This window comes from Halovenus marina, assembly GCF_051414115.1.
GTDB lineage: Archaea > Halobacteriota > Halobacteria > Halobacteriales > Haloarculaceae > Halovenus > Halovenus marina.
Genome location: NZ_JBLKNZ010000001.1, coordinates 1 through 53318, shown reverse-complemented (window position 1 = coordinate 53318; position 53318 = coordinate 1). Strand labels below are relative to the sequence as shown.

General features: G+C 63.0%; 63 protein-coding genes and 1 pseudogene. 35 read left to right on the top strand and 29 right to left on the bottom strand.

Annotated features, from left to right (window positions below; genetic code table 11):
• The first annotated feature begins 83 nt into the window (after positions 1-83).
• Positions 84-434 carry a cupin domain-containing protein gene (locus ACMGFL_RS00320; protein ID WP_436933534.1) on the top strand — a complete coding sequence of 117 codons (351 nt, stop codon included), beginning with the start codon at positions 84-86 and terminating at the stop codon, positions 432-434.
• Positions 435-461: 27 nt separating this feature from the next.
• On the opposite strand, the gene ACMGFL_RS00315 is transcribed toward ACMGFL_RS00320, so the two are convergent.
• On the bottom strand, positions 462-1877 hold the full coding sequence (locus ACMGFL_RS00315; protein WP_436933533.1) for an alkaline phosphatase D family protein: 1416 nt from the start codon (positions 1875-1877) through the stop codon (positions 462-464).
• 118 nt (positions 1878-1995) lie between these two features.
• Between ACMGFL_RS00315 and ACMGFL_RS00310 the strand changes: the two genes are divergently transcribed.
• Both ACMGFL_RS00310 and ACMGFL_RS00305 read left to right on the top strand, forming a co-directional pair.
• Positions 1996-3165, top strand: a complete 1170-nt coding sequence (locus ACMGFL_RS00310; RefSeq protein ID WP_436933532.1) for a hypothetical protein — start codon at positions 1996-1998, stop codon at positions 3163-3165.
• A 77-nt stretch (positions 3166-3242) separates the two neighbouring features.
• Positions 3243-4916 carry a sensor histidine kinase gene (locus ACMGFL_RS00305; protein ID WP_436933531.1) on the top strand — a complete coding sequence of 558 codons (1674 nt, stop codon included), beginning with the start codon at positions 3243-3245 and terminating at the stop codon, positions 4914-4916.
• Here ACMGFL_RS00305 and ACMGFL_RS00300 read toward each other — a convergent pair.
• Positions 4913-5566, bottom strand: coding sequence for a helix-turn-helix domain-containing protein (locus tag ACMGFL_RS00300; protein ID WP_436933530.1), 654 nt, complete (start codon positions 5564-5566; stop codon positions 4913-4915). The two genes, ACMGFL_RS00305 and ACMGFL_RS00300, sit on opposite strands and share 4 nt — an antisense overlap.
• 129 nt (positions 5567-5695) lie before the next feature.
• On the opposite strand from ACMGFL_RS00300, the gene ACMGFL_RS00295 reads away from it, so the two are divergent.
• On the top strand, positions 5696-6706 hold the full coding sequence (locus ACMGFL_RS00295; protein ID WP_436933529.1) for an NAD-dependent epimerase/dehydratase family protein: 1011 nt from the start codon (positions 5696-5698) through the stop codon (positions 6704-6706).
• Positions 6707-6730: 24 nt separating this feature from the next.
• On the opposite strand, the gene ACMGFL_RS00290 is transcribed toward ACMGFL_RS00295, so the two are convergent.
• A complete protein-coding gene (locus tag ACMGFL_RS00290; RefSeq protein ID WP_436933528.1) occupies positions 6731-6961 on the bottom strand; it encodes a DUF8143 family protein in 231 nt (76 codons plus the stop codon).
• 60 nt (positions 6962-7021) lie between these two features.
• On the opposite strand from ACMGFL_RS00290, the gene ACMGFL_RS00285 reads away from it, so the two are divergent.
• The 12 genes from ACMGFL_RS00285 to ACMGFL_RS00230 all read left to right on the top strand — a co-directional run bounded on the left by ACMGFL_RS00285 (position 7022) and on the right by ACMGFL_RS00230 (position 13593).
• Entirely contained in the window at positions 7022-7246 is a 225-nt protein-coding gene (locus ACMGFL_RS00285; RefSeq protein ID WP_436933527.1) for a zinc ribbon domain-containing protein, read from the top strand.
• A gap of 126 nt (positions 7247-7372) precedes the next feature.
• A complete protein-coding gene (locus ACMGFL_RS00280; protein WP_436933526.1) occupies positions 7373-7918 on the top strand; it encodes a DoxX family protein in 546 nt (181 codons plus the stop codon).
• Positions 7919-7932: 14 nt separating this feature from the next.
• On the top strand, positions 7933-8193 hold the full coding sequence (locus ACMGFL_RS00275; RefSeq protein ID WP_436933525.1) for a hypothetical protein: 261 nt from the start codon (positions 7933-7935) through the stop codon (positions 8191-8193).
• A gap of 162 nt (positions 8194-8355) precedes the next feature.
• Positions 8356-9159 carry an HpcH/HpaI aldolase family protein gene (locus ACMGFL_RS00270; protein WP_436933524.1) on the top strand — a complete coding sequence of 268 codons (804 nt, stop codon included), beginning with the start codon at positions 8356-8358 and terminating at the stop codon, positions 9157-9159.
• A 106-nt stretch (positions 9160-9265) separates the two neighbouring features.
• Positions 9266-9628: an ArsR/SmtB family transcription factor gene (locus tag ACMGFL_RS00265; protein WP_436933523.1), complete on the top strand. Its 363-nt coding sequence runs from the start codon at positions 9266-9268 to the stop codon at positions 9626-9628.
• Positions 9618-9935 carry a hypothetical protein gene (locus ACMGFL_RS00260; protein ID WP_436933522.1) on the top strand — a complete coding sequence of 106 codons (318 nt, stop codon included), beginning with the start codon at positions 9618-9620 and terminating at the stop codon, positions 9933-9935. Before ACMGFL_RS00265 ends, ACMGFL_RS00260 begins: the two co-directional genes overlap by 11 nt.
• Positions 9932-10393 (top strand): arsenic resistance N-acetyltransferase ArsN2, encoded by a 462-nt coding sequence (arsN2, locus tag ACMGFL_RS00255; RefSeq protein ID WP_436933521.1) that lies wholly within the window; start codon positions 9932-9934, stop codon positions 10391-10393. The genes ACMGFL_RS00260 and arsN2 overlap by 4 nt, the downstream gene beginning before the upstream one ends.
• Positions 10394-10423: 30 nt before the next feature.
• Positions 10424-10909, top strand: a complete 486-nt coding sequence (locus ACMGFL_RS00250) for a cupin domain-containing protein (protein WP_436933520.1) — start codon at positions 10424-10426, stop codon at positions 10907-10909.
• Between the two features lie 69 nt (positions 10910-10978).
• Positions 10979-11836, top strand: a complete 858-nt coding sequence (locus tag ACMGFL_RS00245) for an SDR family oxidoreductase (RefSeq protein WP_436933519.1) — start codon at positions 10979-10981, stop codon at positions 11834-11836.
• Positions 11829-12842: a patatin-like phospholipase family protein gene (locus tag ACMGFL_RS00240; RefSeq protein WP_436933518.1), complete on the top strand. Its 1014-nt coding sequence runs from the start codon at positions 11829-11831 to the stop codon at positions 12840-12842. Before ACMGFL_RS00245 ends, ACMGFL_RS00240 begins: the two co-directional genes overlap by 8 nt.
• A 149-nt stretch (positions 12843-12991) precedes the next feature.
• The gene (locus ACMGFL_RS00235) at positions 12992-13351 is read left to right on the top strand and encodes an ArsR/SmtB family transcription factor (RefSeq protein WP_436933517.1); all 360 of its coding nucleotides are present in this window, start codon (positions 12992-12994) and stop codon (positions 13349-13351) included.
• Positions 13345-13593, top strand: a complete 249-nt coding sequence (locus ACMGFL_RS00230; protein WP_436933516.1) for a hypothetical protein — start codon at positions 13345-13347, stop codon at positions 13591-13593. The genes ACMGFL_RS00235 and ACMGFL_RS00230 overlap by 7 nt, the downstream gene beginning before the upstream one ends.
• Before the next feature lie 38 nt (positions 13594-13631).
• On the opposite strand, the gene ACMGFL_RS00225 is transcribed toward ACMGFL_RS00230, so the two are convergent.
• Together ACMGFL_RS00225 and ACMGFL_RS00220 are read right to left on the bottom strand one after the other, a co-directional pair.
• Entirely contained in the window at positions 13632-13937 is a 306-nt protein-coding gene (locus ACMGFL_RS00225; RefSeq protein ID WP_436933515.1) for a HalOD1 output domain-containing protein, read from the bottom strand.
• Between the two features lie 125 nt (positions 13938-14062).
• On the bottom strand, positions 14063-14848 hold the full coding sequence (locus ACMGFL_RS00220) for a TrmB family transcriptional regulator (protein WP_436933514.1): 786 nt from the start codon (positions 14846-14848) through the stop codon (positions 14063-14065).
• A gap of 280 nt (positions 14849-15128) precedes the next feature.
• Here ACMGFL_RS00220 and ACMGFL_RS00215 point away from each other — a divergent pair, with 280 nt between their 5' ends.
• From ACMGFL_RS00215 to kdgK1, 3 genes are read left to right on the top strand one after another with little or no spacing between them, the layout of a single operon-like run.
• A complete protein-coding gene (locus ACMGFL_RS00215) occupies positions 15129-15455 on the top strand; it encodes a TrmB family transcriptional regulator (protein WP_436933513.1) in 327 nt (108 codons plus the stop codon).
• A 31-nt stretch (positions 15456-15486) separates the two neighbouring features.
• Positions 15487-15939 carry a TrmB family transcriptional regulator sugar-binding domain-containing protein gene (locus tag ACMGFL_RS00210; protein ID WP_436933512.1) on the top strand — a complete coding sequence of 151 codons (453 nt, stop codon included), beginning with the start codon at positions 15487-15489 and terminating at the stop codon, positions 15937-15939.
• Between the two features lie 54 nt (positions 15940-15993).
• The gene (kdgK1, locus tag ACMGFL_RS00205; RefSeq protein WP_436933511.1) at positions 15994-16944 is read left to right on the top strand and encodes a bifunctional 2-dehydro-3-deoxygluconokinase/2-dehydro-3-deoxygalactonokinase; all 951 of its coding nucleotides are present in this window, start codon (positions 15994-15996) and stop codon (positions 16942-16944) included.
• 385 nt (positions 16945-17329) lie between these two features.
• Here kdgK1 and ACMGFL_RS00200 read toward each other — a convergent pair whose 3' ends face one another.
• The 3 genes from ACMGFL_RS00200 to ACMGFL_RS00190 all read right to left on the bottom strand — a co-directional run bounded on the left by ACMGFL_RS00200 (position 17330) and on the right by ACMGFL_RS00190 (position 19211).
• Positions 17330-18427: a M24 family metallopeptidase gene (locus ACMGFL_RS00200; RefSeq protein ID WP_436933510.1), complete on the bottom strand. Its 1098-nt coding sequence runs from the start codon at positions 18425-18427 to the stop codon at positions 17330-17332.
• Positions 18428-18507: 80 nt separating this feature from the next.
• Positions 18508-18927 (bottom strand): universal stress protein, encoded by a 420-nt coding sequence (locus ACMGFL_RS00195; RefSeq protein ID WP_436933509.1) that lies wholly within the window; start codon positions 18925-18927, stop codon positions 18508-18510.
• A complete protein-coding gene (locus ACMGFL_RS00190) occupies positions 18924-19211 on the bottom strand; it encodes an amphi-Trp domain-containing protein (RefSeq protein ID WP_436933508.1) in 288 nt (95 codons plus the stop codon). Before ACMGFL_RS00190 ends, ACMGFL_RS00195 begins: the two co-directional genes overlap by 4 nt.
• A 124-nt stretch (positions 19212-19335) precedes the next feature.
• Between ACMGFL_RS00190 and ACMGFL_RS00185 the strand changes: the two genes are divergently transcribed.
• Entirely contained in the window at positions 19336-19962 is a 627-nt protein-coding gene (locus tag ACMGFL_RS00185; RefSeq protein ID WP_436933507.1) for a DUF4352 domain-containing protein, read from the top strand.
• Positions 19963-20073: 111 nt separating this feature from the next.
• Here the strand turns inward: ACMGFL_RS00185 and thiM are convergent, their stop codons facing one another.
• From thiM to ACMGFL_RS00170, 3 genes are all read right to left on the bottom strand, one after another.
• Positions 20074-20889, bottom strand: a complete 816-nt coding sequence (gene thiM, locus ACMGFL_RS00180; protein WP_436933506.1) for a hydroxyethylthiazole kinase — start codon at positions 20887-20889, stop codon at positions 20074-20076.
• Complete coding sequence (gene thiE / locus ACMGFL_RS00175; RefSeq protein WP_436933505.1) at positions 20882-21520, bottom strand: thiamine phosphate synthase; 639 nt, start codon at positions 21518-21520, stop codon at positions 20882-20884. Before thiE ends, thiM begins: the two co-directional genes overlap by 8 nt.
• A gap of 64 nt (positions 21521-21584) precedes the next feature.
• On the bottom strand, positions 21585-23789 hold the full coding sequence (locus tag ACMGFL_RS00170) for a twin-arginine translocase subunit TatC (RefSeq protein ID WP_436933504.1): 2205 nt from the start codon (positions 23787-23789) through the stop codon (positions 21585-21587).
• A 110-nt stretch (positions 23790-23899) separates the two neighbouring features.
• Between ACMGFL_RS00170 and tatC the strand changes: the two genes are divergently transcribed.
• From tatC to ACMGFL_RS00150, 4 genes are all read left to right on the top strand, one after another.
• Positions 23900-25330, top strand: coding sequence for a twin-arginine translocase subunit TatC (gene tatC / locus ACMGFL_RS00165; RefSeq protein WP_436933503.1), 1431 nt, complete (start codon positions 23900-23902; stop codon positions 25328-25330).
• 51 nt (positions 25331-25381) lie between these two features.
• A complete protein-coding gene (locus ACMGFL_RS00160) occupies positions 25382-25804 on the top strand; it encodes an HIT family protein (RefSeq protein WP_436933502.1) in 423 nt (140 codons plus the stop codon).
• A gap of 73 nt (positions 25805-25877) precedes the next feature.
• Positions 25878-26498: a ribonuclease H family protein gene (locus tag ACMGFL_RS00155; protein WP_436933501.1), complete on the top strand. Its 621-nt coding sequence runs from the start codon at positions 25878-25880 to the stop codon at positions 26496-26498.
• Positions 26499-26729: 231 nt separating this feature from the next.
• Positions 26730-26981, top strand: coding sequence for a DUF8015 family protein (locus ACMGFL_RS00150; RefSeq protein WP_436933500.1), 252 nt, complete (start codon positions 26730-26732; stop codon positions 26979-26981).
• A 93-nt stretch (positions 26982-27074) separates the two neighbouring features.
• Here ACMGFL_RS00150 and ACMGFL_RS00145 read toward each other — a convergent pair whose 3' ends face one another.
• On the bottom strand, positions 27075-29330 hold the full coding sequence (locus tag ACMGFL_RS00145) for an NADP-dependent malic enzyme (RefSeq protein WP_436933499.1): 2256 nt from the start codon (positions 29328-29330) through the stop codon (positions 27075-27077).
• A gap of 177 nt (positions 29331-29507) precedes the next feature.
• On the opposite strand from ACMGFL_RS00145, the gene ACMGFL_RS00140 reads away from it, so the two are divergent.
• Together ACMGFL_RS00140 and ACMGFL_RS00135 are read left to right on the top strand one after the other, a co-directional pair.
• Positions 29508-30509 (top strand): zinc-binding dehydrogenase, encoded by a 1002-nt coding sequence (locus ACMGFL_RS00140; RefSeq protein WP_436933498.1) that lies wholly within the window; start codon positions 29508-29510, stop codon positions 30507-30509.
• 45 nt (positions 30510-30554) lie between these two features.
• On the top strand, positions 30555-31307 hold the full coding sequence (locus ACMGFL_RS00135; protein WP_436933497.1) for a ParA family protein: 753 nt from the start codon (positions 30555-30557) through the stop codon (positions 31305-31307).
• Here ACMGFL_RS00135 and ACMGFL_RS00130 read toward each other — a convergent pair.
• Positions 31301-32050 (bottom strand): SDR family NAD(P)-dependent oxidoreductase, encoded by a 750-nt coding sequence (locus ACMGFL_RS00130; RefSeq protein ID WP_436933496.1) that lies wholly within the window; start codon positions 32048-32050, stop codon positions 31301-31303. The two genes, ACMGFL_RS00135 and ACMGFL_RS00130, sit on opposite strands and share 7 nt — an antisense overlap.
• A gap of 264 nt (positions 32051-32314) precedes the next feature.
• The gene (locus ACMGFL_RS00125; RefSeq protein WP_436933495.1) at positions 32315-33319 is read right to left on the bottom strand and encodes a HEAT repeat domain-containing protein; all 1005 of its coding nucleotides are present in this window, start codon (positions 33317-33319) and stop codon (positions 32315-32317) included.
• A gap of 160 nt (positions 33320-33479) precedes the next feature.
• Between ACMGFL_RS00125 and ACMGFL_RS00120 the strand changes: the two genes are divergently transcribed.
• From ACMGFL_RS00120 to corA, 3 genes are all read left to right on the top strand, one after another.
• A complete protein-coding gene (locus ACMGFL_RS00120; protein WP_436933494.1) occupies positions 33480-34385 on the top strand; it encodes a serine/threonine-protein kinase RIO2 in 906 nt (301 codons plus the stop codon).
• Between the two features lie 234 nt (positions 34386-34619).
• Complete coding sequence (locus ACMGFL_RS00115; protein ID WP_436933493.1) at positions 34620-34790, top strand: hypothetical protein; 171 nt, start codon at positions 34620-34622, stop codon at positions 34788-34790.
• Positions 34787-35773 carry a magnesium/cobalt transporter CorA gene (gene corA / locus ACMGFL_RS00110; protein ID WP_436933492.1) on the top strand — a complete coding sequence of 329 codons (987 nt, stop codon included), beginning with the start codon at positions 34787-34789 and terminating at the stop codon, positions 35771-35773. The genes ACMGFL_RS00115 and corA overlap by 4 nt, the downstream gene beginning before the upstream one ends.
• A 197-nt stretch (positions 35774-35970) precedes the next feature.
• On the opposite strand, the gene ACMGFL_RS00105 is transcribed toward corA, so the two are convergent.
• The 4 genes from ACMGFL_RS00105 to ACMGFL_RS00090 all read right to left on the bottom strand — a co-directional run bounded on the left by ACMGFL_RS00105 (position 35971) and on the right by ACMGFL_RS00090 (position 39261).
• Positions 35971-36327, bottom strand: coding sequence for a YbjQ family protein (locus ACMGFL_RS00105; RefSeq protein WP_436933491.1), 357 nt, complete (start codon positions 36325-36327; stop codon positions 35971-35973).
• A gap of 87 nt (positions 36328-36414) precedes the next feature.
• On the bottom strand, positions 36415-37467 hold the full coding sequence (locus tag ACMGFL_RS00100) for an ABC transporter ATP-binding protein (RefSeq protein WP_436936400.1): 1053 nt from the start codon (positions 37465-37467) through the stop codon (positions 36415-36417).
• Positions 37464-38276, bottom strand: a complete 813-nt coding sequence (locus tag ACMGFL_RS00095) for an ABC transporter permease (RefSeq protein ID WP_436933490.1) — start codon at positions 38274-38276, stop codon at positions 37464-37466. Before ACMGFL_RS00095 ends, ACMGFL_RS00100 begins: the two co-directional genes overlap by 4 nt.
• Before the next feature lie 52 nt (positions 38277-38328).
• A complete protein-coding gene (locus tag ACMGFL_RS00090; protein WP_436933489.1) occupies positions 38329-39261 on the bottom strand; it encodes an extracellular solute-binding protein in 933 nt (310 codons plus the stop codon).
• A gap of 61 nt (positions 39262-39322) precedes the next feature.
• Here ACMGFL_RS00090 and ACMGFL_RS00085 point away from each other — a divergent pair, with 61 nt between their 5' ends.
• Entirely contained in the window at positions 39323-39760 is a 438-nt protein-coding gene (locus ACMGFL_RS00085) for a Tfx family DNA-binding protein (RefSeq protein WP_436933488.1), read from the top strand.
• A 15-nt stretch (positions 39761-39775) separates the two neighbouring features.
• Here the strand turns inward: ACMGFL_RS00085 and ACMGFL_RS00080 are convergent, their stop codons facing one another.
• The 5 genes from ACMGFL_RS00080 to ACMGFL_RS00060 form a co-directional block, all read right to left on the bottom strand.
• The gene (locus ACMGFL_RS00080; RefSeq protein WP_436933487.1) at positions 39776-40813 is read right to left on the bottom strand and encodes a glycosyltransferase; all 1038 of its coding nucleotides are present in this window, start codon (positions 40811-40813) and stop codon (positions 39776-39778) included.
• Positions 40810-41781 (bottom strand): glycosyltransferase family 4 protein, encoded by a 972-nt coding sequence (locus tag ACMGFL_RS00075; protein WP_436933486.1) that lies wholly within the window; start codon positions 41779-41781, stop codon positions 40810-40812. Before ACMGFL_RS00075 ends, ACMGFL_RS00080 begins: the two co-directional genes overlap by 4 nt.
• 73 nt (positions 41782-41854) lie before the next feature.
• A complete protein-coding gene (locus ACMGFL_RS00070) occupies positions 41855-42706 on the bottom strand; it encodes a hypothetical protein (RefSeq protein WP_436933485.1) in 852 nt (283 codons plus the stop codon).
• Positions 42707-42768: 62 nt separating this feature from the next.
• Entirely contained in the window at positions 42769-43800 is a 1032-nt protein-coding gene (locus ACMGFL_RS00065; protein ID WP_436933484.1) for a lysylphosphatidylglycerol synthase transmembrane domain-containing protein, read from the bottom strand.
• An 88-nt stretch (positions 43801-43888) separates the two neighbouring features.
• Positions 43889-44926 (bottom strand): lysylphosphatidylglycerol synthase transmembrane domain-containing protein, encoded by a 1038-nt coding sequence (locus ACMGFL_RS00060; protein WP_436933483.1) that lies wholly within the window; start codon positions 44924-44926, stop codon positions 43889-43891.
• Positions 44927-45058: 132 nt separating this feature from the next.
• Here ACMGFL_RS00060 and ACMGFL_RS00055 point away from each other — a divergent pair, with 132 nt between their 5' ends.
• Both ACMGFL_RS00055 and ACMGFL_RS00050 read left to right on the top strand, forming a co-directional pair.
• Positions 45059-46012 (top strand): phosphotransferase family protein, encoded by a 954-nt coding sequence (locus ACMGFL_RS00055; RefSeq protein ID WP_436933482.1) that lies wholly within the window; start codon positions 45059-45061, stop codon positions 46010-46012.
• Between the two features lie 39 nt (positions 46013-46051).
• On the top strand, positions 46052-46984 hold the full coding sequence (locus ACMGFL_RS00050) for an NAD-dependent epimerase/dehydratase family protein (RefSeq protein ID WP_436933481.1): 933 nt from the start codon (positions 46052-46054) through the stop codon (positions 46982-46984).
• 60 nt (positions 46985-47044) lie between these two features.
• Here ACMGFL_RS00050 and ACMGFL_RS00045 read toward each other — a convergent pair whose 3' ends face one another.
• Entirely contained in the window at positions 47045-47521 is a 477-nt protein-coding gene (locus tag ACMGFL_RS00045) for a hypothetical protein (RefSeq protein WP_436933480.1), read from the bottom strand.
• 83 nt (positions 47522-47604) lie between these two features.
• A pseudogene (locus tag ACMGFL_RS00040) lies at positions 47605-47728 on the bottom strand (AIM24 family protein); the annotation flags it as partial.
• A 168-nt stretch (positions 47729-47896) separates the two neighbouring features.
• On the opposite strand from ACMGFL_RS00040, the gene ACMGFL_RS00035 reads away from it, so the two are divergent.
• Positions 47897-48487, top strand: a complete 591-nt coding sequence (locus ACMGFL_RS00035; protein WP_436933479.1) for a 50S ribosomal protein L15e — start codon at positions 47897-47899, stop codon at positions 48485-48487.
• Between the two features lie 127 nt (positions 48488-48614).
• Positions 48615-49235: an SWIM zinc finger family protein gene (locus ACMGFL_RS00030; protein ID WP_436936399.1), complete on the top strand. Its 621-nt coding sequence runs from the start codon at positions 48615-48617 to the stop codon at positions 49233-49235.
• A gap of 75 nt (positions 49236-49310) precedes the next feature.
• Here the strand turns inward: ACMGFL_RS00030 and hjc are convergent, their stop codons facing one another.
• Both hjc and ACMGFL_RS00020 read right to left on the bottom strand, forming a co-directional pair.
• Positions 49311-49826, bottom strand: coding sequence for a Holliday junction resolvase Hjc (gene hjc / locus ACMGFL_RS00025; RefSeq protein ID WP_436933478.1), 516 nt, complete (start codon positions 49824-49826; stop codon positions 49311-49313).
• 69 nt (positions 49827-49895) lie between these two features.
• On the bottom strand, positions 49896-50330 hold the full coding sequence (locus tag ACMGFL_RS00020) for a universal stress protein (RefSeq protein WP_436936398.1): 435 nt from the start codon (positions 50328-50330) through the stop codon (positions 49896-49898).
• A 114-nt stretch (positions 50331-50444) separates the two neighbouring features.
• Here ACMGFL_RS00020 and ACMGFL_RS00015 point away from each other — a divergent pair, with 114 nt between their 5' ends.
• Entirely contained in the window at positions 50445-51290 is an 846-nt protein-coding gene (locus tag ACMGFL_RS00015; RefSeq protein WP_436933477.1) for a DUF6159 family protein, read from the top strand.
• Here ACMGFL_RS00015 and ACMGFL_RS00010 read toward each other — a convergent pair whose 3' ends face one another.
• Both ACMGFL_RS00010 and ACMGFL_RS00005 read right to left on the bottom strand, forming a co-directional pair.
• The gene (locus ACMGFL_RS00010; protein ID WP_436933476.1) at positions 51291-51746 is read right to left on the bottom strand and encodes a type 1 periplasmic-binding domain-containing protein; all 456 of its coding nucleotides are present in this window, start codon (positions 51744-51746) and stop codon (positions 51291-51293) included.
• Positions 51747-51793: 47 nt separating this feature from the next.
• Positions 51794-53065: an adenosylhomocysteinase gene (locus tag ACMGFL_RS00005; RefSeq protein ID WP_436933475.1), complete on the bottom strand. Its 1272-nt coding sequence runs from the start codon at positions 53063-53065 to the stop codon at positions 51794-51796.
• Positions 53066-53318: the final 253 nt, after the last annotated feature.

Below are 53318 nucleotides of genomic sequence, written 5' to 3'. Positions count from 1 at the left end.
ACTCGCTCCGGGCGGTCGGCACCGTCGGTCACAACGTGGGGTGCCTGCGAAGGTTTTAGACACCACGGTGAGGACTCGAAGGCATGGGATACCAGTTAACGTCCATCGAAGCAAGCGAGAAAAGCGAAGTGGCCGACGGCCTGCTGGCCGCACAGGTGGCGGTCGGCGACGAGATGAACATCCAGCACGTGAGCTTCGACCCGGGTGCCGTTCTGGACGAGCACAGCCACCACCACGAGCAGATCACGTTCGTCTACGACGGCGAGTTCGACATGATCGTCGACGGGGACCGACACACGATGGCGGCGGGCGACGTCTGCGTTATCGACGGCCACACGCCCCACAAGGTCGTCAACGAGAGCGACGGCGTCGCTCGGGCCGTCGAGATATTCCATCCGGCGCGCGAGACGCCGCCGTGGGAAACAGAGGACTAGCAGTCACGGACTCTCCGTGGGTTACAGCTACCCACGGTGTTCGACTGGATTGGCCGTGAACTGTTCGGTGTTGCGAATCCGGCCGAACCGACTCCGGTGCTCGATGGTGAGGATCGGTTCGCCGTCTTCCCGGTCGACGGTTCCCCAGATAAATCCGGGTTTGACGGCGAGAAACCGGTGTTCTGATCGGCGGTCGCCCGGCGTCCACCCACCTTCGCGTCCGCGGGCCAGTGCGCCGGAGCCAAACTCCCAGAGGCCGGTTTCGGCGTCGACCGAGACGTACTGCCAGTGCCGGTCGCCGCCGACGACGACCACGTTACGGCTGGACAGGAACTCCCGGAGGATCTGGCTTTCGTAGCTGAACCCCTCGTTCGCGTAGTTGTCGTTTTTCCCGGGCTTGTCCGGGCCGACGAAAATCGAGGGAGCGATGACGACGCGGAAGGCGGCGTCTGACTCGTCTATCGTCTCCTTCAGCCAGCGGATCTGTTCGTTTCCGAGGATGGTCTTGCCGGGGCCGTCCGGGATGGTGTTCGGACTCCGGAACTCGCGCATTTCGAGCAGCCAGATCTGCAGGTCCTGGCCCCACCGAACCGTCTTGTACGGCGAGTCGCCGATCGGATTCTGTTCGTTGAAGATGGCCACGCCGTCGTCGAAGGACAGATTCCCGTAGCTCTGTCCCGGCCAGCAGTCGTTCGAGGTGATGTCGTGGTCGTCCTTGAGGAGATAACACGACGCACTCCGGTGAAACTCCCGCAGCAGGTCAAGCGAGTAGAGGCGGTGCCAGTGCGTTCGTGCCGTGGCGATCGTCCGACCGCGCAGACTCCCCTGGTCGTAGTAGACCATATCGCCGGTGTGAACGAAAAAGGACGGGTCCATCTCGGTGAGGGTCTTGTACGTCTCGAATCCGGGCTCCTGTGTGTCCTGAAAGCGCCACGCCTGACAGGAGACGACGGCGAAGTTGACCGGATCGGCCATCGTCTCGTCCGGGGCGGTCCTGAACCGGCCGTCGAGTTCGAGTTCCCCGTCTGCTTCGTCCGGTTCCGCCCGGATCGCGACGCGATAGTTCGTGGCCGGTTCGAGATCAGTCAGTCGAAAGTGGACCGTTCCGTCGTTGCTCGACTCGGCGCGCTGTTCCAGCTGGCGCTGCTCGGTCGGGTCCTCCTCCGGCCAGAATCCGAGCTGGACCGTCCCGTCCGTCGGCGGAAACCAGATCCGGCGGTTCCACCACGGCGTGTCGGTGTCACGGCTGAGTCGCGTCCACACGATTGCAGAGGTGTCTGTCACATCCCCAATCTTCAATCCGTTGTTGAACCCGTAGGTCGCCTCGGTTTCGTCGTCGACGAGTGCCGCGGTACAGCCCGCAAGCGTACTGGCCCCCGCAACGGCGGTCAGCAGTTGACGCCGCTGTAGCGAACCGCTCCGCGCCTGACCGTCCTCGTCCATACGCTATCCACGAGCCGGGTGAATAAAAGCTGATTCCCGGACCGCCGCCTGTCGGAGCGTCTGCGGGAGACATGCACAACCGAACGCTTATTGTCGCCATCGCCGCACTCAGAGAGGCATGACTGCACTCTGGACGTTTCCGTGGACGGTGCTCGACGAGGGGCCAGAGACAGCGATGGCTGCGCTGCGCGGGCGCGGAGTCGACCGGCTGAACGTCGCTGCGCACTACCACTCGGTGCAGGCACTCCAGCCCCGTACTCCTGATTCGCTGTTCGACCAGTTCCCCGCCGGGGCGTACTTCGAACCCGACCCAGAGCGGTTCGCAGAGACGCCGATCGAACCGCTCCAGAACGAGCTATCGGTCGACGACCCACTGGCGACTATCGTCGGCGCTGGCGCGGAGACGAGGATGGCGATTTCGGGCTGGCTGATCCTCTTTCACAACTCCCGACTCGGGCACGAGTATCCCCAGTTCCAGCTCGAAGACTGCTTCGGTGAGGGGCACGAACACGCGTTCTGTCCCTCTCATCCCGAGGTCAAGCGATACTTCGCTGCGGCCGCGGGCGCGCTCGCCGACCGGGGTGTCGACGAGATTCAACTGGAGTCGTACGGCTTCCAGAACGTCTTGCACAGCCACGACACGCAGTTCGGCCACGGGATGGAGCACGCTCTCACGAGTCAGGCCGAACGAGTCTTGCTCTCGCAGTGTTTCTGTGACGCCTGCCGAGAGCGTGCGAACGAACACGAGGTGGAGATAGACCGCGCTCAGGCAGTCTGTCGGTCTGTGATCGAAGACTCGTTCGACCAGCCACACTCGAATCCGCCGCCGCTCGCGACGCTCGTGCAGGAGCAACCGGTACTCGACGACCTGTTTCGGTTTCGGGCGGCCGTCGTCACCGACCTCGTTGCGGCTATCGACGCGGCGACGCCCGACACGCCGCTCAACGGCTACGTGCCCGCCGTCGACGGGGAGGGGTTTCGCGGCGGCTGGCACGGCGGCGTCCGTCTCGATCAACTCGACGACTCCCTCGACCGCGTGACCGCTTATTGTTACGTGGACGACCCCGTCGAGGCGCGCGAGCGGATCCGCACGCTCGCGCGGCGAACCGACCTCCCTATCGACGCTGGCGTCACGCTCTCGCCGTCGGTCATCGAGCGCGAGTCACAACTGGAGGCTATCGTCGACGCGATCAGACAGACGACCGACGGGCGCGTCAACATCTACAACTACTCGCTTGCAACTGAGGCGCAACTGGACTGGATCGAAGGTGTCGCGTCAGAAGGGTAGCGGTACTGTCAACAGGTCTGACGGTCCCGTGCCAGTCAGGGGGAGTTTTTATGCTGGGTGTCAGAATGGGGAGTACGATGGGTTGGTCGGTGTCGGCGGTTGCGTTCGTCATCTTCGGCAGCGCAGTCGTGGCTGTGATGATCGGACTGGCGGCGCTCCGAAAGCGACCGGATCCGATGGCGTGGCCCCTCGCGCTGCTGACGTTCGCCGCCGCCGCGTGGGCGCTCCCGCACGCGATCAGTCTCGGTTATACGAACGTCGAGCAGGTCGCCTTCTGGCACCGCATACGATACCCGGGGACGGTGTTCGCGCCGGTGTTCTACCTCGTTATCGCGCTCAAGTATGCGGGATACGGTCGGTGGCTCTCCCGGCGAGTGTACGCGGGGCTCGCCGTCATCCCAGTCGTCACTATCGTAGTCGTGTGGACGAATCCGTATCACGGGCTGTTCTGGGAGTCGCTTGCGGTCACCAGCGCGTCCGGTGCGACAGCGTTCACGCCGGACGTCGGCCCGTGGTACTGGGTCAATCTGGGCTATCTGTATCTACTCACGGTGAGCAGTCTGGGAATACTCGCAGGCGAAGTCGTCCGATCCAGCCGTGTGTACCGAAAACAGACCGCCGTGATGTTTCTGGGTGGGTTCGTTCCGCTGGTCACGAACGTCGCAGTGAACGTCGACCTCGGACCGAGTCTCGCCATCGACCTGACGACGACGACACTGACGATTTCGGGGTTTGCCTTCGCGCTCGCGCTGTTCTATCTGGATCTGCTCGACGTCCAGCCAGTCGCACGGAACCGACTGTTCGAGGAACTCGAAGACGGCGTCGTCGTTATCGGACCAAACGGGTTGATCAGAGACTTCAACTCGACGGCGGCACAGATCATCGAGGGAATCGCTATCGAACAGCCCGCCACAGAGCTGTTCCCGGCACATATCACGCCGGACGGCGGGGAGTTTGTCACCGAGAGAGACGGGGCCGAACGAATCTTTCGGACGCGCTCGACGTCGCTGACCGACGAGCACGACCAGGAAATCGGTCGCATCGTCTACCTGAACGAAGTGACCGAACTCGTCAAGCGCGAGCAACGGATCAGCGTTCTCAATCGGGTGCTCCGGCACAACATCCGCAACGAGTTGAACGTCGTCACCGGACGACTGGAGTTGCTCCAAGAGAACGCAGGCGATGACGAACGGCGCGAAAACGCCACAATCGCTCTGGAGAAGACGCGCCGAGTCACCGAGTTTGCCGAGAAAGCACGTCACGTCGAACGCACATTACAGGCAAGCGAGACGACGATAGCCACCTCAGCGACGGACGTCGTCGAACACGTTGTCGAGAGCGCTCGCGAAACGCATCCGGGCGCTGTCATCGAGTACAGACGATCGGTCGAAGACGACACAGCAGCGACAGCCAGCGTCGTCGACGAGCGGTTGTTCGAGATGGCGCTGACGGAACTCATCGAGAATGCGGTCGTTCACAACGACCGGACGCCACCCCGCGTGATCGTTCGTATCACGCCCAGCGGGGACCACCTCCAGATCGAGGTTGCCGACAACGGTCCCGGGATCGACGAGTCGGAAACGGAGGTGCTCGGCGACCGCACGGAGACCCATCTCAAACACGGGAGCGGACTCGGGCTGTGGCTGGTCCACTGGACGGCGTCGCTGTCCGGCGGCGAACTCCTGTTTGCAGACAACGATCCCCGTGGGAGCGCTGTGACGCTCTCGCTCCCACGTGTCGAGCAGAGCTAGAAGAGCGATGAGAGCACCCGCGATTCGGCCTTCCGAAGGTGCTCTGCCGCCGTGCTCGGCGCGCAGTCGAGTGCCGACGCGATGTCGTCGACGTCGGCGGTTCGTGGCCGGTCGTAGTAGCCGCGTTCCACGGCCGCACTGACCGCCTCGCGTTGCCGTTCAGTGAGGCGAGTCTCGACGGCGACCGCAGTCGATTCCAGCCCGCTGACTGCCTCGATAGTCACGTCGATCAGATCGGGGACGCTGTCGAGTGACGCCTGCAGTTCTTCTTCGGGGCCGAACAGCGAGAACGCCACCGTTCCGTCCTCGCGGTATCGGATCGGTGGGATGACGATGATGCCACCGCTCGTGATCGGTCTGAACAGGTCACCGAGCGCCTCGGTGGTGTCGTCTCTGACGTAGGCGTAAAATGAATCGTCGCCAGCAGGCGCGATGTCGTAGTCGATGACCTCCGGGATCTCCTCGGCCGCCGTCGCGAGCGCCTCGGCGTCACCGACGGCGTAGTGAAGAATGCCGAGTGCGTCGCCAGTGAAGTTCCACTGCAGCGCGCTCGCGCGCTCGATGAACGGCGCGTTTGCCCAGATGTCGTACATCGGGTGGATACCGGCCTCGGAGCCACCAGCAGTGATAGTGACTCTGACGTGTTTCATGTCCGAACGAACCGGACTGAGAGCCTTAAATGTCCGAACCGACCGGTGTCGATCGACGCGAGCGGGTACTTAAACCTCCAAGACGGATCCGGCAGTAGAGATTCCTTCCGAGCGTTCGTACCACGACACATGAAGGTCTGGATCGCAGGCGCGACCGGCGTGCTCGGGCATCGACTCGTCGACCGATTCACGGACCGCGGCCATCAGGTGGTCGGACTGGCACGGGACAGCGACGGAGCAGAGCGGATCGAATGCCACGGTGGCACCGCCCGTCGCGGGGACGTGCTCGACGCCGACAGCCTCGAAGCCGCGATTGACGACGACGTCGACGTGCTAATCCACGCGGCGACGGCGATTCCGGACTCGACGAAGCCGAGCGACGAGGAGTGGGAACGAAACGACCGCATCCGACTGGAAGGAATGAAGAACCTCCTCGACGGGGCCCCGGACGGCGTTCGACAGGTGCTGTTTCCGAGCGTCGTCTGGCTCGCTCGACAGCCCGACGGGTCGACGTTCGACGAGACGGCAGAGCGCCATCCCGACAGAGCCACGGAGTCGGCCGCCCGCGTCGAGGACCTGCTTCGAGAGCGCGCCACAGCGGCGGGCTTCGACGTGTCGATTCTCCGATGTGGCTTCTTCTACGCACCGGACACGCGGGACACACGCGAGTGGGGACGGCGATTGGTCGACGGGGACCTGCCCATCGTCGGGGGTGGGATCCTCGGGCGACAGGACGCCGAACTCTCCTTCGTTCACGCCGACGACGCGGCGGCGGCGTTCGTCGCGGCCGTCGAGTCCGACGCGAGCGGCGTGTACCACGTCGTCGGCGACGAACCCGTGACCGGTGCCGAGTTCTTCAAATCGTTCGCGGACCTGCTCGACGAGCCGGAGCCGAGTCGGATCCCCGCGTGGCTGGCCCGGTTTTTCGTGGGGAGTGTCGCCGCCAGATTACTAACCAGTCCGATGCCGACGACAAACGAGAAAGCAAAGCGCGAACTCGACTGGGACCCGGCGTATCCGACCTATCGGGAGGGACTCAAACAGGTCGTCGAGACATGGGAGTCCGACGGCACGCTCGCCGAATTTCGAGGGGAAACCGTAGCCGATTCCGCTGCCCCAGGCCGGGCGGAGACGGCGTGATCAGCCAGCCACTATCCCACACAGTCATCGCCGCGGCTCGTCGTGACCCCACTCGCTGTCAGCCCCCCACTCGTCGTCGGAGTCATCAGTACCGTCCGGTCGTGCGCCCGGACGGCCCCCGCGCTCTCTGGCCATCTGTTCGGCCTCGGAACGATTCACGACCGTCGGATCGGTTATCTCCTGCTCGGTGAACCAGTATAGAAGGAGCGGAACCAACAGTGCGACGGCGACAAACAGGACGAACAACCCACTCATGCTCTGGCGGTAGGTCACGAAAACATAAAGTATTTTTTCGCGTCATGACTGCCATCAGATATGAGCCACGCTGACGAGGGTCTCGATCACGACGAACACGGCTGTCCGAAGTGCGGACACGAGGAAACAGAAGTCGACGAAATCGCGATGACTGGGTCGGGCCTCTCGAAGTACTTCGACGTTCAGAACCGGAGTTTCACGGTTATCTCCTGCACCTACTGTGGATACTCCGAACTCTACAAGGGCCAGTCCTCCGGGAACGCGATCGATATCTTCCTGGGCTGAGTTCAGAATCCGACATGACCACGCGCCGAAAGAAGCCAAACCACAAAAAAGTATATAAAGGGCTTCAATAAACAGCCCTAGTTTTCAAGTTGTTGGGTGTGGAGATACATCTGTAAGGTGACAACCATGGCAACAACTGACAGGCAGGAGACCGTGCAGGCGACACTTCTCGGGAGAGACGTCTCGTATCAGGTGTCCGGAGTGTGGCTGTCGTACTGGCTCGTAATCATGCGGGTGACCGTCGGCTGGTGGCTGCTCCATGCTGGACTCGACAAGTTCAGCACGTGGCCGTTCGACGCGGCCTGGTTCATCGGCAGTTCGGCAGGAACCAGCCTCGGCCCCGTCGTGACGCTGTTCGACAGCGGCATCGCGCTGGACTTCGTGAACATCGCAATCCCGCTGGGACAGACCCTGATCGGGCTCGGCCTGATTCTGGGGTGTCTCACGCGACTGGCCTCCTTCTTCGGGGCCTTCCTCATGATGTTTTTCTACTTCATCAACGGGGAGACCGGCGGCTGGTCGCACGGGCTCATCACCGGTGACCTGCTCGGACTGCTCATCTTCGCCATGATCGCAACGCTCGGCGCGGGCCGCGTGCTGGGCATCGACGCGTACCTGGCGAAGACAGCATTCTTCCAGAACCATCCGCGGTTACAGTACTTCATCGGCTAAGGAGGTGACAAGACATGACAGAACTATCAACGGTTGACAAAATCGCACTGTACGTCGGCGGCGGACTGGTCATCATCGGGACCTTCGTGATCGGTCTTCTCGAGATGGCCGTCGGAAGCGGCCATCCCGTCACCGGCGACGGACAGATCGTCCACGAGGCGCTCATCGACATCCAGATCAGGTCGTACATCATCATCGCTGGCCTGGTGATCTGGGGGCTGTACGTCATCTACAAGGTGGCTGCTGGGCCACCCCGGACGCCGTCGGCCTCGTGAACAGTCCGACCGCCCCCTGCCGAGAGTAGGCAGGTGAACTGACAGCATCCTCTCGTCTCTCCCGTGGGGTGAGCGGGGCTTTTCTCTGCGTTTCGGACAGCGTGTCGCCGACTCGGACGAACGTGCCACTACGTTTATTCGTCGAGCGAGAACAGTGTGAACATGGAACAAGAACAACCGGCGAACAGTCTCGTCGCCACAGTCGATGCCGGAGCGGTAGCTCTCGGCCTGCTCGATAACACGTACAGCCCGACACTCGTTGAGTTTTACGGCGAACTCGGTCTCGATTTCGTCTGGATCGACCTCGAACACGGCGGACCGGATCCGTGGGATGGCGGCACGATTGAGGACCTGCTTCGCGCCGCCGAGCGGACAGGTGTGGAACCGCTGATTCGCCTCCCCGGTACCGATCCGACGCTCGTTCGGAAGGCGCTGGATCTGGGCGCCAGATCCGTCTTCCTCCCGCGCGTCGAAACCGCGACGGAGGTTCGCGAGGCGGTTCGCTCCGCCCGGTTTCGCTACGAAGACGGCCCGGGTGACCGCGGACTCGCAGCGCCGCGAGCGAGACGCTGGGGACTCGCAGACGACTACGTCGCACGCGAGGACGAACAGACGCTCGTCGGCGCGACCATCGAAACGGAAGCGGCCGTCGAGAACATCGACGACATTCTGGCCGTTCCGGAACTTGGCTTCGTGTTCATCGGACCGCTTGATCTCTCTGTGGCGCTGGGCCATCCGAACGAGCGCGACCATCCCGACGTACAAGCGGCCGTCGAGACAGTTCGCTCGCGCGCCGTGGCGGCCGACGTTCCCGTCGGTGGCCTCGGGTTCGGGATGGAGGACGTAAACGAGAAGGCGGCGAACGGCTACCAGATTCTGCACATCGGAAGCACGACCGGAGCGCTACAGCAGACCGTCACCGGATTGCTCGACGCGTTCGAGGGAAACCGAGCCAGCGAGTCATAACGGCAGCGCAGCTGGGGGAGGAGGTCGTCGACAGTAGCGCTTCTGGACAGTCGACAGTCCACCGCAACAGTTATATTAGTATCTCCTAATATTAGCACGAGCTAAAATGAGTGGAGAACGAGCAGTCAGCGACCGAACCGACGAGACGGCGTGTTGTTCCCCGGTTAGTCATCCGCGTTCAGAAGCGGAACTGGCCGCCGACGTCGGGGTGCTCACCACGCTCGGGAGCGAGACGCGCTACGAGGCGCTGCGGTTCATCGCCGCGTCCGACGACGGCGTCTGCGTGTGTGAACTGGAACCAGAGCTCGGTGTAAGTCAGGGCGCAGTCAGTCAGGCGCTCTCGCGACTGTTCGGGAGTGGACTGGTCGACAGGCGGAAGGAGGGACGCTGGCGCTACTACACCGCGACAGAGCGCGCCGAAGAGCTTCTCGACGTCCTCGACGAGACACGCACGCTCGATGGCGACTGAACACACCGACATGTCCAGTCCTCCGCCCGATCCGCGAACGCGTCGAATCAAGCCGACACCCACACAGAGCGTCCGAGGAAGCTACGTGATGGCCGCGACGCTGGTCAGCGCGCTGGTGCTCGTGAGCCATCCGCTCGTCGGCATCGCAATTCTGGGAGTCGTCACCGGTCTGGGTCTCGGCGTGCGCGCGCTGGTCCGGTTGCGCCGGTGTCTCCGAACCTGTGGCGGATTCACACTTGATCTCGGCGCAGTGCAGGTGTGTGTCAGCCACTCCGAGTGTCCCCCAGCAAATACACAGTGTGCATGACAGAGCGAACGACAGCCCGGTCGATATCCATCGAACGGGCACAGGGCCGTCTCGACAGTGTCGAGACGGTGCTCGAAGCGAACGGACTCCCGACAGCGGATATCGGCACGTCGCCCGTGGAGTTTTTCCTCGCAGTCGACGGCGAGAAGCCAGTCGGCGTCGGCGGCATCGAGAGACACGGGCCGGACGGACTGCTTCGGTCGCTTGCCGTCAGGGAGTCACACCGTGAACAGGGCTATGGGACACGGCTGTGTTCGGTGCTGGAGACCCACGCGCGAACGAACGGGGTCGAGACGCTGTATCTGCTGACGACGACCGCAGCGGCGTTTTTCCGCCGTCGTGAGTACGAGGAGGTGAGTCGGCAGGACGTACCACCGCAGATCCGGCAGACTCGGGAGTTCTCGGATCTGTGTCCGGCCGCGGCGACGTGTCTGAAGCGGTCGCTGAGAACCCCGTAGAGTTACGGATTTGTGCCCCGACGACGCCACATGAGCAAGATAAATCGAAGCGATCTGGAGTGGACACCGATTTCGGAGGAGAGCGACCTCGAACGGAAGAAACTGGGAGCGGCCGCAGGAAGCGAACAGATCGGTTGCAGTCTGTATCGGCTTCCGGACGGGGGCAAGTCGTGGCCCTACCACTACCACACCGGCAACGAGGAGGCGCTGTTCGTCCTCGACGGGACTGGGATGCTCCGTCTCGACGGGGAGTCGGTGTCGCTCTCGGCGGGCGATTACGTGGCGCTTCCGGCCGACGAGCGCGGCGCACACCGCGTGGTGAACGACTCGCCCGGCGAACTGCAGTATCTGGTGGTGTCGACGATGAACGAACCCGACGTGACAGTCTATCCCGACTCTGAGAAGGTCGGCGTCTTCGCTGGCGCACCGCCGGGCGGCGAGGGCGAGCGGAGCGTCCACGGCTACTACCGAACCGAAGACGCCGTCGGATACTGGGATGGGGAGACTGACAAGTAAGTCACAAACCGACAGCGCGTGGACAAGTACCGTTAACCGGGTAGAGAGCAAACCAGTAACCGAACGCACATGTCCGAGTTCGATCTCACGACACCGGAACTGACGCCAGACGACGTGCTCACACTCGACGACCCCTACTTCACCCCCGACACCGTCGCTATCGTGACCGGTGCGGCCTCCGGCATCGGGCGCGCAACCGCGATTGCGCTGGCGGTCAACGGTCTCACTGTCGTCGGTGCCGACATCGACGAAGAGGGGCTTGCCGACACCGCCGCGACGATCTCCGAGTTCGACGTCGAGGGGCGATTCGAGAGTGTTCCGACTGACCTGACCGACGACGGCGACGTGGAGGCGGTCGTCGAGGCAGCAAGCGAGGAGGGAACGATTCGGTTCGTCGCGAACATCGCGGGGATGCAACACATCGCCTCCATCCCCGAGTTCCCGATGGAGAAGTACGACCTGTTGACCGACGTGATGCTCCGGTCGCCGTTCAAGATGGCCCAGGCCGCGATGCCGCACATTCGCGAGACCGACGACGGGGTCGGCGCAATCGCCAACATGTCCTCAGTACACGGCCACTACGCCACCAAGGACAAGCCAGCGTACATCACCGCCAAGCACGGTATCACCGGTCTCACGCGAGCAATCGCCGCAGAGGGAGAGGGGACACTCAGAGGATTCTCTGTGAGTGTGGGCTACGTGTTGACGCCGCTGATGGTCAATCAGATCGAAGACACCGCACAGGAACGCGGGATCACCGAACAGGAAGTCGTCGAGGACGTGATGCTCGGGCAGGCCCGCACCAAGGAGATGATGACACCGGCGGAAGTCGCCAATCTCTTTGTCTTTGGCTTCTCCACGCACGCCAGCCACCTCAACGGCGGGGATCTGCTGTTCGACGGCGGCTACACCACCACATATGAGTGATTCGGCAGGAGCGGCGGACGACGGCGGGCCAGTGACGACTGAGACGGGAGAGTCGCCGACCCGCGTCGCCATCGCCTGTCAGGGTGGCGGCAGCCACACCGCCTTTACGTGTGGCGTGCTCCGGACACTGCTCGCGAACTGGGACGAGCAGTACGAACTCGTCGGGATCAGCGGCTCCTCGGGCGGGGCGTTCAACGCGCTCGCGGCCTGGTACGGGCTGGTGACCGGCGACGCCGAGAAGGCACGAACCATCCTCGACAACCTCTGGGACGACCTGGCGGCCAGGGAGATGAGCGACAGGTGGCTCAACCGCTGGGTGACGACGGTGGCACGACTCGAGAGTTCGGGCTTTCCGGTGCCGATGGTCAGCCCGTACCAGATCCCCGGCCCCGAACTCGGAAAGGAGCGGATCCGGACGGTGCTCGAACGGCACATCGACTTCGACTCGATCCCGGGGCTGTGCGGACAGTCCAGCCCGGAACTGGTCGTCGGGACGGTCAACGTCAACGCTGGCGAGTTCGAGACGTTCACCAACGAGGACGTGAGCGTCGAGGCGGTGCTGGCGTCGGCGGCCGTGCCGCGACTGTTCGAGGCCGTCGAAATCCACGACCACCTCCACTGGGACGGCCTGTTCTCACAGAACCCGCCCGTTCACGACCTGATGCATCAGCCGCCAGCCCGCAAGCCCGAACAGCTCTGGATCGTCCAGATCAACCCACAGGAGTACGAGGGCGAACCCGCGACGACCGAGGAGATCGCCGACCGCCGGAACGAACTCGCTGGCAACATCTCGCTGAATCAGGAACTGAGCTTCATCAGGCAGATCAATCGGTGGATCGACGAGGGGACGCTTCCGCCGGACAACTTCGTCAGGGCCGACATCCGCCGGATCCAGATGGGCCAGCAGTTCCCCTCCGCGACGAAAGTCGACCGCGACCCGGAGTTTCTGCAGGAACTCCGGGAGTTGGGACGCGAGCGCGCACAGGAGTTTCTGGAGGGGGACTGAAAGACGGCCTCGGCCCGTTGACGGGATCGACAGCAGGACGATTGCGTGACGATTCGGGTGAACGCCAGTGGTTTCCCCCGAGACGTTCAATCTAGTGTACACGTGTTCTCATGAGGTGACGTTCCACCAAGGACATTGTAGAGTAACTAATGACCACAACCACACAATCTATCTCGACCGAGACGGTGCTCAAGCTGCTGGCCGATCCACAGCGACGGAAGATCCTTCAGGCAGTCGGCGCGTCGAACACTCCGATGTCGGTAGAACAGCTCGTCGAGTCAGCGACGGAGGTGTCAGGTGCGTCGACGCAGGATGCGAGTCGCGAACAGCGGGCAACTGCAGTTCGGCACAATCATTTACCGAAGCTACAGGACGCGGACGTCATCGAATATGATCGACACAGGCAGAGGCTCCAGCGAGGGGAACAGTTCGAGGCGACCACCTCACTGCTCGCTGTGATCAGTGAACATCGAGACGACGTGTCGTTCTATCGCACCGACGCATGCTGAGTGGGTTCATCGAGCGGATGAAGACCGTCACCAGAAATCGACAGAACGGTGATTCCGCCAGTGCTGTGGGTTCCGACGAGCGAACGCCGTCAGCGGATCTGTATCGCTGTGAGGACTGCGACAGAACGTACGTTACTGAGACGATGGAGAACTGCTCGCAATGCGACGGTGCAGTCACGGAGGTTCCGACCGCGGCAGACCTCGGGATGGGGGCTGACGACGGCCGGGAAACAGAGCGTTGACGCGACCGGCGGAGACACGCCCGGCGACCGGGACGTGTCTACGACCCGGGGACGACTACCTCGATGGCACCGCTCTGGTCGACGACGACGGTGACGCCGTCGTAGACGAACGTGATCTCAAGCGGAAAGTCTGTCTCACCTGTGATCAGGGAGTCGAGAGCGTCGGCGTTGATCGTCCGGTGTAACTGGGACAGCTCCGTCGGCTCGCGGTCGGTGGCGATGGCAACCGCCTCGACGACTGCCATGCTCGGTGATGTCGTCCCGTCCCAGCGGTGCCGAATCACGGTCTCGTCCGATTCGGTCGGCGGCGGATCTGTGTCTCCGTCGTCCTTGTCGTGGCTCATGGCGAGTCCCACCAGTCGATGGCGGAGGAGAGTAGCGAAGGCGGCCGCTGAACAACGATTCCCATATGCTATTGCGTGCGTCACGGGAATATAAAGTTGTTGTGAGTATCAGGGTAACAGGCGACTCAGTCGCGTGTGCCGTCCAGTTGCCAGGTGAACAGCATCTTCAGGACGACCACGAGGCTATTGGCTTCACCCATGCCCCAGATAGCGGTTTCGTCGCGCAGGCTGTCACCGTCACCGGGGACGGTGACACTCACGAGTGTCTTCTGCTGGTCGACCATCAGCAGTCGCCCGGCGGGGGTGTCAGACCAGTCCCAGATCGATTCGAACAGCTGTGCGTCCGGAAGCTGGTGCTGGATGCGCTGTTCGGCTGAGTTAGACATCTCTGCGAGCCGGATGGACACGCCGCGGTTGCTCGCCACCGAAAGACGCTCGATTGTCTCCTCGGTGAGCAGGTCCTCGATTGTCATGTAGACGACCTCCTCCTCGGCCGAGTTAACGAAATCGACGACGCGCTCAGTGACGGTGTCGCGTCCGGTGACGGTCCAGACGCCACGCTGCTCCGTGGAGCGTTCAGACGCTGCGAGCGTGTCGAGCGCGTCCGCAAGGGCGTTCACACGATAGGTGTACTCCTGCTCGAAGTGTCGAGCGGTCGTTTCGGTCGAAATCGCCCAGAATCGCTTGGGTGAGGACTCCTGAACGTCGACGAGACCGTGGCTCTGTAGCTCGTCGACGGCGTCGTAGACGCGCGTCCGGGGGACGTCGGCGGTGTCGCTGACGTCCTGAGCCGTCCCCTCCCCGAGGCTGACGAGCGCGACGAACGTCCGGGCGGCGTAGGTACTGAGACCGAGTGCCTTGAGCTGTGTGACGGCCGTAAAGCGCGCCTTATCGGATGAATCGCGTGACATCGCTGTTCACCACATGTATGAAAACCACCGTGTGGTGGTTCCGAACGTGTGGCGGCAGAGAGGTTGGGACCAGTTCTGCGACCACACGCCACGATGTACTTTGTTCGAGCCCCATATAGGTGTACTGTGATTAAGTGAGTTAATGCACCGAGACACGGAAGCCATAGCCACCCACGTACCCAGTGATTGTGTGATTATACGAGATACAAGACAGATCGGCAGTGCAACATACTAAACCCCCACAGGGGCAAATGGACGGTAGCGACCGAGGTTGGGACCAATGGACGATGTTTCAAATCAAGAACGGGCGATCGAACTGCTCCAGCAGCTGGGGCTCAAAGAGTACGAGGCGAAGTCGTTCGTAGCGCTCGCGCGCCGCGAGCACGGAACAGCCAAGGATATCAGCGAAACGTCAGAGGTGCCCCGGACGCGCGTCTACGACGCCGTTCGCGTTCTGGAATCGAAGGGGCTCGTCGAGACGCAACATTCCAAACCGCAGGTGTTTCGCGCCGTCTCGATCGACGAGGCGGTCAACACACTCCAGACGGAGTACGTAGAGCGCGCTGAGTTGCTCCGACGCGCACTGAGCGGTTCTCGAACCGACTGACGAGGAGAGTTCGACAGACGTCACCCACGAGGTGTGGACGCTCTCGGGCGCGCAGGGCATCACGAGTCGGACACAGCAGCTGATCGAGGGAGCGACAGAGGAGGTGGTACTGGTCGTCGGCCACGAGAGCGTGTTCACAGACCAGTTGACCGACCAGTTACAGGAAGCACAAGACCGCGGGGTGAGCGTTCTCATCGGAACGGTCGACGAACAACTCCGCACAGAGATTCAGACGACGCTGCCAGACGTGGAGGTGTACGTCTCCGGACTGGACTGGTTGAGTCAGTCACCGTTGCCGGACGACGCCACGGAGATCAGTCGGCTACTGTTGACCGACCGCGAGGCGATTCTGGTGAGTTCGTTCACCGAGGACGAGGGCGGAGAACAGGGCGTGTTCGGTCGCGGATTCGACAACGGTCTCGTCGCGATCGTTCGGCGGCTGATGGCGACCGGGCTTCTGTTCGCGGACGACGTATCCGCGTGAGCACAGAGGGAGTGGATCCGAATTCGTAAGTTTCGCCGCCGAGGAGAAGGGAATATGGCAGAGTTTGTGACGTTTGGGGAAACGATGCTCCGGTACGGCCCACCGGAGGGAAAACGGATCGAGAACGCGGACCACTTCAACGTCCACATCGGGGGAGCCGAGAGCAACGTTGCGGTCGCAGCGTCGCGGTTGGGCCACGACGCAACCTGGCTCTCGAAGCTGGTGGATTCGCCGCTGGGTCGCCGGATCACGCGGACGCTTCGCACACAGGGAGTCACACCCGATGTGGTCTGGACTGACGAGGGACGACAGGGCACATATTACGTCGAGCCAGGTGGCAAACCTCGCGGAACGAACGTGGTGTACGACCGGGCGAACGCAGCGATCACGACAGCCCGACCCGAGGAGTTGGCGACTGACCGGATCGAGACAGCAGATGTGTTCCACACGACAGGAATCACGCCTGCGCTCTCTGAAACGCTGGCCGAGACGACCGAGGCACTGCTCTCGCGTGCCGAAGCGGCGGGAACGACGACGATTTTCGACGTGAACTACCGCTCGAAGCTCTGGGACCCCGCGGAGGCAGGCGAGACACTCGATGGGCTGCTCGACTCTGTCGACCTGCTCTTTGTCGCAGAGCGGGACGCTGCGTCACTGTTCGACCAGTCGGGAGCAGCCGGAACAGTCGGAGAGTGGTTCCGCGAAACCTACGACATCGACACCGTCGTCGTGACCCGGGGCGAACAGGGAGCGATTGCCGTCGCCGACGAACAGTACGAACAGCCCATCTTCGAGAGCGAGACCGTCGATCCCGTCGGGTCCGGAGACGCGTTCGCCGGGGGCTTTCTCGCCTCGTGGATCGACGGCAACCCCGTGGCGGAGGCACTCAGGTACGGCGCGGCTACCGCCGCGCTCAAACGCACGATCGACGGTGACCTTGCACTGATCGACCCGGAGGAGGTCGAGCGAGTCGTTGCCGACACGGGAAGCGGCCTCTCGCGGTGACGTTCTCCCCGCGCTGAGACGCGAGCACTGTTCCGCGCTGATCGAGCTTCCACGCTCTAGTAGTTGTTATCGAACCGGTCACACGGATTTTTGGGAAAGGGGACGGACGGAAATATGCTGGACTGGTCTTGTTGGAATACCCAATAGAGGACATGTTTCAACAGTCCTGCTGAATACACAGCGCGAATTTCGCACGTCGATTTATTCGGGTAAAATACATGTTGCAATAGTTATCTAAAGGGAGCTATGGTGAGAGACAGGCGAACGCGGCGGGCTATCCTGAGATGCCCCGCAGGCGGAACGCTCGCCGGTCTGACCGACGGTGTCGTTGGCTGGAAACTGACGCCGTCGGTATCAGGCCGCTGTTCGAACACGGCCGGCAGTCTCACCCGAGAATATCCGGCCGCTCGAACGTCTCGTCGTAGCCGACCGCAGACACTGTTCGCGTCGGCCAGTCGCCCGCGGTGAGCACCTCGTAGCCGTCAGCGGTCACGAGATAGGTGTCCTCACTTTTCGCCCCCTGAACCGTCGGCGACCACGCGTAGGCCATCGGGAGATGCACTGGCTCTGTCGACTCGGGGGTAGCGATCCACTCCCGGCCCGCGTATCCCGCGGCCCCGCCCTGATGGTGCTCGCGCCACTCCTCGGGCCAGCCCACGGCGTCGAACGTCTCCTGCACGTGTGCGAAGACATCGCCTGCCGTCCCGCCGCGCTGGCCGATATCACGCGTCGCCGCGAGCGCACTCGCCTCGACCCGAGTCGCTGCAGCGTGACGGTCAGACAGCCACTCCGGTGGATCGAAAGCAACCGTGCGGGTACACGAGGCAAAGAGGCCATCGCGCTCGGCGGTGACGATCACGACCGCGTAGCCGCCGAGTGACTCATCGGTCAGCGTCGGGTGCCGATACAGCGGCGCGCGGCGCTCGCTCCCGACCAGCGTGACCGGCGAGTCGATCCCCGCTTCCGCGAGTCGAGCGCGAAGCCGAGCGCCGACCTCCCGTTCGGTATCCCCGGGGGTCGCGCTCCGGCAGGTCGCTTCGAGCGCCGCCGCAACCTCGCCGCCGAGTTCGCGGTAGCGCTCGACGTCGGCGTCGGTCAGCGGTTGCCGAAGTGCGGAGCTATCGATAGCCGCAAACCCGGGCACGTCGAAGTCGGCCGCGGCTGGTTTCGGGCTCCGGTCGCGCAGTTCTGCGGCGAGCGAACTCGCGTGCCACTCGAACGTCTCGACGGGGACCCCCTCGGGCAACTCCTCGTCTCGCAGGCGCTGTGCCTCGATGTCGTTTGTGAGAACTCGAACCCGGTCGCCGTCGTACCCCGCCGCGGCGACACCGATATCCCCGGCCCGGTCGACCACGTTGTTCCCCCCGGTCAGCCACGCGAACCCGTTCGGGCGGGCGAACCACACCGTGGAGAGCGACTCCGCCGCGAGCAGGTCGTCGAGTCGCTCCAGCCGCCCGTCAGGAATCTCGTCCAGTCGAGTCATCGATACCACCTCTTCCAGATGGCTGAGTTAAAAAGTGCCGGAACAAGACGGATGTCGCGACTGCACGCGAGAACGGCCAGTTACCGGACGGTCGTGACGGGGACGGGGGAGTGATGCACCACCTTTTTCGCGATGTTGCCGACGAACAGCCGGTCTGCGAGTGAGCCACTGTGACTGCCAAGTACGACCGTGTCGAACTGGTCGGCGCGGTTGAGTATCTGTCGTGCCGGTTTGCCGAAGGCGACGGCGGTGTCGACCTCCCGGTCGTACTCGGCCGCGATATCCTGTGCGGTGTCGAAAATCGCCTCTGCGTGTCGCTCACCCGCTGCCTGCATGTCGTCCTCGATGGCGATTCCAGCCAGGTCTCCGAACATCGGCGAGGGGCCGCCGACGGCGTGGAGTACCGTCACCGAGGCGTCCGGATACGCGTCGAGCGCGAACCGGAGCGCTCGCTCGGCCATCTCCGAGTCGTCCATCGGAACGAGTACTGTCGAGATCATTCGACGAGGAGATCAGCGTCGTCGGCCGATTCGCCTTCGTCCCGTTCGTCCCACTCGAGTTCGAGTTCGACGCTCAACTCGTGTGGCCCGCCTGTCGGCCCCTCCCGCTCAGCTTTCACCTCGAACGTCGGGCGCGCGGGCGGATCCATCGTGACCGACTCCGACCCCTGCGTGAATGTGAGCGAGTCGCCGCTCTCCAGGTTGTCGGCGACGGTGCGCAAGACGGAGGCAATCTCCGCCCGGTCTTGGGTCTGTTCTGATTTGAAGAGAACTTCTTCTGGCATACTAGTAGGGAGGTGCCGTGGGATAATAAGGCTCACCGACGTTCCGTGTCAGGAAAGATCTGTTGAGAGATCCTTCGAACGGACGCGACATTAGATAAGATGCTCTACATAATTGAGCAAATTGATGAATTTATCAACTTCAGGTGATACCATCTATCATATGATAAACCGCCGGGATATACTTCGGCAAATTGGAACCGTATCAGTAGCGGGTGGCTTAGCTGGATGCGCTGGTGACAGTTCGAGTACACCCGGCCGGGTCGACGACTGTACGATCTCGAATAGTCTCGGCGACGTATCCTCGGTCCAAGTCAGTGTTGATGGGGAGCAACCAGAGGCAGCGGCAGTGCTTGACTTGCGATGGAACGCCCGGGCGCAACCGTCGATGAAAGAGTCGCCTGACGCGCCGATTGGCTACGAATCTGAATCTGATGAGAAATACATCGTATTCAGACTCAAAGTGACGAACACAGCTGATGAAGTCGTCACAGTAGACCGATTCAATTTTAAGATGCACTACCAGACTCCGAACGTCGTCGACACAATCGGTTCAACGATTACCGGGATGGAAGATATTGATGTATCTGTTCGGCCAGACGGCGCGGCCAGTGGCATTCTCCCTTTCACCGTGCCGAATACGACGACAACGGCGACGTTACAAACGGCTACGGCAAACTTCCCCGATCGAGTTCCAGTTGCGTTCGATCCTTCGTGTAATGACTCGCTCAGGATAACGACCCCGCTACTATAACTCCGTAAGACGACAACCAGGTTTCAGCCAGAAGCAGATAGGTTTCGAAGGCGAGGTCAAGACGAAGGAGGCGCAGATTAGCGGCAGGGTGTGGAGGAGTCCGAGTCGAAGTCACTCGATGCGGTCGGCGACGGACAGGTCCGAGGCGCTGGCATCGCGCATGCCGAAGACGGAATCGAGGAAGTTGATGCGATAACTCGCCGGGCCGTTGTGCGGCAGGTCAGCGGCCCGTTCGCCAGCGATGTTGAACGCAATCGTCCCCGCGAGCGCGCTGTGAAGCGTGTCCTCGGTCGCGCCGTGGACGGTCGCAAGCGTCGCACCCAGCATACAGCCAGTGCCGACGATTTCGCCCATCATCTCGTGGCCGCCGGTGATAGCGTAGGACTGGTCGGCGTCAGCGACCACGTCAGTCACGCCGGAGGCGACGACGACTGCGCCCGTCGCGTCCGCGAGCGCCTGCGCCGTCGCTTCGATGCTCTCGTACTCACCGACCGACTCGACGCCCTTGACCTCGGCCTCGCTGCCTGCGAGTGCGCTGATTTCGCCGTAGTTGCCCTTGATGATCGACACGTCGACGCTGTCGAGGAGACTCTGTGCGACCGACATGCGCGTCGGCGTCGCGCCCGCGCCGACGGGGTCGAGTACGACCGGAATCGAGCGCTCGCTCGCGCGCTGTCCAGCGTTGTGTAGCGCTTCGACGTTCATGTCGCTCATCCGGCCGGTGTTGAGCAACATGCCCGAGGCCAGGTCCGCCATCTCGACGGACTCCTCGGGGGCGTCGGACATGACCGGCAGGCCGCCCCAGTGGAGGGTGATCTGGGCGAGGTCGTTTTTCGTCACCTCGTTGGTGAGGTACTGGATGAGCGGTTCGGTTTCGCGGAGGCGGTCGAGCGTCTCGACGAGATCAACACTGGAGAGGTCACGCATGAGCGACCACCTCCCCGAGTTGCGCCGTCGCGTGCGCTGGGTCGTCGGCTTGGGTTATCGCGGTGATGACAGCGACGCCCACCGCGCCGCCGTCGACGACTGCATCGGCATTATCTGCGGTGATCCCGCCGATACCGACGACAGGGACCGATACCGACTCCGCGACCGTGCGGATCCGTTCGGGGCCGATCGCAAACTCGTCGTCGTCGATGTCGGCTTTCGAGTCGGTCGGATAGACCGCGCCGACGCCGAGATAGTCCGCGCCGTCGGCGGCCGCGGCCTGTGCGTCTGCGACCGTCGAGGCCGAACAGCCGATGATGGCGTCGGGGCCGAGCAACTCCCGGGCGGCGCCGACCGGCAGATCCGACTGCCCGAGATGGACGCCGTCGGCGTCGATTGCCATCGCGATGTCGATCCGGTCGTTGACGATGAGTGGGACGTCGGCCGCGGCGGTCACCTCGCGCAGTCGCGTGCCGAGTTCGTATCGGTGGCGCGCAGTCGTGTCCTTCTCACGGAGTTGCACGGCGTCGACGCCGCCCTCGATCGCCGCCTCGACGATTTCGACGGTGTCCCGTCCCGCAGAGCGAGAGGCCTGCGTGACGAGATACGTCTTCCAGTTCGATGGGTCCATACGGCCTCATCGACCGCCGGACGCTAAAGGCCGTGGATCTGTGAGAGTAAGCGCGAGACGCGGTTCAGTCGGCGGGTTTGCCGGTCGGTCTCGGCCGGTTTGGCGAGAGGCGGCGGTAGACCGCCAGCAGTCCGAGCCCGAATACGTAGGCGAGCGAGGCGGGGATGGCGACCAGAAACATCGTGAAGACGCCGGAGGGCGAGAGGAGGCCAGCGGCGGCGAAGAAGGCGAGTACCACGCCGCGCCAGCTTTTTCGCATGCGCCGGTAGGAGATGAGGTTACCCCGGTAGAACAGGACCATCGTAGTCGGGATCATCGAGAGGATGCCGACCCCGAGCGTGAGATAGATCACGAGCCAGCCGAAGCTGCTGATCCGGTAGGCGATGATCATGTCCGAGGCGATCACGTCGTTTGCGAGCAGGGAGATGATCGTCGGGGCGATATAGAGGAAGCCGAGCAGGCTGCCGCCGACGAGCGCCACGAGCATCGTCCCGGCCCAGACGAGCAACACGTTTCGGTTCCCGCTGCCGACCCCGCGCTGTTCGATCGCTGGCCAGGCGAAATAGAGCACGATCGGAACGATCGAGACGAACGCCAGCGCCGTCGAGAACTTCAGCATGAAGATGAGCGCCTCAACCGGATGCAGCGTGACGATCTCGAACTGGTCCCGAACGCCGGGCGGCATGTTCTGAACGAACACATCGATGATGTTCTGGATACCACCAGTGTACAGGAACATGAACGACCCCGCGAGCACGACCATGAACGTCGCGACGATCCAGATAGCGCGCGAGGTGAGCGAGTCGAGGATGAAAGCGATGTCGTAGTAGTAGCCACCGATGTCGTCTTCGGTCGTCTCGTCCTCGGTGAACGGGTCGATGACGCCAGCGGCGGTCGAGGTGATCACGTTCTCCTCGTCTTCGGCCTCGGCTTCCGCCTCCGCCTCGGCTTCCTGCTCTGCGATGTGCTCCTGTGCCTCGTCGTAGCTGTCGAAGATCGCCTTGGCTTTCTGCGGGTTGTCGTTTTCGACCGCCTGTTCGGCGTATTCGAGCGCGCGCTCCTCGCTGAGTTCGGTGAACGCCTTCGGGCCAGTCGCCTCGATTGCGCGGGCACTCATCGCACCGATGTCGATTTCAGCTGGCTCACCGGGTTCCGACGTGTCCTCGTCGGCTTCAGCCGTCTGGCGCGAGATGCGTTCGAGTTCGACGATCCGCAGGTAAAACAGCGAGAGCGCAACCGAGATCAGAGCGACGAGCGCGGCCACGAGGAGGACAGCGACAGTCGGTGAGAGTCCGAGCAGGTCGATCTGCTCCCCAGACGAAAACCGATAGTCAGAGCCGACCTGGGCGAGCAGTTCGTTCAACAGTTCGGTGCCGCCTTCGAGGAAGTACAGATAGATCGCCGCACCCGAGAGGACCGCAATCCCGGCGAGCAGATTCCAGTACTCGCGGGCGACCGATCGGATCGGGACGGACTCACCGGCGCGTTTCGAGAGGACGGCGAGTTTCGTCACGCCGAGACTGACAGCGTACAGCGCGACCAGCGGAACGCCCCACATGATCTGCGTGAACGGGTCCGGCGGAGAGAAGACGGCACCGAAGACGAAGATGCCGACGACGGCGTAGCGCCACTTGTCACGAAACGTCTCGTAGGGGACGACGCCCGTCCGAGCAGCAGAACTCATCGCGAGCGGGAGCTGTGCCGCGACGCCGAAGGACATCCCCAAAAAGAAGATGAACTCGGTCCACATGACGATCGACCACGTCGGTGAGAAGCCGACCTGAACGGCGTTGCCCGCGAGAAACTCGAACATGATCGGAAAGAACAGAAAGTACGCGTACGAGCTACCGCCGACAAACAACAACGCAATCGCGATCAGAAAGCCCCAGATCTTCCATCGCGGGACTCCCGACGGCCAGTAGCCGCGCGCTCGGAGTGCGTCACGGCTCACGTAGATGAGAACGGGCAGTGACGCGAGAACACCGATGATCAACCCGATCTTGACCTGCAGGAGAATGACATCGAAGGGGGTAACGGCGATGATCTCGGTCGATTCCCTGAGACTATCGCTCATCTGACGGTAGACCAGATCCTCCTTCAGGCGGTCCCAGACGAACGCGCGGAGTGCCCAGATAGACCCCATCATCACCGCTACAAAGACCAGAAACACCTTCTTGAGATGTGACTGGGCGGACGAAAGCATCGACCCCACAGTCGCACGGCCATCTGCGAGGGTTCGTGCCGCGTCGCTGTCGAGTACGCCCGACATCTACCCCGGTCTTGCTGACTTGTGGTTATCAATCTATTCATGCTAGACTGTTGCTCGGCCGTCGGACCGACAGAGAAGGCTTACAAGAGGGGGCGACAAACGGGCGTCCGATGACAGCCGGGGACGGCCCCGACGAGGGAGACGCCGACCGCCACAGCGACGGCAACCGGCAGGAGAATCCCCGCAAAACGGACACACGAGACGGGGACACACCAACCGACGACGGGCGGTCCGGCGAGGATCCAGTACCCGACGAGGACCGCGCTGACGGGGAGCAGCACGACGCTGAGGACGGACAACACGACGCTGACGAGGAACACACGAGAGCAACCGAGACGGACGACAGCGAGGACTCGCCTGACACGGCCGAGCCGGGCGACGAAGGTGGACGGTTCGACGACTCACCGAAGCGGCGTCAGCGAAGCAAGGCGAATCGCGCCCACGGCGCGCCCGAGTCGGTCGCCCGCGGTCCGGCCAGCGGCGGCGGCTCCGACGCCGGGGAGCGTGACGGTGCCGACAGCGGGGCCGCAGACGAAACGGAGGGAGATGCCACGGCGGAGACTGCGACGAACAGCGAAAACGAACCGAACGGAGACGACGACCTAGACGAGCGACCAGTCGGCACGCAGAAGCGACAGGCAGGTGCAACGCCAGCGGCGGCACAGGAGAGCACAGCAAAAGGCGAACAGACAGAAAAACGGACAGCGATGGAACAAACAGAGGAGCAGATAGCGAGCGCGGTCGAGACTGCCAAGGATCCGGTGCCGAGCGGTGACTCGGAGATGTTCGAGGGCGCGCCGGACGACGAGGAGATGCCCCTGACCGAGCACATCGAGGAGATGATAAAGCGACTGGGGGTCGTGATCGTCATCATGGCAGGGGTGAGCCTGATCACGTTTCCGATCGCCGATTGGCTCATCAACACGCTGTGGTACTCGTTCCTGCCGGGCAGCCCCGAGCAGTGTGCCGGGGGCGTCGCACAGGGCGATGCCTGCCCGCGCGTCTATCACCCGCTCGGCCTTATCTTCGCCCGACTGAAAGTCGCCTCGCTCGCCGGATTTATCATCGCGCTCCCCGCCTTCGTCTATCAGACGTATCTGTTCATGCGTCCGGGGCTGTATCCCCACGAGCGGCGATACTATCTCGCGTCGGTGCCGACGAGCCTCGTGCTGGCGCTCGTTGGCGTCGCCTTCGCGTACTTTCTGGTCTTACCCTTCATCTTCACGTACTTTCTGGCGTACTCGGAACCGGTCGCGAACATCGCCTTCGGGCTGACAGAGACCTTCGACCTCATCCTGCTGATGATGGGGCTGTTCGCTGCCATCTTCCAGATACCGCTGTTCATCATGCTCGCGATCATGATGGGCGTCACAACTCGAAGATGGCTCGAACAGCGCCGCTTGCTGTTCTGGGCGAGTTTCGGCGGGATCGCATTTCTCTTTAGCCCCGATCCGACCGGGATGGCGCCGTTCCTCGTCGCGGCCACGATGATCGTTCTGTTCGAGGGGACGCTGCTCGTGTTGCGCTGGACGAACAGGTGACGAGGTCGCGACGGAGAAACGTTCATTTGTCCACCGTCCGAGCGTTTGGATATGAGCGACGAGACACTGTTCACGCGAATCGTCGACGGCGAAATTCCGAGTTACACCGTCTACGAGGACGAGACCACCTACGCCTTTCTCGACGCGAATCCGCTCGCGCCGGGACACACGCTCGTCATTCCGAAGGAACCCTACGAACGACTGAACGAGATGCCCGGAGACGTCGCCGCCGACGTCTTCGGCGTACTCCCGGAAATCACCGCAGCAGTCGAGGCGGCGGTCGACGCCGACGCGACGACGGTAGCGGTCAACAACGGCCCCGCAGCAGGACAGGAGGTGCCCCACGTCCACTGGCACATCATCCCCCGGTTCGAGGACGACGGCGTCGGGCCGATCCACGCGCTCTTCGAGGGGGTCGACCTCGACGAAGACGAGATGAAAGCGGTCGCAGAGGCGATCCGCGACAATCGGTGAGCAGGGGCCGAAAGCGAGCGAGGGCACTCGAATGGCACCATATCTTTATCATGGTCGGGGTCCAAATTGGAGTATGGCCGCATACGGCCGGCCGACGCTTCGAGACCTGTTTGATGAGGCACCGACTCCCCATATCGCGCACCCACCACGCACCCACCACCGGGATTTCTATCTGGCGACAGACGGGTCGTTCAGAGACTCCGGCGGTGGGCTGGGTGCCGTCATCGAGACACGCGACGGCAAGCGAGTCGCCCGCGTGTCGGTGCCGAACGAATCACCGGACAACAACGTCGCCGAGTATCGGGCGCTCCATCTCGGACTCGACGTCCTCGCGGCCAGGTCGCCCGAGCGCGCGAACGTGGGCGTGCTCATCGACCACGACGACCTGGCGGCGAACGTCAACGCCTCGGTGCTCGCCGCACAGGACGCCCGCTTCGACGACACACACTCGGTGACTGTCCCGAACTCGACCGGCCTGCACTGGCGGGGGATCCGGGCGCGACTGCACGGCTTCGCCGACGTTCGTGCCGCTCGGATCAACAGCGACCGCAACCCCGCACACCCGCTCGCGAACGCACCCAGCGAGTTCGCACACGTCAACGAAGAACCCGACCGCTGTCTGCTCCCGGAAGCACCCGCGACAGAAGAGCGGATCCCGCCGCCGTCCCGGTCTGACCGAACTGCTGGAGACTGAACGTAGCCAAGGAGCCGCGTCGTTCTGCACGCTCTGTCTTTCATGGCGACGACCAGAGTCCCCTCGACGAACAGTCCCTCCGCGAGTGACGCTATATTTCTATAACCTGTAAAAACTATCCATAAAAGTACCTACTGTGTTCAAGATAGAGTTGTAGTATGTTTGTAGAACGTAACTTGGGTAAATTTTATATTGAATTTCTTCGTCAGATCAGACAGGAGGTGAGCACTAATGGCAGTCAGTCGCAAACCACGACACAACCGTCGACTGGAACAGCTACTCCAGACGTTCAGGGGGCTGTCCAGACACGACCTCGTGTTGGGGTTGATCCCGCTGGTGCTTGCCGTTCCGTTCGCGCTTCATGCCCTGCTCGCGGTCCCGTTCTATCACGCGGTCGGGGTCGGGTCGACAGTCGCCGCAGTGATGGTCACGGATGCACTCTTTGTCCATCCCCCGTCGGAGCAGTCGACGGAAAACGCGTGAGTTTCGGGCAGTCTCCTGATGCTGTAGTCCGTACAAGATCCGCCAGTCCGAGTGAGGAACAAGTCTTCGCGAGAGAACGGTCCGGGACGCCGACTAGTCTTCTTCCTGTGCGTCGACGACGGCGACGCTCGCGAGATTGACGATGTCTTTGACCTCGTCACCGCGCTGGAGGACGTGGACGGGCTTGTCCATCCCGACGAGCATCGGGCCGATGGCCTCCGCGCCGCCGAGACGCTGGAGAAGTTTGTAGCCGATGTTTCCGGCGTCGAGATCCGGGAAGATGAGGACGTTTGCTGGCTCGTCGAGTTCCGCAAAGTCGTAGGTGTCGGAGAGAATGTCCTCGACGAGCGCGGTGTCTGCCTGCATCTCGCCGTCGACCGGGAAGTCGACCGAGTCGTCGTTTTGGAGTCGCTGTGCGGCAGTGCGGGCCTGCGCCGTGTGCTTGTTGTCGACGCTGCCGAAGTTCGAGTACGAGAGCAGTGCTGCCCGCGGTTCGACGTTGAATCGCTGTGCGAGGTCGGCCGTGTGACGGGTAACCTCCTCGAGGATATCCTCGTCGGTGAGCTGATTGACAGTCGCGTCCGCACAGAAGATCACGCGATTCTTGAACGTGAGCATGTAGACGCCAGCCGCGTACTCGGCGTCGTCTGCGGTTCCGACGACCTGAAGCGGTGGGCGCAACGCAGAGGGGTAGTGGTGCATCAGTCCGGTGAGCATGGCGTCGGCGTCGCCCATCTCCACCATCACGCTGCCGAGGTAGTTGCCGTCGGTAATGAGTTCCTCGGCCTCGCGGCGGGTGACCCCCTTGCGCTTGCGGAGTTCGTACAGCCGGTCGACGTACTTGTCGTAGTCGTTGGCCTCCGGGTCGACGATCTCCGGGTCGAAGTACAGCCCGAGTCGCCTGCTTCGCTCCTGAATCGTCTCCTCGTCACCGATGAGTACCGGCTCTGCGATCCCCTGGTCGACGAGCTGGTAGGCCGCGCGGATCATCTTCTCGTCTTCGCCTGCGCCGAGCACGACCCGCTTTGGGTCGCTCTTTGCCTTGTTCAGCACGACCCGCATCATCTCGCGGGACTTGCCGAGTCGGGCTTCGAGGCGTTCGACGTACTCGGAGAGGTTGAACTCCTGACGGGCGGCCCCGCTTTCGATCGCCGCCTCCGCGACTGCGGGCGCGACCTCGAACAGCACGCGCTGGTCGAGGGGCTTCGGGATGATGTACTCGGGACCGAACTGGAGTGGCTGGTCGTCGTAGGCCTTGACGACCGCATCGGGCACGTCCTCGCGAGCGAGTTTCGCGAGCGCTTCGGCGGCGGCGACTTTCATCTCCTCGTTGATCTCAGTCGCACGAGCATCGAGCGCACCCCGGAAGATGAAGGGGAAGCCGAGGACGTTGTTGACCTGATTGGGGTAGTCAGAGCGACCAGTAGCGACGATGACGGTGTCGTCGCGGGCCTCCTTTGCCTCGTGGTAATCGATCTCGGGGTCGGGGTTTGCCATCGCGAACACGATGGGGTTGTCGTCCATCGACCGAACCATCTCCTGGTCGACGATACCGCCAATAGAGAGACCGACGAACACGTCCGTTCCGTCCATCGCATCGGCGAGGTCGCCGTCGGGGATGTCGCGAGCGAACTCCTGCTTGAACTCGTTTATCTCACCCGCCTCGACACGACGCTCTGTGATGATCCCGCCGGAGTCACACATGACGATGTTCTCGGGGTCGACGCCCAGCGACACGTAGAAGCGGGCACTGGCGATGGCGCTTGCGCCCGCACCGGAGAAGACGACCTCCACGTCTTCGATGTCCTTCTTGGCGATTTCGATGGCGTTCAGGAGTGCCGCGCCGGAGATGATCGCCGTCCCGTGCTGGTCGTCGTGAAAGATGGGGATCGACAGCTTATCCCGCAAGCGCTGTTCGATCTCGAAACACTCCGGCGCCTTGATGTCCTCCAGATTGATTCCGCCGAAGGTCGGTTCCATCGCGGCGATCGACTGTACCATCGACTCGGGGTCGTCGTGGTCGAGTTCAATGTCGAACACGTCGATGTCGGCAAATCGCTTGAACAGCACGCCCTTGCCCTCCATCACGGGCTTTGAGGCCTCCGGGCCGATGTCACCCAGACCGAGCACGGCACTGCCGTTGGAGACGACCCCGACGAGGTTCCCCTTGGCCGTGTACGTGTAGGCCTGTTCGGGGTTGTCGTGAATTGCGCGACACGGCGCGGCCACGCCGGGCGAGTACGCCAGACTGAGGTCACGCTGTGTACTCGTCGATTTGGTCGTCGAAATCTCGATCTTTCCAGGAGGGTCCGCGCGGTGATACTCAAGCGCGTCCTCGTCTAGTCCCATGGGACACCTACCGCTGGCAGATACAAAAAGGTCTGCTCCCGTATGCGTAATTCGTATTTGGGATTGACAGAACCGCCGGGCGTCGGGCGCTCCGTCCGGGTGTGGACCGGGGCTGAGTTCGGTTTCAACCGGGCGGAGAAATAAAGGATATATGGGTCGTGGGTCCACAGAACGATGGTGTCCAACGAGACGATCGTATTCGACGAGCCCCGATCGGTGATGATCGAAGACCGGGAGCGGCCCGCCCCGGATGCCGACGAGGTGCTGATCGAGACCGAGCGAACGCTGGTCAGCACGGGCACGGAACTGACGATTCTGTCCGGCGAGTATCCCGACGGGTCCTACTGGGACGAGTACGCCGCATACCCCTTCGAACCGGGATACAACAACGTCGGCGAGGTCGTCGACACCGGCGACGACGTGACGAGCATCGAGGTCGGCCAGCGCGTCGGCACCTACGGCCCACACGCCGAATACACCGTCGAGAGCGCCGACGACTGTCGACCGGTCCCCGAGGGCATCACCACGGACCAGGCGGCGTTTTTCACGATCGCTGAGATCGTGATGAACGGCGTCCGTCGGAGTTCGCTCACGTGGGGCGAGACGGCGGTAGTCTACGGCCTCGGTCTGCTTGGGCAGATCGCCGTACAGTGCTGTCGGGTCGCCGGAGCGCGGCCGGTTATCGCCGCGGATCTTGCGCCGAGTCGACACGCGTACGTTCCCGAGGGCTCCGCAGTCGAAACGGTCGATCCGACCCGCACGGACCCGGAGACGGCCGTCCGCGAGGTGGCACACGGTCGGCTGGCCGACGTCGTCTTCGAGGTGACCGGCAACCCGGACGCGGTCACCGACGAACTCGACGTGCTCAGAGATCAGGGTCGGCTGGTCGTCCTGAGCAGTCCGCGCGGAGAGACTACCTTCGACTTCCACGACCACTGCAACGAGCCGAGCTACCGGATCATCGGCGCACACAACCAGTCTCATCCATCCGTGGCGACGCCGGAGAACCCCTGGACACAGCACAGACACGCCGAACTCTTTTTCGACCTCGTCGCCGGCGGCGAACTCGCGGTCGAACACCTCGTCAGCCACCGCGTCGACGTCGCTGGCGCGAGCGAGATGTACGAGACGCTCCTCGCGGACCGCTCGGACGCGATGGGCGTGCTCATCGAGTGGTGACGCGTAGCGTGAACGTTTTTATCCGAGAGCGCACCACGGGCACATATGTCAACGCGAACGGTGGCGTTCGTCGGGGCGGCAGGCGGGGTCGGAACGACGCGACTCACAGTCGAGTGTGGGGCGCTGCTCGCTCGGGCCGGGCAGGACGTGGCGATATTCGAGATGGCGTTTGCGACCCAGGGGTTGAGTTCGTACGTCGACGAACCGATCGATGCGGACGTGACGGCGCTCGCGACTGGCGAGGCGGAACTCGAAGCATCGCTGTACGAACCCTACGAGACGCCGGGACGATTGTCGCTGTGTCCAGCGCGCGGCCCCTTCGAGCGGGTCGCCCGGGCACAGACGGCGGGCGCGGCGAGTCGCCTCGAACAGCAGTTCGCGGCCGCGTCGCTCTCACACGACGTCGTACTCCTCGACACGCCGCCGGTGTGCTCGAATCAGGCGCTGGCCGCGGTCAACGTGGCCGACCGAATCGCAACCGTCGTGCCGGGGGATACACGCGGCAGAGACGCGCTCGCACGGCTCCGCGAGCGGTTCGCAGATGTCGGCGTCTCTGCAGATGTGGTCGTCGCGAACCGAGGGGACGAGGAGTTCACCGACGCGGACGTGACCGTCCCGGACAGTGCGGAGACAGCCCCCCGAGACGAGCCAGTCTGTCTCGCGGCGGATGGTGCGTTCCCCGCGGCAGTCGCCGACATCGTCGACGCGACGCTCGGGGTGTCGGTTGACATCGACGCTACGGACGACGACGGCGGCGGACTCTTTAGCCGAGTGACTGATACTGCCGACGGTCAGTAGGTCGCTCGCCCGCCGCTGATGTCGAAGACAGCCCCAGTCGAAAAGGAACACTCCGCCGAGCAGAGCCAGTCGACCATCGCCGCGACTTCCTCTGGCTGGCCCGGGCGGTCGAGTGGAATCTTTTCGAGCATGTACTCCAGATGCTCCTCGCTGACCTGTTCGAGAATCTCGGTTTCGATGACTGCAGGAGTGACGCAGTTGACCAGCACGTCGTCGTCTGCTAGTTCCTTCCCGAGCGATTTCGTCAGCCCGATCACGCCCGCCTTCGCCGTCGAGTAGGGCGCAGCCAGCGGATTCCCCTCCTTGCCAGCGATGGAGGCGATGTTGACGATCCGACCCCAGCCGTGGTCGCGCATCACGGGAACGACGTACTTACAACACAGGAAGACACCGGTCAGGTCGATGTCGATCACGTCCTGCCAGTCCTCGACGCTCTGTTCCCACAGCGGAACGGACGTTCCGGCGATGCCCGCGTTGTTGACGAGCACGTCGATGCGGTCGAACGACGCCACCGTGCTCTCGGTGGCTCGCTCGACGGCGTCGGGGTCGCTCACGTCGACGCGTTCGTAGTCTGCGGCGTGTCCGGATTCCCGGAGCGATTCCACGCGCTCCTCGGCAGCCTCCTCGTCGTAGTCCCAGAGGACGACTCGGTCGCCGCCCTCGGCCAGTCGCTCTGCGATAGCCGCGCCGATTCCGCGTGCGCCACCCGTGACGACGGCCACGCGCCTGTCAGTCTCTGTCATTCGTCTCACTGGGAGCGATGGGGGTAAAAATCTGTTCGTGGGAACGACCCCAATATCGGAGTAGGATCGCGATCCGCCCTTCGTTTCAGGGGGCGTGGCATCGAATCAGAGACAGCGAGCGAGTAGCCCGCCGCCGACCACTGCGCCGCCGTATTTCAGAGACTCCCTGCGTGTCGGTGCCTCCTGTTGGCTGGAATCGCCTGCCATATATTTTAGTCCCACCTAAAAATACAAAACAGTTCCAAGTTTTAGGCAAGCCAAAAATTAGCGAGGGATCCCGCAACGCGGGCACATCGGGAGGTCGGTGTCGGAAAGATCCAGTCCGCAGTGTGGGCACTCATCCTCGTCGGAGGAAAGCATCTCTGCGACCACGTCCTCGGTCCCGTCCCAGACCGACTCGATCGTGCCGACGCCGTCGGTCGCTGTCCCGGACCGCGCCGTGCCAAGTCGCTGCCGACAGAACCGGACGCGGTCGGTCAGGAAAGTCGGTGAGTTCTCGTCCGTGACGCCATCCAGATCGAGATCCGCCCCGACACCGGTGTCCGACGCCGCGAGCAGGCCGAGCGCCTCCGCCGCCCGCCCCTGCACGTAGGGGTTCTCGTCGGTCAGGCACTCCTGTAGTGCATCCGTCGCGCCGGCCACTTTCTCGGGGCGTTCACAGCCGACCACCACAATCGCCGTACAGAGGTGATACCGGATGAGTTCGTTCTCGTCGTCTACGTGTTCGGCCAGCGACGAAACGTGATGGCGGAGTCGGCTCGGGTCGCCCAGCGCGACGTGTGCCAGCGCCTTCGCGAGTTTCTGCTTGACCTCGGGTTCGTCGAACTCCAGCCCGATGCGAAGGTCAGCAAGCGTCTCCGGATCGGTGACGTCCGCGGGCGATTCGACCGCGACGTAGCCGAGCGCTTCGGCACACCGCGCCCGGACGTAGTAGAACTCCTCGGCGTCGGCCAGTCGCTCGGCGAGCGAATCGACCACCGGCACGACAGTCGCGGGCGCTGTCTGGGCCAGCGTAACGAACAATTTGGCAGCCGTCAGCCTGACTGCCCGGTCGTCGTCAGTCAGGAACGGTACAAACGAGGGACTGAGGCCCTCGAAGGCGCTCGGGTGCTCCGTGGCCAGATCCCGACTTGCCTGGAGCACGCGCTTGCGCGTCTCGGCATCGGCCGCGTCCAACCGGTCGAGACACGTCATTACCCCCTCGTGATCTCCCGCTTCGAGGCGGTCGGTCAGGCGGTCCGGCGACGGCTGCTGGCCCGAGTCAGTCATCGACGGGAGGTATTTTGCGACCAACCGCTTCAATCCGGTGGTTCCGTGTGAGGAGTCGACGCCGGTCGTCCGAGTGTGTATTTTGTATAGCGACATAGAATATACCGGAGGCGATCCAGAACGCGCTGGGCTTATACGAATCGACCGACTACGACGTGGTATGGTGGACAACGTCGCGAGCGAGATGGCGGACCTGGAGGCCGAGGACTTTCATCTGCTGTCGGGCCTCGAACAGGGGATGCGCTTCTCGGAGTGGGTCGCTCGCGAGAAGATTCCGGAGTTTTCGCGGCTGACAACCGAGGAGGTCGACTACCGACTCGACCGGTGTGAGACGCGTGACCTGCTCGAACGGAAGACGATCCAGTACGAGGGCTATCGGCTCACCTTCGAGGGGTACGACGCGCTCGCCTTGCACACCTTCGCGGAACGCGAAACGCTGGAAGGCATGGGCGCGCCCCTGGGCGTCGGCAAGGAGAGCGACGTCTACGAGGTTCGCTCGTACAAACCCCTTGCCCTGAAGTTTCACCGCGAGGGGTTCACGGAGTTTCGGGAGGTCAACCGCGAACGCGAGTACACCGCCGAGAAGGAACACGTCTCGTGGCTCTACACTGCCCGGAAGGCCGCAGAGCGGGAGTACGAGGCACTAGAAGCGCTATATCCGGCGGTTTCGGTTCCACAGCCGGTCGACCAGAACCGCCACGCACTCGTGATGGAGCGCCTCGACGGCGTCGAACTAGCCCGAACGAAACTCGAACCCGAGCAGGTTCGCGGCGTGTGCGAACTGATCCTCGAAGAGGTCGCGACTGCCTACAGCGAAGGCTACGTCCACGCCGACATGAGCGAGTACAACATCTTCGTCGACACCGACGGCGTAACCATCTTCGACTGGCCACAGGCTGTTCCCGTCGAGCACGAGAACAGCCGGGAGTTGCTGGAGCGTGACCTCGAAAATATCCTCGGCTACTTCGAGCGCAAGTATCCCGGTCGGATCGACGTCTCGCTCGACCGCCTCGTCGAGGCTATCGTGACCGGCGAATTCGAGTCACTTGCTGCCGCCGAAGTCTGAGACGCGAAATCACGGGACTGAGCGGGACTGTAGTCAGCGAGCCGCGGGTGTGTGTCACGGACAATAAATCATATTACGCTATACAGAACAGTACGGCAGAGCTGAGACCAGCACGCTCAGTACACAGTCGCCGCTTGGAGAGCATCGGATCCCGCCGCGCGCTATTGACGCGCTAGTACGCCAGTTTCTCGGGACCATACGCCCTTATTTACCAAATGCTATTTCACATACAATATGGACTGGAGCACATTCGCGGGAATCGCCCTGTCCCTCGTGGGACTTCTCGGGTACGTCGTCGGGGTTTACGTCACCTATCCCGGGCGGGCGTTTTCCATCACCGCGGTCATCGTCGGCATCGCACTCGTCGCAATCGGACAGCAATCTACTGCCCGGAGGGATGTATGAGTCTCCACGCGATGGTCTATACGGCCGACGGTGTCGAGCGTCACGACGACATCGACACCGCGCTCGAAACACCCGGGGAGACGTGGATCCACGCGGACAACGTGGAACCGTTCGAGATGAGCGCCCTCAGAGACCGGTTCAATATCCATCAGCTGGCTGTCGAAGACGTGCTGCACGAGGAGACACGGCCCAAAACCGAGGGGTTCGACACGCATACGTTCGTGTTGATGAAGACTGCACGTCTCAGTCAGCGCGACGACGTCGCCTTTCACAAGGAAGTTCAGACGCATCCTGTTGGCTTCTTCATCGGTGAGAACTGGCTGGTCACGATGTCTACAACCGAGATCGACGTTATCGACCCCACAGCATCGCAGTGGACAAAAGACGGCCAGCGAATCGGACAGAGAGGGACGGACTTTCTCGCGTACCGGATCATGGACGCCATCGTCGACGACTACTTCGACCTCCTCGACAAAATCGAAGACGACATCGAAGCAGTCGAAGAGCGCGTCCTCGACGAGCCGGACCCCCAGATGCTCGAAGATCTGAACGACGTTCGACGGGATCTGCTCGCGTTCCGGAAGGTCGCCTGGCCTGCTCGCGAAGCGATGTCGTACCTCTCGCGAGGGGATATTCCAGAAGTTGCCGACCAGAACGAGCGGTACTTCCGCGACGTCTACGACCACCTCGTTCAGGTCGTCGACCTGATCGAGACGTACCGCGATCTCACTGGCGGGTCGAGAGACATCTACCTGAACGCCGTCTCGCAGTCGACAAACGAGGTGATGAAGACGCTCACGGTCGTCGCGACCATCTTCATCCCGCTCACCTTTGTCGCCGGAGTCTACGGGATGAACTTCGCCGGGGCGCAGTTCGCGATGCCGGAACTCTCCTGGACGTACGGCTATCCGGCGACGATGATCGGGATGGCGATTCTCGCAGGAATAATGCTCGTCTACTTCCGCCGCCAGGACTGGGTCTGAGCAGACTGGTCACAGCGTGTATCGTAGTCGGCTCACGAGTCTAAACGACCAGTGTTCTGCGGGCCAACGCGAGTTCGAACCGCCCGAGTCCTGCGGCGCGTGTGGCGGGACTGAGTTCGTGCAAGCCGAAGAGTGGATCCACCACCACGAGTCACGAACCCGGCGTCCGAGTATCCGGGCACGATGTAACAGAGAGACTATTCGAGACGAACAGCAGTCCCGTATGCGATCACTTCCGATGCACCCCTCGTGATCTCGGACGTTTCCATCCGGACGTTGACGACAGCGTCGCCGCCCATCTCGACTGCGTCGGCTTCCATTCGCGCAATCGCCTCGTCGCGGGCCTGTGAGAGCAGTGCCGAGTACGCTTTGAGTTCACCACCGGCAAGGTTTCTGATACCCTGGGTGATGTCTCGACCCACGTTTCGTGCCTTGACTGTGTTGCCGCGCGCGATTCCGAGCACTTCCACTGTTTCGTAGCCCGGGACTGTTTCGGTCGTGACAGTTGCAACGAGCGACTGGTGAGCGTCAGACGACTGTATCTCTGTAGCCATGCGATCGATACGTCGCCTGAGAAGATAACGATAGCAGCGAGCCGTGTGCACACGTGACAGTCTACCATACAGTCTTTCCGTACGATATCACTCGAACAGGATGGGTTGCTCGTCGGGGACCTCTATCGCGACGGTGTCGCCGGTTTCCGGCGCAGTCGACGTCTGCTCGACGGTCACCTCGTCGCCGGTGTCGAGCCGAACCGTCACGTCGTAGCGACGACCGAGATCCGTGACCTGCGTGACCGCACCGTGGAGTGCGGGCGTCGGTCCGGTGTCGCAGGAGTCCGGAATCGAGAGCCGTTCGGGACGAAGATACCAGGTCACAGCAGTCCCGGAAGCGCGTTCAACCGTCGCGTTCGGGAACACGACCCGCTGCTCACCGACCGCGAGCGTCAGCGGGTCCATCTCGCGAACCGTCGCAGAGAGTGTGTTCGAGCGGCCGAGAAACGACGCGACGAAGGGGTTCGGCGGGGACTCGTACAGCGTGCGGGGCTGGCCAGCGCCAGCGATCGATCCGTCGTTCAACACGACAAGTCGGTCGGCAAGCGCCATCGCATCGTCCTGGTCGTGGGTGACAAACAGCGTCGTCACGCCCGTCTCGCGCTGAATGCGAGCAATCTCTTCGCGCAACTTGTCGCGCAGCGAGCGGTCGAGCGCGGACAACGGTTCGTCGAGAACGAGCACGTCTGGCTGGGGCGCGAGCGCACGGGCGAGTTCCGCCCGCCGATTCTGTCCCCCACTCAGTTCGGCGGGGTAGGCGTCGCGCTGAGTCGACAGTCCGACCAGTTCGAGATGGGTATCGAGGAGTTTCTCCCGCCGTTGTGAGCTGAACTCGCGCGCATCCAACCCGTAGGCCACGTTCTCGGCGACGGTCATGTGTGGGTACAGCGTCGACTGCTGAAAGACGACGCTGACGCGGCGCGTCTCCGGCGGCGCACGCGTCACGTCCTCGCCGCGGAGTCGAACCGCCCCCGCAGTCGGATTGACGTGTCCGGCAATCGCCTGCACGATGGTCGTCTTGCCACACCCGCTCGGCCCGAGTACGGCGAGGAGTTCGCCCTCGCCGATCCCAAAGGAGACGTCGTCGACGGCAGTCTCCGACTCGTAGCGGTGTGTCAGATCCGAGACGTCGAGCATCAGCCATCGACCCCCGTGGGAACCCGTCCGAACCGCTGGACTGCGGCGATAACGACGAGCGCTATCGCGAGTAGCGTGAGCGCGAGCGGAACGGTCGCATCGATGCCGCCGCCGATGAAATCGACCCAGATCCGCGTGGGGATCGTTCGGGGGTTGTACGCGACCATCATCGTCGCGCCGAACTCGCCGAGCGCGCGTGCAAACGTCAGCACGATTCCGGCGATGATCGCCCCACGTGCAAGCGGCAGCGACACGTTCCAGATGGTCGCGAGCGGGCCGTACCCCAGTGATCGGGAGGCCTGTTCGAGGCGCTCGTCGACGGCTCCAAAACCCGCCCGGGCGGTGATGATGACAAACGGCGCGGCGACGAACGTCTGTGCGAGGACGACGCCGAGGAGGCTGTCGGTGAGGGGGACGCCCGCGCGAGCGGCGGCGCTCCCGATCGGCGTGAACCGACCGACTGTAGTCAGGATCATCGATCCGCCGACCACGGGCGGGAGGACGAGCGGCAGGATGACGACCCCCTCCACGAGGCGCTTGCCGGGGAAGGAACTGCGAGCGAGGACGTACGCAAGCGGGACGCCGAAGGCCGTCGCAATCGCCGTCGAGACCGGCGCGGTGAGAAGCGAGTTGCGGACCGCAACTCGGGCCTCCGGCGCGGCGAGTCGGTCGACGACGTTCGCCGTACCGGTTCGGGAGAGAAAGGTGACAAAGGGGATCAGAAAGTACAGCAGGATGACCGTACCCAGAATCGCCGGAACGAACCGCTCCGGTGACCGGAGCAGTCGGTCCGACGTGTGCGAGTCGCTCATCCGCGAACTGCCTCCAGCGGGTCGGTCACAGGTCGATCCCCGCAGGGGTCGGTCATAGATCGACCGCCTCCGGAACCGTGCCGTGTGCGCGTGGCAGGCTATCAGAGACCACCAGCCCCGCCTCGTCGAGGATACCCGGGTTGTCGACTAGAAACTGAACCAGTCGCCTGCCTGCCGCCGGGTTGTCCGCGTTCGATTTCACTGTGGCGTTGTAGAGGATCGGCCGCCCGCGGGCGGTGTAGCCGTCGTCTGTGGTGTACGAGACAGTCGCGTAGTGGTCGGTCAGGTCGGGATTCGAGAAGTTGTACGCGTCGGGGAACTGCTGGAAAGGGAGGCCATGATCGATGGCCATGTTCCGGTAGACGAGCGCCGCGCTCCGGGATCCAGTTTCGACGCTCGCCAGCAACTGCGGTTCCTCGGGTTCGGTGTAGACCAGTTGGAGCATCCGTTCGCGAAAGCCATCGAGACCGTGTTCTCGCGCCGCGAGTTCGAAGGCCATCACGGCGCGATAGCCAAGCGGATCCAGATCTGGGTCACTGATCGCGACAGCACCCTCCTCGGCCTCCCGAGCGGTCTCGTACCACGGATCCTCACCGGTGAGTCGCTCGCCGACCGGTGTTCTGTCGCTGTATCCGATCCCCAGACTGTTGGCCGCAAATTCGACGTCCCAGTCAGTGAACTCGCCGTAGAGTCGGTCCCGAAGCAGCGTCGCGTCAGCGCTGACGACCACGTCGGGGTGTTTGGTTCGGTCTTCGACCAGCCGCATGACAGCGTTCGAGCCGTAGTACTCGCCGTGAACCGCAATCCCTGTCTCTGCCTCGAAGGCTGGCCCGACGTGGTCGTCGAACGTGCGAGCGAGGCTGCCAGCCGAGAGCACCTGCACCGCCTCCGACGACGCGGCGAGACAGCCACCCAGCGCTGTGACCGTGGTCCCCCCGAGAGCCGCGAGGGCCTCCCGTCTGGAGAGTGAGTCGCCGACTGTCATCGAGTATAACCAGTCATGGTTGTGCAATAGGCTTAACCCAAACGGTTTCGTTTGTGTTCGTATGCCGACTGCCGAGGGAACCGTCCTGACCGAGCGTCAGGTGGAGGTGCTCGAACTCCGCGAGCAGGGGTACACACAGCCTGAAATCGCAGCGCAGTTGGGGACGACGGACGCGAACGTGAGCGCAATCGAGCGGGCCGCCCGGGAGAACGTCGAGAAGGCACGTGAGACGCTGCAACTCGTCGAATCGCTGCAGTCACCGGTGCAGTTCACCGTTCCCGCGGGAACGGAGTTCGAGACGCTCGTCGACGAGGTGTACGCGCAGGGCGACGACGCGGACATCACCATCGCCCACCGTCGGCCGGAACTGTACGCGCATCTGTACGAGAAGCTCCAGTCGCATTCGTCGCAGAATCAACTGAGAGACACGGCAGAAATCGGGATAACGGACGGTGGCGAGGTGACCGTCCGGGTCGCGGAATCGACAGCAACAGAGTGACTCACAGCGGACCCATCAGGCGGACAGCACGCGGTCGTACAGCGACTGGAGTTCGTCTATCGTCCGGTCGACGGAGTAGGGTTCGATGGCCGGGCGGGGATTCCACGAGCGGTCGAGACACGAATCGACCGCCGCCGCCATCCCGTCGATATCGCCGTACTCGTATCGGATGCCGTTCTCGGAGCCGATAGTTTCGGAGAACGGCGGGACGTCGGGTGCGACCACAGGCGTCCCACAGGCGTTGGCTTCGAGCGTGGCGAGTCCGAGCGTATCCGCCGTCGAGGCCGTCACGAAGGCGTCGAGGCTGGCGTAGTACTCGGGAAGTTCTGCGCGGGGGAGAAAGTCACGGAGCGTGACGTTCGCCGGGGCGTCCGCTTCGACCGCTTCGCGCTGGGGTCCCTCGCCGACGATGACGAAGTCGTAATCGGGGCGTTCCCGGGCGACTGCGAGGATGTCGGAGACGTTTTTCTCCATGCTGATCCGGCCGCTGTAGCCGACGAGCGCGCTCCCGTCGTGAGCAGGAGTTTCACGTGGGCTGAAAAACTCCATGTCGACGCCGACCGGGAGTCGAATCGCATCGACCGAGCGGTCAATCTGCCCCGTCGAGGCGGTGACGATATCGAACTGTTCGAGGACGCGGTTCTCGATGGGAACGTAGCCAGCGCTCAGCGCGTCTGCGACTGCTTCGATGGGGAGGCTCTGGTGGAAGTACTCCTCGATGGGCGTGTGGTGGGTGTACACCGCGGGCCGGTCGTACTTGCGGGCGTAGCGCAAGCCGAGCAGGCCGAGCGGTCCGGGGCTGTGACAGTGAACGACATCGAAGTCCGGAAGCGAGTCCGTTCGCGTCCAGAGCGGGATTCGATAGCCCGGGTAGAAGGGGTTGGGAAGCGATCGAACGGGGATTTCGCGTTCCTGTGGCGCGTACTCGCCGTTGGGGTAGACGATCCACACCTCGTGACCGGCCGCCTCCAGTCGGTCACGCCAGAGCGTCAGCGTGTACGCGACGCCGTCGATCTTGGGGAAGTAGCCGTCGGTGAAAAACCCGATCTTCATGCGATCACCTCCCGGTAGCGTGCTGCGAGTCGGTCGGCGACGTTCGGCAGGGTGTACTCCTCTGCGAGTTCCGCCGCGTTCTGCCCCAGTTGCTCGCGACGACCCTCGTCTGTGAGTGCCGAGAGCGGTTCTGCGAAGCCCTCCGTGGCCTTGAGGCCGTGGACGCCGTCGTCGAGCCACGAGAACGTCTCGATGTCGCGAACCACGACGGGCGTCCCGGTGACCATCGCCTCCAGGAGGGCGATCCCCTCGTTTTCCTCGTGGGTCGGGAAAAAGAAGATGTCCCCCGCGGCGTAGGCGCCACGAATGTCGTCGATGAAGCCCGGAAACGTGCAGTTGTCGGGCGCGTTCTCGATCAGGTTCGTCGTCGAGCGCCCCTTCAGAGAGAGATCGAGTGGCCCGAACCAGACGAAATCCAACTCGGGCATCTGCCGGGCCGTCTCGATAAACGATTCCAGCCCCTTGCGCTTGATGACGTGTCCGACCATGAACACGACGGGCGGCGAGAGGTCGTATCGGTCGAGATACTCCTCGCGGAGTGTCTCGTGGCCGTCGAGTTTCTCGGCGTCGACGCCGTTTGTCAGCACCGTCGTCTCCACGTCGGTGTAGGACTCGATGATCCCCTGATTGTACTCGGAGGGGCAGATCAACAGATCAGCGAGCGCGTAGACGCGTTCGAGATACGGCCGCAGCGGCTTTGCGAGCGCGTTCGTAAAGCGGAAGCTGTCACCGAAGTCCTCGGCAGTGACGTGGGTGTGAACGACGACGGGTACGTCATCGCCCGCTCGCTTCGCGTAGTACGCCGAGCGCGGCCCCATCAGATTCAGATGTAACACGTCGACATCGAGGGATGGCTCGACGGTGTACTCGATATCACAGAGATCGAGCATGGTCCGCTGGTGGCGAACCGACTCGCGGATGCCGCCACTGACACGGTCTTCGAGTTCCAGATAATGGGCGACCCGCATGAATGTTCGGGAGCACTCGACGGATCGCAATAAGCGTACGGATCTGCGGTCAGACTGGCAGATCCGGTGAAACCTAGGTGTCGACTTCGAGCCACGGCACGTCGAGCAGCGCGTCGACGTGGACCTCGTTGTGGTGTTCCCAGACGCCCGCCTCGCCGAAGGCCTCGCCGTGGTCAGCCGTGACAACCACGTCGCCGTCGAGGTGGTCGACCAGGTCTGCGATGTGTTCGAGCGCGATGCGCATATTCTGCTCGTGGAGTTCCATCGCCACCTCGCGTGTGCCTCTCCGGAGTGCCTTCGGCCCGATTTCGGCCCACAGCGCGACTTTCATCGCGAGCGAGCTATCGGACAGCACGGATTCAGCATAGGGACGGACGCGGTCGGCCAGTTCCGCACGCCAGAGCAGGTCGTCCTCGTCAGCCTCGTCGAGGTCGTTGATCCCGTTTCGGATGGTCCTGAGTTTCGTCCCCCGCCCGTTCGTGAGAAAGGGGACGTGGGGCTGGATGTAGTGAACGACCGTCCGGTCGTGCTGACTGGCCAGATCACGGCGTTCCAGAACGGCCTCGGTGAGCGCGTCCGGCGGCACGGTTCCCATCTCCTCGTCCCAGCCGTGTTTCCAGACGTCTATCACCTCGGCGACGTGGTCGGAGGCTTTCCAGTCGTAGGTGCAACTGGCCCCCCACTTGAGGTCGCTCACCGGGCGGTCGAGGCTGTTGATGAAAGGGTTCGCCGAGAAGTAGGCCATATCGAGGTCACCGACGAGCGTCTTCGCGGCCCACTCGGTGGTCGAAGAGCCGTTCGCGCGGCGCTTTTCGAGGTGGCCATCGAGGTAGTCGTCGTAGACCTCCTCGAACACGTCGTACCGGCAGGCATCCAACACGAGACAGTAGTCCCACTCGGCGTCGACGAACCCCTGGGTTGCCATCGGAGGGGAATAGGCCATTCGGACAAATATTCATGTCGGTCCATCGAGCGACTGCGCGCCGTTCAGGCCGATTCCTCGGGGGTCGGCGGCCGCACCTGCAAGAGCAGCAGCGTCAGCGCGCCGAGCGCGATGGGTGTCCAGAAGACCAGCCCTCGACTCACGATGACGGCCGTGATCGTCTCGTTGCTCGCCGCGCTCGTCGTCGCCAGAACCATCAACACCTGCACGCCCTCGATACCACCGCTCCCGCCCGGAAGCGGGGTCGCCCCCGCCAGCAGGGAGACTGGGACGATGAAGATTGCGAGCAACAGGGGTATCTCCGCGCCGACGGCACCCATGGCAACCCAGAGCACGACCCCCTCGGCAACGAACGCTATCGTCCCGAGCGCGACGGCGACGGCGATTGTGGGTCGGTCCGCGGCGACATCGCCCAGTGCCGTCGAGAACTCGTCGACGCGGCGCTCGATTTCGGACGGGTCGATACTTGGAACCAGCGGCACTCGTTCGAGCGCGCTGTTGATCCCCCCGACGACGCGTTTGAGGACGCGCTGCATGCGCTCGGGATACCGATACACGGCGGCCCCGAACAGCGCAATCGTCAGCACGAACACCGCGAACGCGGCAAACAGCGGGCGCAACTCGTCGGGGATCGTTCCCTCGAAGAGAAACAGGGCCGTCCCGCCCACGGTAAAGATCAGGAGTGAGGGGACGAAGTTGATGACCTCCTTCGCGGAGAGCGTCGCGAAACATCGCTCGTAGGACGCCCCGGAGTACCTGGAGAGGATCGCCGCTCCGATCGGGGTTCCGCCAGCCTGTCCGAAGGGTGTGAGGTTGTGCGAGAGCCGAACCGTGGTGTCGAACAACACCGACCACGGTAGCGGGATACCGAGCGAGAGGCTGCGCCCGATAGCATACAGCGACGCGCCCATCGCGATCAGGTAGACGGTGACGACGGCGAGCATCACACCGATCTCGGAGGGCGAGATTGTCGTCGCGGTGTCCAGAAAGTCGTCGACGCCCGCAAGGGTGACAAAGGCGCCGAACACGAGCAGCCAGAGGAGGAGTGCAATTGCCGCCTGGCGTTTCTGGATCACGAGCTGTCGGCTGAGCGTTCACACATCGGGAAGTTCAACGTGACGGTTTCGGTGTCTCTGTTAGGACCGCCACGAGAAACGCAGGCCGTCAGTCCTCGGGCACCACGGCGCTTCGCCGCTCTTCGATCTGCAACGCGATGAGTGTCAGCGTCCCGAGGATGATCGGCGTCCAGTAGACGAGCCCTCGGGCGAGGATGACGCCCGTGATGGTCGGACTGCTCGCTGCGCCCGTCGTCGCGATGATGATGAGGATCTGGACGCTCTCGACGCCGCCGCTCCCGCCCGGAAGCGGGGTCGCCCCCGCGAGCAGGGAGACCGGGACGATGAAGATTGCGAGCGCGATAGAGATATCGACACCGAGTGCGTCGAGCGTCAGCCACAGGAGCGTCCCCTGTGCGAGAAACGACGTCGTCGTGAGCGCAATCGCGACGACCACTGTCACTCGGTCGGTCGCGATCTTCCCGAGCGATTCCCAGAATCCCTCGACGCGCTCGCGGATCTCGTCTTCGTCGAAACTCGGAAGCAAGGGAAGCCGAGCGACGGTTCGATTGAGCAGGGCGACGATCCGGTGGAGCCACCGCAAGGTCACGTCCGGATACAGTCGAATGCCGACCGCGACCAGCGCGACCACGAGAATGAGCATCGAGAACGCACCGAAGATCGGTCGGAGACGAGTCGGCAGGCTCTGTGCGTACAGCGTCAGATACGAGCCCCCGAAGATGAAGATCATCGTCGAGGGGACGAAGCTCACGATGTCTTTGATCGAGAGGACCGCCAGACTCTCCTCGTATTTTGCCTTCGAGTAGCGAGTGAGTATCGCCCCGCCGACGGGGATTCCGCCAGCCTGCCCGAAGGGCGTGAGGTTGCTCGCGAGGCTCATCACCGTGTTGAGGAAGATGCTCCGGAACCAGGAGACACCCATGTCGAGGCTCCGACCGACGATATACAACGTCGACCCCATCGCGACGGCACCGACGGCAACCGCGACGAGCATGACAGCAAAGCGGTCGGCCGGAATCGTCGAGACGTTGTCGACGAAGTCCTCGATACCGGCAAGCGTGATCAGCGCCATGAAGACGAGAAACCACACGATGAGTGCCATCGCCGCTTGCCGTTTGTCTATCATGGGAGGGTTCGTCGTCTGGTGTCCGTTCGGACATGGACAAGTTTAACGTGTCGATCCCAGCGACGACACCAGATCCGACAGTCCCGACGACACCGACAACACTAATCAAGGCCGGTGAGAGCATATGGGATGATGGGGCAGTCGCCACGCCCAGTCGAACGGATCGTCGACGCCGCGCTCGGCTGTGAAATTACGGCGAGTGACACGCCAGCGGACGGGCGCATGGCCCAGACGTATCTGCTCACCCTCGACGATGATCCCGGTCGGGCAGTCTGTAAGATCGGCGGCCCGAGCGTCCGGACCGGCGAGGTGATCGAACCGGCCGTCGTCGAACTGGTCGGCGCGGAGACGGACGTTCCCGTGCCCGAGGTGTTCGCGTCGGGCACGCTCACCGAACAGGGAACTGAAATCCGGTGGGGACTCTACGAGTTCTGCCCGGGGGAGCCACCGACGAACCTCCGCTCGCTCGCGCCAGACGTTCGCGAGCGGGTCGTCCGGACGGCCGGTTCCGTGCTCGGCCGCCTGCACGCACGGTTCGAGTTCGAGCAGACAGGCGGGATCGCCAACGGCGACGGGACCGGCGGACTCGTCAGAGACGGCGACCGGCTTACCATCCGTCCCTCGGCAGGGCTGGATATTCCCGAACAGGCGTGGAAGCTAGCGCAGACTCATCCCAGCAGTGAGGTCGACCGCCAGCCGGTGTTGACCCACGGCGACCTCTTTCCGGGAAATCTGCTGGTCGACAGTTCGGGCGACGTGACCGCGGTGCTCGACTGGGGGAACGCCCACGTCACGACGCCGGGCTACGCGCTTGCACGGGCCGAAATGCGGTTTGTGGACTGGTTCCTGTTTGGGAATGCGGAACGGGGCAGACTCAGGACGGCGCTGCGTTCGGGATATCGCCAGCACCGGCCGCTGCCGCCGGACTTGTCGACGGTCGGCGGCTATTACAAACTGTGCTGGCTCGTTCAGTCAGCCGACCGAATCGGGCGGAATCTCCGGTCAGACCGCGGTCGCAGCCAGCTCCGTCGGCATCTCCGGAGCCTCCTGCCGTCGGTTACTGGTCGCAGACAGAGATCAGCGTAATGTAAGAATACTTTTCCCCAAACCGAATCAGATGAGGATATGCAGGACAGACGGATTCTGGTGACTGGCGGTGCTGGCTTTATCGGATCGAATCTGGCGAACGAACTCGCAACGGACAACGACGTAGTGGTGGTCGACGACTGTTCGCTCGGGACGGCCGAGAACCTCGACGACGCCGTCGAGTTTCAGAGTCGCTCGGTGCTCGACGACGACCTGCCGACTGACGTGGACGTGGTCTTTCATCTCGCCGCGCTGTCCTCGTACGCGATGCACGAGGAGAATCCACAGCAGGGCGCGCGGGTCAACGTCGAGGGGTTCGTCAACGTCGTCGAGCAGGCGCGAGATGATGGCTGTGACACCGTCGTCTACGCCTCGACGTCCTCGATTTACGGCAGCCGAACCGACCCCTCACCCGAGGACCTGCCCGTGACCGTCAACACCGGCTACGAGGCGTCGAAACTCGCCCGGGAACGGTACGCCGAGTACTTCTCGAATCACTACGGCCTGACGACGGCAGGGATGCGCTTTTTCTCTGTCTATCAGGGCTACGGCGGCGCGGAAGAACACAAAGACGAGTACGCGAACGTGATCGCACAGTTCGCCGAGGACATCGCCAACGGCGAGTCGCCGGTGCTGTACGGCGACGGCAGCCAGACGCGGGATTTCACCTACGTCGACGACATCGTCCGCGGGACGATACTGGCCGCCGAGCACGAACTCGACGGCGTCTACAACGTCGGCACCGGCGACGCCTACGACTTCGAGACGGTCGTGGAGATGATAAACGACGAACTCGGCACCGACATCGACCCCGAGTACGTCGAGAATCCCATCCCCGAATCGGTCTACGTCCACGACACGTGCGCGGACGCGACCAAACTCACCGAGGCGACCGGCTGGGAGCCCGAAATCGACCTGGAGACTGGGATCGAGCGAGTCTGTGAACCGTATCAGTCCGAAACAACGCTGTGACACTCGGCTCGGACCGCCCGCTGATTCGTCTGGCTGTTATGCACTCCGCTGCTGGAGCGATCAGGCAAACCCAACGTTGTCTTCGACACAGCGTTCACTTAGTGTGGGTGAGGCCTTCAGGATCTCCTCGACCGAGGCCTCATCGCTGCCGATGGCGGAGAAAATGTATGCGCCTGTCTGAATATATCCGACCGCTCCGCTGTATCCGCTTCCTTGCTCGATGACTGTGTCTGTCCTGTCGGCAGCAACAGTCTCGGAACTGTATTCAGTGATCTGGAAGATGAGTTCCGCGCCACTGGGGCCGGTGTAGAACGCACTAGCCACGGTCGCCGTGTTTTCCTGATTCTCAGCGTTCATCGTTGTGATCTCTCCGTCGACCGTGTACTCAGCAGTGTCTGGGAACGAATCCGCTAACGTATCCGTCGGTGTCTCACAACTACTCTTACTCCCCCCATCGTCACTCCCACTACATCCCGCGAGGGCGACAATACTGGACGTGCCTACTACTGTTAGTATCTGTCGTCGCTGGCGATCCATAACGTAATATCACCAGGTCCACATAAATACGTATGTGTGCGCTTTCAGTTCACTAGAAGACCGATCGTTGTGTGTTGGTGTCTCTTGGTGATGTCGACGATCAGAGATCTGTCACCCCACGCAACTGCCGCGCTCGGGTCGGTCGAGACAGGCGGTTCGAGAACGATCGGCGTGGGCGGTGATTGCGACGTATCCCGGACCTTTGAGAGAGAGTCGGACATCCTCCTGCGGGCCAAGTCGAAGCGCTTTTGTCCGAAACTACGGTACCTTCGGTAACTCGCTGGCGGACGGGCACCAGCGGGCACCTGTCACATACAGGTCGGGATGTGAACCGCCGATGGCGGTTTGAACCACACAACGCCCGTGGTGATACACATGGCACGAAGCTTCTACTCACACATCCGGGACGCGTGGAAGGACCCGGACGACGGCAAACTAGCGGAACTGCAGTGGCAACGAATGCAGGAGTGGCGCGACCAGGGCGCGATCGAACGGGTCGAGCATCCGACCCGCCTCGACCGCGCTCGCTCGCTCGGCTACAAGGCAAAGCAGGGCGTCGTGGTCGCTCGCGTCAGCGTCCGCAAGGGCAGCGCGCGCAAACAGCGACACAAGGCCGGTCGACGGTCGAAGCGACAGGGCGTCACTCGCATCACGCGACGCAAGAACATCCAGCGCGTCGCCGAGGAACGCTGTGCGCGCAAGTACCCAAACATGCGCGTGCTCAACTCCTACTGGGTCGGTGAGGACGGCAGTCAGAAGTGGCACGAGGTCATCATGGTCGACCCCGAACACCCGGCCATCGAGAGCGACGACGACCTCAACTGGATCTGCGACGACACCCACAAGAACCGCGCGCTCCGTGGACTGACGAGCGCGGGCGTCCAGAATCGCGGCATGGAGGGGCGCGGCAAGGGTACCGAGCACACCCGCCCGAGCGTTCACAGCGGACAAGGTCGCGGGAAGTAATCTCGACGGACAGCGCGCACTGCGGCAATTTTATTGACATCATCGCCACCAGAGAGAGTAGTGCGAAAGCGCCGAGAGCGGCCCGTATTCCGTCATTCTGGGAACAGTTTTTATAGCTACAACACCTATATTTCGTGTGGAACGAACACAGGATCGACGGGTCGCGCTCGCCCCGGATCTGCAGGGTCTCTCCGAGCGGGGCATGCGCGCCTGGACCGAGCGGATGGCAGTGGCGCCGCTTGGCGACACCTACGTGGTCGAGAGCGAGAGCGGCGCGACCTACGTCGTCGATCCAGTTGCAGGAACCTGTTCGTGTCCAGACCAGCAGATCCGCGGGGAGACGTGCAAACACCTGCGCCGCGTGGCCATCGAGATTACCGCTGGCCGTGTCCCGCCGCCGGGTGCGCGACGCGTCGACTGTGACGCCTGTGGAACCGAGACGTTCGCTCACCGCGAGCGCGACCCGCCCTACCTGTGTGGAAACTGTGCGCTCGCCCCCGGTGACGTGGTCGTCGACCGGGAAACCGACGACCGACTCGTGGTCGTTCGCGTCACCGCCGACCGCGCTGATGAGGTTTCCGTCAAGGATACCACCGTCGCTGCGTACCCGAAAAACGAGGGCTATCCCGACGACGACCTGGTCGTCGAGGCCAGCTATCTCTCCGACGCGCTCGCAAGCGAGGAGCAGACCCGATACTCCTTTCCCCACTCTCGGCTCCGCCGCACCGACACGGCGCTCGTCGAGTGAGCGCGATCGTACCGCGGTGCGACAACTCGTCTACTGACTTCCAGCGACACCGCGGGGACGATCGTCGCGGCCGCCTCACAGCATCTGGGTAGCCTCGTCGACGCTCAGGTCGCCGCGTTCGACTGCCTTCAGAATGTCGCGCAGATCCTCGTCTGAATTGTCCTCTTGGGTTCCGATTTCGTCGAGCGTGACCTTCTCGGAGTGACCAGTAAATTCCTCGAAGTCGGTGCCGTCCGCGAGTGCGGTCTCCTTTTTGACGCGGTAGTTGCCCCCGTCGGTCGTGTGCAGGTCGTCGGGATGGAAGAAGTACCAGTCCTCGCGGTCGAAGCGAACACCGATTCGTGGTTTCGCGCCGAAGTTCCGGGAGAAATACACCAGCGCGTACACCTCCTCACCGTCGAGATAGATGGGGTCGCCAGCGGAGGATTTCGCCTCGATAGCGAAAAACCGGTCACCGTCGCCCGCGAGCACGTCCGGGAGTTCCCGCTCCGTTGCGCTGCCGCTTGCGGGCGCGCGCATCACCGCGAATCCGGCCTCGTCGAGTCTGTTGACGAGTTCTCGCTCCCGCCGGTCGCCTTTCGCGTTCGACATCGACCGACACTCGGCGGTGGACGCCCTTAAATTACGCCGTGCGACACCAGAGCCGCCGGACCGAATTGCTCAGGTCGAACGGACGAGGAAGATGTCGAAGTCGCTGCGAACCGACAGCGCCTGCCCGACGCTGGACAGGTCGGTGACGACACTGCCCGCGTTCGAGCTCCCGAGAAAGACGACATCGGCATCGATGCTATCGGCAGTTTCACGGATCTCACTCGCAATTGCCCCGGACCCAGCGTATCGGCCGACGGTGGTGTACTCGAACTCGGCGGTTGGACAGAGGCGAGTCGCCTCGGCCCGCAGATTGCTCACGATCGTGTCGGTGTCGAACGATTCGTCGGCCCCGAGCCAGTCGTGCTCGCGGGCATAGGCGGTGTTGTTTCTGGGGATGACCGACAGAACCGTCACCTCGGCGTCGGCGTGGGACCGGTAGGTCGACGCGCGACGCAACGCCTCCCTGCTTATTGGCGTGCCGTCGAAGGGGGCAAGGTACTGTATCTGTCCTCGTCTTCGGGTCGAGAACTAATGAATCTGTTTTCTGTTGCTGACAGTTCGTGAACAGTCGAACGGAGACGGGCGATTTTATAAGCGATCGCGGGTTTATGTTCAGATATGCAACTGTTCAGCCGGCTCAAAACAGGGTTGGTACTGACGAAAGATAGTGTGCTACTCATCAGGCACAACCCGCGGCTGGCACTGTTTCCGCTGGTCAGTGGGGCGGCAGGACTCGCGTTTCTGGCCATCTTTCTGGGGATCACGTTCGGCATGATGAGCGTCGCCTCCGACGCCGGTGCGGTAGTGGGGCTCTTTCTGACGTATCTCGGATTGACGTTCATCTCGTCGTTTTTCGCCGCAGGACTCGTCCACCAGACCCGCGAGGTACTCGCTGGCGAGGAGCCATCCCTCAAGGAAGGGCTGGCGGCGGCCTGGGACCGTCGGGGCGCGCTGATCGTCTGGGCCGTAATCAGCGCCACGGTCGGATTGATCATCAACGCAATCGAGAACTCCGACTCCCGAATCGCGCGAGTCGTGGGCCTCATCTTCGGTGTCGCGTGGACGCTGATGACGTTTTTCATCGTCCCCGTGATCGTCTTTGAGCGGCCGTCGATCAAAGAGATGTTCACGAAGAGCGCGGGCACGTTCAAACAGACGTGGGGCGAGACGCCGATCAGCCTGATCGGCGTGCAGGTCGTCGCGCTGGCCGTCGCGCTGCCGTTCGTCGCGGTCGGCATCGGTCTGTTCACGCTCGGGACGACCATTCTCGCCGTCGGGGTGATACTGATCGGCGTGTTGCTCGCCTTCCTGGTCACCCAGACGCTACAGGGCGTCGTCAAGACGACGCTGTATCTCTACGCGAGCGACGGAACGCGCCCCGAGGAGTTCGACAACGTCGATTTCGACGAACTCGCTCGTGACGAGCGGCGGTCCTCGGGCATGATGGGGGGCGGGGTCCGCTAATCAGGCGGCTTCGAGCGCAGCAGCGACGGCCTCCGCAACCACTTCGACGGTGTCGCCGTCACCCTGCTCGACGACGATCTCTGCGGTTCCACTTCCCGTCTCGACGAGCACGCGCCCGGCCTGCTCACCCGCTGCGGTCGAGACACCGACAACCCCATTTCCGGCTTCGACGACTGCCTCGGTATCCACGCCACGCAGCGTCTCGCTCTCGGGAACTGCCTCGAGCGATTCGGGGACCACGTCCGAATCGAGTGTGGAGACACGAAGCTGGTCAGTGTCAAGGTTCGGAAGCTCTGACAGCGAGCGTTTGAGCGCAGTCGGGTCGAGCTGTGATCGAGCATCCACCGCGAGTGTCTCCCGCAGCCCCGTCAGGAGGTCCGAGCCGGTCAGCGCGATATCGAGCCCGTCGAGAAACCGGTTCCGTCGGTCGCCATCATCGTCACCTCGTTCTGCCATTTCTCTGTCGGGAATGGCTCGGCCCAGCAGGTATCAGTTTCGGTCGGTTACGTTCCGTGCTGCCAGCTATCCATGTACTCCTGCTGTGCGTCACTCAGGTCGTCGATTCCGATCCCCTCGGCGTCGAGTTTGATCTCTGCGACCTCGCGGTCGAGGTCGTCGGGCACGTCGTGGACGCCAGACTCGTACTCGTCGCCGTTCTCGACGATCTCCCGGACACAGACAGCCTGCACACCGAAACTCTGGTCCATCACCTCGACGGGATGGCCGAGCGAGACGGGCGTCGCGAGATTGACGAGTCGCCCCTCCGCGAGCACGTTCAGCCGTCGCCCGTCCGACAGTTCGTACGCCTGCACCCCGTCGCGGGCCTCGTAGGTGTCGACCGCGCGGGCGTCGAGCGCGTCCAGGTCGATCTCGACGTCGAAGTGCCCGGCGTTTGCGAGCAAGACGCCGTCCTGCATCTGCTCGAAGTGCTCGTCGACGATGATATCGCGGTTGCCGGTCGTGGTGATGAAGACGTCGCCCTCGCTCGCGGCCTCGGCCATCGGCATGACCTCGTAGCCCTCCATGTGTGCCTCCAGCGCGCGTCGGGGGTCGACCTCTGTGACGATGATGTTCGCGTTCTGTCCGGACGCCTTGCGGGCGACGCCCTTGCCGCAGTAGCCAAAGCCAGCGACCACGACGGTCTTTCCGGCCCACGAGAGGTTCGTCGTCATCGCGATAGAGGAAAGTGAGGCCTCGCCCGTGCCGTGGACGTTGTCGAACAGGCGCTTCATCGGCGTGTCGTTGACCGCGAACATCGGGTATTCGAGCGCGTCGTCGTCGGCCATCGAGCGGAGTCTGTGGACACCGGTCGTGGTCTCCTCACAGCCGCCGACGATGGTGTCGATCAGTTCCGGATACTCCTCGTGGATGGCAAAGACCAGGTCGCCGCCGTCGTCGACCGTTATGGTCGGTTCGTGGGCGATGACCGCCTCCATCGCCTCGTAGTACTCGTCGTCGTCGACGCCGCGCTTGGCGTAGCAGGTGACGCCCTCGACTGCATCGAGCGCGACGCTGACGTCGTCGTGGGTCGAAAGCGGGTTACAGCCGGTGATGGCAACCTCCGCGCCGCCGACGGCGAGCAGTTCCGCGAGAATAGCGGTTTTCGCCTCGACGTGCATCGCCATCCCGATCACTTCGCCTGCGAACGGCTGGGTTCGCTCGAACTCCTCGCGCAGCGACTCACAGATTGGCATGTGCTGGCGCGCCCAGTCCATCTTGCGGGTTCCCTCCTCCAGAAGATCCGTTCCCAGACGGTCGCTGATGGGTGCTGTCATGATGTGAGCGTGGGCCAGCGAGCGGAAAACACTACCGGAACGACGGAGACAGCACCGCTACAGGAGTCGACGAACGACACTCACGACGCTACGGCGGGCCAGCGTGGGCTGGCGGACCGCGCTCCTCTCCATCTTCACTCTCCTCTTCTTCAGTCTCATCCTCTTCCTCCTCACTCTCCTCTTCTTCAGTCTCATCCTCTTCCTCCTCACTCTCCTCTTCTTCAGTCTCATCCTCTTCCTCCTCACTCTCCTC

Excerpts from the sequence above, each read along its gene's own strand:
- ACMGFL_RS00320 (WP_436933534.1), top strand. The coding sequence starts at position 84 with ATGGGATACCAGTTAACGTCCATCGAAGCAAGCGAGAAAAGCGAAGTG.
- ACMGFL_RS00315 (WP_436933533.1), bottom strand. The coding sequence starts at position 1,877 with ATGGACGAGGACGGTCAGGCGCGGAGCGGTTCGCTACAGCGGCGTCAA.
- ACMGFL_RS00310 (WP_436933532.1), top strand. The coding sequence starts at position 1,996 with ATGACTGCACTCTGGACGTTTCCGTGGACGGTGCTCGACGAGGGGCCA.
- ACMGFL_RS00305 (WP_436933531.1), top strand. The coding sequence starts at position 3,243 with ATGGGTTGGTCGGTGTCGGCGGTTGCGTTCGTCATCTTCGGCAGCGCA.
- ACMGFL_RS00300 (WP_436933530.1), bottom strand. The coding sequence starts at position 5,566 with ATGAAACACGTCAGAGTCACTATCACTGCTGGTGGCTCCGAGGCCGGT.
- ACMGFL_RS00295 (WP_436933529.1), top strand. The coding sequence starts at position 5,696 with ATGAAGGTCTGGATCGCAGGCGCGACCGGCGTGCTCGGGCATCGACTC.
- ACMGFL_RS00290 (WP_436933528.1), bottom strand. The coding sequence starts at position 6,961 with ATGAGTGGGTTGTTCGTCCTGTTTGTCGCCGTCGCACTGTTGGTTCCG.
- ACMGFL_RS00285 (WP_436933527.1), top strand. The coding sequence starts at position 7,022 with ATGAGCCACGCTGACGAGGGTCTCGATCACGACGAACACGGCTGTCCG.
- ACMGFL_RS00280 (WP_436933526.1), top strand. The coding sequence starts at position 7,373 with ATGGCAACAACTGACAGGCAGGAGACCGTGCAGGCGACACTTCTCGGG.
- ACMGFL_RS00275 (WP_436933525.1), top strand. The coding sequence starts at position 7,933 with ATGACAGAACTATCAACGGTTGACAAAATCGCACTGTACGTCGGCGGC.
- ACMGFL_RS00270 (WP_436933524.1), top strand. The coding sequence starts at position 8,356 with ATGGAACAAGAACAACCGGCGAACAGTCTCGTCGCCACAGTCGATGCC.
- ACMGFL_RS00265 (WP_436933523.1), top strand. The coding sequence starts at position 9,266 with ATGAGTGGAGAACGAGCAGTCAGCGACCGAACCGACGAGACGGCGTGT.
- ACMGFL_RS00260 (WP_436933522.1), top strand. The coding sequence starts at position 9,618 with ATGGCGACTGAACACACCGACATGTCCAGTCCTCCGCCCGATCCGCGA.
- arsN2 (WP_436933521.1), top strand. The coding sequence starts at position 9,932 with ATGACAGAGCGAACGACAGCCCGGTCGATATCCATCGAACGGGCACAG.
- ACMGFL_RS00250 (WP_436933520.1), top strand. The coding sequence starts at position 10,424 with ATGAGCAAGATAAATCGAAGCGATCTGGAGTGGACACCGATTTCGGAG.
- ACMGFL_RS00245 (WP_436933519.1), top strand. The coding sequence starts at position 10,979 with ATGTCCGAGTTCGATCTCACGACACCGGAACTGACGCCAGACGACGTG.
- ACMGFL_RS00240 (WP_436933518.1), top strand. The coding sequence starts at position 11,829 with ATGAGTGATTCGGCAGGAGCGGCGGACGACGGCGGGCCAGTGACGACT.
- ACMGFL_RS00235 (WP_436933517.1), top strand. The coding sequence starts at position 12,992 with ATGACCACAACCACACAATCTATCTCGACCGAGACGGTGCTCAAGCTG.
- ACMGFL_RS00230 (WP_436933516.1), top strand. The coding sequence starts at position 13,345 with ATGCTGAGTGGGTTCATCGAGCGGATGAAGACCGTCACCAGAAATCGA.
- ACMGFL_RS00225 (WP_436933515.1), bottom strand. The coding sequence starts at position 13,937 with ATGAGCCACGACAAGGACGACGGAGACACAGATCCGCCGCCGACCGAA.
- ACMGFL_RS00220 (WP_436933514.1), bottom strand. The coding sequence starts at position 14,848 with ATGTCACGCGATTCATCCGATAAGGCGCGCTTTACGGCCGTCACACAG.
- ACMGFL_RS00215 (WP_436933513.1), top strand. The coding sequence starts at position 15,129 with ATGGACGATGTTTCAAATCAAGAACGGGCGATCGAACTGCTCCAGCAG.
- kdgK1 (WP_436933511.1), top strand. The coding sequence starts at position 15,994 with ATGGCAGAGTTTGTGACGTTTGGGGAAACGATGCTCCGGTACGGCCCA.
- ACMGFL_RS00200 (WP_436933510.1), bottom strand. The coding sequence starts at position 18,427 with ATGACTCGACTGGACGAGATTCCTGACGGGCGGCTGGAGCGACTCGAC.
- ACMGFL_RS00195 (WP_436933509.1), bottom strand. The coding sequence starts at position 18,927 with ATGATCTCGACAGTACTCGTTCCGATGGACGACTCGGAGATGGCCGAG.
- ACMGFL_RS00190 (WP_436933508.1), bottom strand. The coding sequence starts at position 19,211 with ATGCCAGAAGAAGTTCTCTTCAAATCAGAACAGACCCAAGACCGGGCG.
- ACMGFL_RS00185 (WP_436933507.1), top strand. The coding sequence starts at position 19,336 with ATGAATTTATCAACTTCAGGTGATACCATCTATCATATGATAAACCGC.
- thiM (WP_436933506.1), bottom strand. The coding sequence starts at position 20,889 with ATGCGTGACCTCTCCAGTGTTGATCTCGTCGAGACGCTCGACCGCCTC.
- thiE (WP_436933505.1), bottom strand. The coding sequence starts at position 21,520 with ATGGACCCATCGAACTGGAAGACGTATCTCGTCACGCAGGCCTCTCGC.
- ACMGFL_RS00170 (WP_436933504.1), bottom strand. The coding sequence starts at position 23,789 with ATGTCGGGCGTACTCGACAGCGACGCGGCACGAACCCTCGCAGATGGC.
- tatC (WP_436933503.1), top strand. The coding sequence starts at position 23,900 with ATGACAGCCGGGGACGGCCCCGACGAGGGAGACGCCGACCGCCACAGC.
- ACMGFL_RS00160 (WP_436933502.1), top strand. The coding sequence starts at position 25,382 with ATGAGCGACGAGACACTGTTCACGCGAATCGTCGACGGCGAAATTCCG.
- ACMGFL_RS00155 (WP_436933501.1), top strand. The coding sequence starts at position 25,878 with ATGGCCGCATACGGCCGGCCGACGCTTCGAGACCTGTTTGATGAGGCA.
- ACMGFL_RS00150 (WP_436933500.1), top strand. The coding sequence starts at position 26,730 with ATGGCAGTCAGTCGCAAACCACGACACAACCGTCGACTGGAACAGCTA.
- ACMGFL_RS00145 (WP_436933499.1), bottom strand. The coding sequence starts at position 29,330 with ATGGGACTAGACGAGGACGCGCTTGAGTATCACCGCGCGGACCCTCCT.
- ACMGFL_RS00135 (WP_436933497.1), top strand. The coding sequence starts at position 30,555 with ATGTCAACGCGAACGGTGGCGTTCGTCGGGGCGGCAGGCGGGGTCGGA.
- ACMGFL_RS00130 (WP_436933496.1), bottom strand. The coding sequence starts at position 32,050 with ATGACAGAGACTGACAGGCGCGTGGCCGTCGTCACGGGTGGCGCACGC.
- ACMGFL_RS00125 (WP_436933495.1), bottom strand. The coding sequence starts at position 33,319 with ATGACTGACTCGGGCCAGCAGCCGTCGCCGGACCGCCTGACCGACCGC.
- ACMGFL_RS00120 (WP_436933494.1), top strand. The coding sequence starts at position 33,480 with ATGGTGGACAACGTCGCGAGCGAGATGGCGGACCTGGAGGCCGAGGAC.
- ACMGFL_RS00115 (WP_436933493.1), top strand. The coding sequence starts at position 34,620 with ATGGACTGGAGCACATTCGCGGGAATCGCCCTGTCCCTCGTGGGACTT.
- corA (WP_436933492.1), top strand. The coding sequence starts at position 34,787 with ATGAGTCTCCACGCGATGGTCTATACGGCCGACGGTGTCGAGCGTCAC.
- ACMGFL_RS00105 (WP_436933491.1), bottom strand. The coding sequence starts at position 36,327 with ATGGCTACAGAGATACAGTCGTCTGACGCTCACCAGTCGCTCGTTGCA.
- ACMGFL_RS00095 (WP_436933490.1), bottom strand. The coding sequence starts at position 38,276 with ATGAGCGACTCGCACACGTCGGACCGACTGCTCCGGTCACCGGAGCGG.
- ACMGFL_RS00090 (WP_436933489.1), bottom strand. The coding sequence starts at position 39,261 with ATGACAGTCGGCGACTCACTCTCCAGACGGGAGGCCCTCGCGGCTCTC.
- ACMGFL_RS00085 (WP_436933488.1), top strand. The coding sequence starts at position 39,323 with ATGCCGACTGCCGAGGGAACCGTCCTGACCGAGCGTCAGGTGGAGGTG.
- ACMGFL_RS00080 (WP_436933487.1), bottom strand. The coding sequence starts at position 40,813 with ATGAAGATCGGGTTTTTCACCGACGGCTACTTCCCCAAGATCGACGGC.
- ACMGFL_RS00075 (WP_436933486.1), bottom strand. The coding sequence starts at position 41,781 with ATGCGGGTCGCCCATTATCTGGAACTCGAAGACCGTGTCAGTGGCGGC.
- ACMGFL_RS00070 (WP_436933485.1), bottom strand. The coding sequence starts at position 42,706 with ATGGCAACCCAGGGGTTCGTCGACGCCGAGTGGGACTACTGTCTCGTG.
- ACMGFL_RS00060 (WP_436933483.1), bottom strand. The coding sequence starts at position 44,926 with ATGATAGACAAACGGCAAGCGGCGATGGCACTCATCGTGTGGTTTCTC.
- ACMGFL_RS00055 (WP_436933482.1), top strand. The coding sequence starts at position 45,059 with ATGGGGCAGTCGCCACGCCCAGTCGAACGGATCGTCGACGCCGCGCTC.
- ACMGFL_RS00050 (WP_436933481.1), top strand. The coding sequence starts at position 46,052 with ATGCAGGACAGACGGATTCTGGTGACTGGCGGTGCTGGCTTTATCGGA.
- ACMGFL_RS00045 (WP_436933480.1), bottom strand. The coding sequence starts at position 47,521 with ATGGATCGCCAGCGACGACAGATACTAACAGTAGTAGGCACGTCCAGT.
- ACMGFL_RS00035 (WP_436933479.1), top strand. The coding sequence starts at position 47,897 with ATGGCACGAAGCTTCTACTCACACATCCGGGACGCGTGGAAGGACCCG.
- hjc (WP_436933478.1), bottom strand. The coding sequence starts at position 49,826 with ATGTCGAACGCGAAAGGCGACCGGCGGGAGCGAGAACTCGTCAACAGA.
- ACMGFL_RS00015 (WP_436933477.1), top strand. The coding sequence starts at position 50,445 with ATGCAACTGTTCAGCCGGCTCAAAACAGGGTTGGTACTGACGAAAGAT.
- ACMGFL_RS00010 (WP_436933476.1), bottom strand. The coding sequence starts at position 51,746 with ATGGCAGAACGAGGTGACGATGATGGCGACCGACGGAACCGGTTTCTC.
- ACMGFL_RS00005 (WP_436933475.1), bottom strand. The coding sequence starts at position 53,065 with ATGACAGCACCCATCAGCGACCGTCTGGGAACGGATCTTCTGGAGGAG.